Annotated in this window: 52 protein-coding genes and 1 tRNA gene (1 of these 53 only partly in view); 22 read left to right on the forward strand and 31 right to left on the reverse strand. The window is 72.6% G+C overall.

What is annotated here, in order from left to right; translation table 11 throughout:
* Window positions 1-161, reverse strand: the 5' portion of a protein-coding gene (gene wblA, locus AB0G52_RS11590) for a transcriptional regulator WblA (RefSeq protein WP_207921750.1). It extends 178 nt beyond the left edge of the window; the window shows 161 of its 339 coding nt (coding positions 1-161); it begins with the start codon at window positions 159-161; its stop codon lies beyond the left edge, outside the window.
* A 550-nt stretch (window positions 162-711) separates the two neighbouring features.
* On the opposite strand from wblA, the gene AB0G52_RS11595 reads away from it, so the two are divergent.
* Window positions 712-3,042: a transglycosylase domain-containing protein gene (locus AB0G52_RS11595; protein ID WP_361336014.1), complete on the forward strand. Its 2,331-nt coding sequence runs from the start codon at window positions 712-714 to the stop codon at window positions 3,040-3,042.
* Window positions 3,043-3,111: 69 nt separating this feature from the next.
* Here the strand turns inward: AB0G52_RS11595 and AB0G52_RS11600 are convergent, their stop codons facing one another.
* The gene (locus tag AB0G52_RS11600) at window positions 3,112-3,579 is read right to left on the reverse strand and encodes a GatB/YqeY domain-containing protein (protein WP_132889495.1); all 468 of its coding nucleotides are present in this window, start codon (window positions 3,577-3,579) and stop codon (window positions 3,112-3,114) included.
* A 94-nt stretch (window positions 3,580-3,673) separates the two neighbouring features.
* Between AB0G52_RS11600 and AB0G52_RS11605 the strand changes: the two genes are divergently transcribed.
* The 3 genes from AB0G52_RS11605 (at window position 3,674) to AB0G52_RS11615 (ending at window position 5,601) form a co-directional block, all read left to right on the forward strand.
* The gene (locus tag AB0G52_RS11605; RefSeq protein ID WP_132889496.1) at window positions 3,674-4,600 is read left to right on the forward strand and encodes a metallophosphoesterase; all 927 of its coding nucleotides are present in this window, start codon (window positions 3,674-3,676) and stop codon (window positions 4,598-4,600) included.
* Window positions 4,601-4,685: 85 nt separating this feature from the next.
* Window positions 4,686-5,453 (forward strand): Pr6Pr family membrane protein, encoded by a 768-nt coding sequence (locus AB0G52_RS11610; protein ID WP_361336018.1) that lies wholly within the window; start codon window positions 4,686-4,688, stop codon window positions 5,451-5,453.
* A gap of 74 nt (window positions 5,454-5,527) precedes the next feature.
* Window positions 5,528-5,601: transfer RNA gene (locus tag AB0G52_RS11615), tRNA-Pro, on the forward strand.
* Between the two features lie 258 nt (window positions 5,602-5,859).
* Here AB0G52_RS11615 and AB0G52_RS11620 read toward each other — a convergent pair.
* From AB0G52_RS11620 to AB0G52_RS11630, 3 genes are read right to left on the reverse strand one after another with little or no spacing between them, the layout of a single operon-like run.
* Complete coding sequence (locus AB0G52_RS11620) at window positions 5,860-6,723, reverse strand: phosphatase PAP2 family protein (protein WP_361336021.1); 864 nt, start codon at window positions 6,721-6,723, stop codon at window positions 5,860-5,862.
* Window positions 6,720-7,538 carry a polyphosphate polymerase domain-containing protein gene (locus AB0G52_RS11625; RefSeq protein ID WP_132889499.1) on the reverse strand — a complete coding sequence of 273 codons (819 nt, stop codon included), beginning with the start codon at window positions 7,536-7,538 and terminating at the stop codon, window positions 6,720-6,722. The genes AB0G52_RS11620 and AB0G52_RS11625 overlap by 4 nt, the downstream gene beginning before the upstream one ends.
* A complete protein-coding gene (locus AB0G52_RS11630) occupies window positions 7,535-8,188 on the reverse strand; it encodes a DUF4956 domain-containing protein (protein ID WP_132889500.1) in 654 nt (217 codons plus the stop codon). The genes AB0G52_RS11625 and AB0G52_RS11630 overlap by 4 nt, the downstream gene beginning before the upstream one ends.
* 152 nt (window positions 8,189-8,340) lie before the next feature.
* Between AB0G52_RS11630 and AB0G52_RS11635 the strand changes: the two genes are divergently transcribed.
* Together AB0G52_RS11635 and AB0G52_RS11640 are read left to right on the forward strand one after the other, a co-directional pair.
* The gene (locus tag AB0G52_RS11635) at window positions 8,341-9,021 is read left to right on the forward strand and encodes a response regulator transcription factor (RefSeq protein WP_361336024.1); all 681 of its coding nucleotides are present in this window, start codon (window positions 8,341-8,343) and stop codon (window positions 9,019-9,021) included.
* Window positions 9,018-10,421: a HAMP domain-containing sensor histidine kinase gene (locus tag AB0G52_RS11640; RefSeq protein ID WP_361336026.1), complete on the forward strand. Its 1,404-nt coding sequence runs from the start codon at window positions 9,018-9,020 to the stop codon at window positions 10,419-10,421. The genes AB0G52_RS11635 and AB0G52_RS11640 overlap by 4 nt, the downstream gene beginning before the upstream one ends.
* 111 nt (window positions 10,422-10,532) lie before the next feature.
* On the opposite strand, the gene AB0G52_RS11645 is transcribed toward AB0G52_RS11640, so the two are convergent.
* From AB0G52_RS11645 to AB0G52_RS11660, 4 genes are all read right to left on the reverse strand, one after another.
* Complete coding sequence (locus tag AB0G52_RS11645) at window positions 10,533-11,669, reverse strand: MFS transporter (protein ID WP_361336214.1); 1,137 nt, start codon at window positions 11,667-11,669, stop codon at window positions 10,533-10,535.
* Between the two features lie 38 nt (window positions 11,670-11,707).
* Window positions 11,708-11,980 carry a Chromate resistance protein ChrB gene (locus tag AB0G52_RS11650; RefSeq protein WP_361336028.1) on the reverse strand — a complete coding sequence of 91 codons (273 nt, stop codon included), beginning with the start codon at window positions 11,978-11,980 and terminating at the stop codon, window positions 11,708-11,710.
* Window positions 11,981-12,146: 166 nt separating this feature from the next.
* Entirely contained in the window at window positions 12,147-12,692 is a 546-nt protein-coding gene (locus AB0G52_RS11655; RefSeq protein ID WP_132889503.1) for a DUF4760 domain-containing protein, read from the reverse strand.
* 132 nt (window positions 12,693-12,824) lie between these two features.
* Window positions 12,825-13,409, reverse strand: a complete 585-nt coding sequence (locus AB0G52_RS11660) for a TerD family protein (RefSeq protein ID WP_132889504.1) — start codon at window positions 13,407-13,409, stop codon at window positions 12,825-12,827.
* 212 nt (window positions 13,410-13,621) lie between these two features.
* Here AB0G52_RS11660 and AB0G52_RS11665 point away from each other — a divergent pair, with 212 nt between their 5' ends.
* From AB0G52_RS11665 to AB0G52_RS11680, 4 genes are all read left to right on the forward strand, one after another.
* Window positions 13,622-14,812: a serine/threonine-protein kinase gene (locus AB0G52_RS11665; RefSeq protein WP_361336030.1), complete on the forward strand. Its 1,191-nt coding sequence runs from the start codon at window positions 13,622-13,624 to the stop codon at window positions 14,810-14,812.
* A 304-nt stretch (window positions 14,813-15,116) separates the two neighbouring features.
* Entirely contained in the window at window positions 15,117-16,796 is a 1,680-nt protein-coding gene (locus AB0G52_RS11670; RefSeq protein ID WP_165939396.1) for a chloride channel protein, read from the forward strand.
* A 111-nt stretch (window positions 16,797-16,907) separates the two neighbouring features.
* Window positions 16,908-17,153: a hypothetical protein gene (locus AB0G52_RS11675; RefSeq protein WP_361336032.1), complete on the forward strand. Its 246-nt coding sequence runs from the start codon at window positions 16,908-16,910 to the stop codon at window positions 17,151-17,153.
* 100 nt (window positions 17,154-17,253) lie between these two features.
* Entirely contained in the window at window positions 17,254-18,042 is a 789-nt protein-coding gene (locus AB0G52_RS11680) for a DUF4142 domain-containing protein (protein ID WP_132889507.1), read from the forward strand.
* Window positions 18,043-18,087: 45 nt separating this feature from the next.
* Here the strand turns inward: AB0G52_RS11680 and AB0G52_RS11685 are convergent, their stop codons facing one another.
* Window positions 18,088-18,627 carry a MarR family transcriptional regulator gene (locus AB0G52_RS11685; RefSeq protein WP_132889508.1) on the reverse strand — a complete coding sequence of 180 codons (540 nt, stop codon included), beginning with the start codon at window positions 18,625-18,627 and terminating at the stop codon, window positions 18,088-18,090.
* A gap of 41 nt (window positions 18,628-18,668) precedes the next feature.
* Window positions 18,669-19,406: a flavodoxin family protein gene (locus tag AB0G52_RS11690; RefSeq protein ID WP_132889509.1), complete on the reverse strand. Its 738-nt coding sequence runs from the start codon at window positions 19,404-19,406 to the stop codon at window positions 18,669-18,671.
* A gap of 269 nt (window positions 19,407-19,675) precedes the next feature.
* On the opposite strand from AB0G52_RS11690, the gene AB0G52_RS11695 reads away from it, so the two are divergent.
* Together AB0G52_RS11695 and AB0G52_RS11700 are read left to right on the forward strand one after the other, a co-directional pair.
* Window positions 19,676-20,401 (forward strand): hypothetical protein, encoded by a 726-nt coding sequence (locus tag AB0G52_RS11695; RefSeq protein ID WP_361336035.1) that lies wholly within the window; start codon window positions 19,676-19,678, stop codon window positions 20,399-20,401.
* Between the two features lie 165 nt (window positions 20,402-20,566).
* Window positions 20,567-21,253: a sigma-70 family RNA polymerase sigma factor gene (locus AB0G52_RS11700; protein ID WP_361336216.1), complete on the forward strand. Its 687-nt coding sequence runs from the start codon at window positions 20,567-20,569 to the stop codon at window positions 21,251-21,253.
* Between the two features lie 183 nt (window positions 21,254-21,436).
* On the opposite strand, the gene AB0G52_RS11705 is transcribed toward AB0G52_RS11700, so the two are convergent.
* The 11 genes from AB0G52_RS11705 to AB0G52_RS11755 form a co-directional block, all read right to left on the reverse strand.
* Window positions 21,437-22,240: an ABC transporter ATP-binding protein gene (locus AB0G52_RS11705; RefSeq protein WP_361336037.1), complete on the reverse strand. Its 804-nt coding sequence runs from the start codon at window positions 22,238-22,240 to the stop codon at window positions 21,437-21,439.
* The gene (locus AB0G52_RS11710) at window positions 22,237-23,202 is read right to left on the reverse strand and encodes an iron ABC transporter permease (protein WP_132889512.1); all 966 of its coding nucleotides are present in this window, start codon (window positions 23,200-23,202) and stop codon (window positions 22,237-22,239) included. Before AB0G52_RS11710 ends, AB0G52_RS11705 begins: the two co-directional genes overlap by 4 nt.
* Window positions 23,203-23,285: 83 nt before the next feature.
* Window positions 23,286-24,314: an ABC transporter substrate-binding protein gene (locus AB0G52_RS11715; protein ID WP_132889513.1), complete on the reverse strand. Its 1,029-nt coding sequence runs from the start codon at window positions 24,312-24,314 to the stop codon at window positions 23,286-23,288.
* A 71-nt stretch (window positions 24,315-24,385) separates the two neighbouring features.
* Entirely contained in the window at window positions 24,386-28,855 is a 4,470-nt protein-coding gene (locus AB0G52_RS11720) for an amino acid adenylation domain-containing protein (RefSeq protein WP_361336040.1), read from the reverse strand.
* Window positions 28,842-29,099, reverse strand: a complete 258-nt coding sequence (locus tag AB0G52_RS11725; RefSeq protein WP_132889514.1) for a phosphopantetheine-binding protein — start codon at window positions 29,097-29,099, stop codon at window positions 28,842-28,844. The genes AB0G52_RS11720 and AB0G52_RS11725 overlap by 14 nt, the downstream gene beginning before the upstream one ends.
* 34 nt (window positions 29,100-29,133) lie before the next feature.
* Complete coding sequence (locus AB0G52_RS11730; RefSeq protein WP_361336042.1) at window positions 29,134-30,726, reverse strand: fatty acid--CoA ligase; 1,593 nt, start codon at window positions 30,724-30,726, stop codon at window positions 29,134-29,136.
* 84 nt (window positions 30,727-30,810) lie between these two features.
* Window positions 30,811-31,344 (reverse strand): FcoT family thioesterase, encoded by a 534-nt coding sequence (locus AB0G52_RS11735; protein WP_361336218.1) that lies wholly within the window; start codon window positions 31,342-31,344, stop codon window positions 30,811-30,813.
* 5 nt (window positions 31,345-31,349) lie between these two features.
* Window positions 31,350-32,234 carry a TauD/TfdA family dioxygenase gene (locus tag AB0G52_RS11740; RefSeq protein ID WP_132889516.1) on the reverse strand — a complete coding sequence of 295 codons (885 nt, stop codon included), beginning with the start codon at window positions 32,232-32,234 and terminating at the stop codon, window positions 31,350-31,352.
* A 33-nt stretch (window positions 32,235-32,267) separates the two neighbouring features.
* Window positions 32,268-32,504: an acyl carrier protein gene (locus tag AB0G52_RS11745; RefSeq protein ID WP_132889517.1), complete on the reverse strand. Its 237-nt coding sequence runs from the start codon at window positions 32,502-32,504 to the stop codon at window positions 32,268-32,270.
* Window positions 32,501-33,586 carry a beta-ketoacyl-ACP synthase III gene (locus AB0G52_RS11750; RefSeq protein WP_361336045.1) on the reverse strand — a complete coding sequence of 362 codons (1,086 nt, stop codon included), beginning with the start codon at window positions 33,584-33,586 and terminating at the stop codon, window positions 32,501-32,503. The genes AB0G52_RS11745 and AB0G52_RS11750 overlap by 4 nt, the downstream gene beginning before the upstream one ends.
* A 64-nt stretch (window positions 33,587-33,650) precedes the next feature.
* Window positions 33,651-35,054, reverse strand: a complete 1,404-nt coding sequence (locus tag AB0G52_RS11755; protein ID WP_361336047.1) for an MFS transporter — start codon at window positions 35,052-35,054, stop codon at window positions 33,651-33,653.
* 522 nt (window positions 35,055-35,576) lie between these two features.
* Here AB0G52_RS11755 and AB0G52_RS11760 point away from each other — a divergent pair.
* The 3 genes from AB0G52_RS11760 to AB0G52_RS11770 are packed head-to-tail and all read left to right on the forward strand — an operon-like array spanning window position 35,577 to window position 38,610.
* Window positions 35,577-35,798: a hypothetical protein gene (locus AB0G52_RS11760; protein ID WP_132889519.1), complete on the forward strand. Its 222-nt coding sequence runs from the start codon at window positions 35,577-35,579 to the stop codon at window positions 35,796-35,798.
* Window positions 35,795-38,101 carry a heavy metal translocating P-type ATPase gene (locus tag AB0G52_RS11765; RefSeq protein WP_361336048.1) on the forward strand — a complete coding sequence of 769 codons (2,307 nt, stop codon included), beginning with the start codon at window positions 35,795-35,797 and terminating at the stop codon, window positions 38,099-38,101. The genes AB0G52_RS11760 and AB0G52_RS11765 overlap by 4 nt, the downstream gene beginning before the upstream one ends.
* Complete coding sequence (locus AB0G52_RS11770; RefSeq protein ID WP_361336050.1) at window positions 38,098-38,610, forward strand: copper chaperone PCu(A)C; 513 nt, start codon at window positions 38,098-38,100, stop codon at window positions 38,608-38,610. Before AB0G52_RS11765 ends, AB0G52_RS11770 begins: the two co-directional genes overlap by 4 nt.
* Window positions 38,611-38,629: 19 nt before the next feature.
* Here the strand turns inward: AB0G52_RS11770 and AB0G52_RS11775 are convergent, their stop codons facing one another.
* The 4 genes from AB0G52_RS11775 to AB0G52_RS11790 all read right to left on the reverse strand — a co-directional run bounded on the left by AB0G52_RS11775 (window position 38,630) and on the right by AB0G52_RS11790 (window position 41,796).
* The gene (locus AB0G52_RS11775) at window positions 38,630-39,382 is read right to left on the reverse strand and encodes an aspartyl/asparaginyl beta-hydroxylase domain-containing protein (protein ID WP_361336052.1); all 753 of its coding nucleotides are present in this window, start codon (window positions 39,380-39,382) and stop codon (window positions 38,630-38,632) included.
* A gap of 237 nt (window positions 39,383-39,619) precedes the next feature.
* The gene (locus AB0G52_RS11780) at window positions 39,620-40,543 is read right to left on the reverse strand and encodes an ion transporter (RefSeq protein ID WP_361336054.1); all 924 of its coding nucleotides are present in this window, start codon (window positions 40,541-40,543) and stop codon (window positions 39,620-39,622) included.
* Between the two features lie 173 nt (window positions 40,544-40,716).
* Window positions 40,717-40,995: a hypothetical protein gene (locus tag AB0G52_RS11785; protein WP_361336056.1), complete on the reverse strand. Its 279-nt coding sequence runs from the start codon at window positions 40,993-40,995 to the stop codon at window positions 40,717-40,719.
* A gap of 108 nt (window positions 40,996-41,103) precedes the next feature.
* Window positions 41,104-41,796 (reverse strand): lytic transglycosylase domain-containing protein, encoded by a 693-nt coding sequence (locus AB0G52_RS11790; protein ID WP_132889525.1) that lies wholly within the window; start codon window positions 41,794-41,796, stop codon window positions 41,104-41,106.
* A gap of 146 nt (window positions 41,797-41,942) precedes the next feature.
* On the opposite strand from AB0G52_RS11790, the gene AB0G52_RS11795 reads away from it, so the two are divergent.
* Together AB0G52_RS11795 and AB0G52_RS11800 are read left to right on the forward strand one after the other, a co-directional pair.
* Entirely contained in the window at window positions 41,943-42,329 is a 387-nt protein-coding gene (locus tag AB0G52_RS11795; protein ID WP_132889526.1) for a BlaI/MecI/CopY family transcriptional regulator, read from the forward strand.
* Window positions 42,330-42,337: 8 nt separating this feature from the next.
* Window positions 42,338-43,270: a M56 family metallopeptidase gene (locus AB0G52_RS11800; protein ID WP_361336058.1), complete on the forward strand. Its 933-nt coding sequence runs from the start codon at window positions 42,338-42,340 to the stop codon at window positions 43,268-43,270.
* 36 nt (window positions 43,271-43,306) lie between these two features.
* Here the strand turns inward: AB0G52_RS11800 and AB0G52_RS11805 are convergent, their stop codons facing one another.
* Together AB0G52_RS11805 and AB0G52_RS11810 are read right to left on the reverse strand one after the other, a co-directional pair.
* Window positions 43,307-43,717 (reverse strand): (2Fe-2S) ferredoxin domain-containing protein, encoded by a 411-nt coding sequence (locus AB0G52_RS11805; RefSeq protein WP_132889528.1) that lies wholly within the window; start codon window positions 43,715-43,717, stop codon window positions 43,307-43,309.
* Window positions 43,714-45,942, reverse strand: coding sequence for a heavy metal translocating P-type ATPase (locus AB0G52_RS11810; protein WP_361336060.1), 2,229 nt, complete (start codon window positions 45,940-45,942; stop codon window positions 43,714-43,716). Before AB0G52_RS11810 ends, AB0G52_RS11805 begins: the two co-directional genes overlap by 4 nt.
* A 131-nt stretch (window positions 45,943-46,073) precedes the next feature.
* On the opposite strand from AB0G52_RS11810, the gene AB0G52_RS11815 reads away from it, so the two are divergent.
* From AB0G52_RS11815 to AB0G52_RS11830, 4 genes are all read left to right on the forward strand, one after another.
* Window positions 46,074-46,466 (forward strand): metalloregulator ArsR/SmtB family transcription factor, encoded by a 393-nt coding sequence (locus tag AB0G52_RS11815; protein ID WP_132889530.1) that lies wholly within the window; start codon window positions 46,074-46,076, stop codon window positions 46,464-46,466.
* 127 nt (window positions 46,467-46,593) lie between these two features.
* On the forward strand, window positions 46,594-47,253 hold the full coding sequence (locus AB0G52_RS11820) for a zinc ribbon domain-containing protein (protein ID WP_361336062.1): 660 nt from the start codon (window positions 46,594-46,596) through the stop codon (window positions 47,251-47,253).
* A gap of 103 nt (window positions 47,254-47,356) precedes the next feature.
* Entirely contained in the window at window positions 47,357-49,030 is a 1,674-nt protein-coding gene (locus tag AB0G52_RS11825) for an adenosine deaminase (RefSeq protein ID WP_361336064.1), read from the forward strand.
* Between the two features lie 9 nt (window positions 49,031-49,039).
* Window positions 49,040-52,240 carry a BTAD domain-containing putative transcriptional regulator gene (locus AB0G52_RS11830; protein WP_361336066.1) on the forward strand — a complete coding sequence of 1,067 codons (3,201 nt, stop codon included), beginning with the start codon at window positions 49,040-49,042 and terminating at the stop codon, window positions 52,238-52,240.
* Here AB0G52_RS11830 and AB0G52_RS11835 read toward each other — a convergent pair.
* From AB0G52_RS11835 to AB0G52_RS11845, 3 genes are all read right to left on the reverse strand, one after another.
* On the reverse strand, window positions 52,218-53,012 hold the full coding sequence (locus AB0G52_RS11835) for an ABC transporter permease (protein ID WP_361336068.1): 795 nt from the start codon (window positions 53,010-53,012) through the stop codon (window positions 52,218-52,220). The genes AB0G52_RS11830 and AB0G52_RS11835 overlap by 23 nt on opposite strands.
* On the reverse strand, window positions 53,009-54,037 hold the full coding sequence (locus AB0G52_RS11840) for an ATP-binding cassette domain-containing protein (RefSeq protein WP_361336070.1): 1,029 nt from the start codon (window positions 54,035-54,037) through the stop codon (window positions 53,009-53,011). The genes AB0G52_RS11835 and AB0G52_RS11840 overlap by 4 nt, the downstream gene beginning before the upstream one ends.
* Window positions 54,038-54,141: 104 nt before the next feature.
* On the reverse strand, window positions 54,142-55,056 hold the full coding sequence (locus AB0G52_RS11845; RefSeq protein ID WP_132889535.1) for an SDR family oxidoreductase: 915 nt from the start codon (window positions 55,054-55,056) through the stop codon (window positions 54,142-54,144).
* A gap of 85 nt (window positions 55,057-55,141) precedes the next feature.
* Between AB0G52_RS11845 and AB0G52_RS11850 the strand changes: the two genes are divergently transcribed.
* On the forward strand, window positions 55,142-55,735 hold the full coding sequence (locus tag AB0G52_RS11850; RefSeq protein ID WP_361336072.1) for a TetR/AcrR family transcriptional regulator: 594 nt from the start codon (window positions 55,142-55,144) through the stop codon (window positions 55,733-55,735).
* Window positions 55,736-55,799 lie beyond the last annotated feature (64 nt).

The following is a 55,799-nucleotide window of genomic DNA, read 5'->3' on the forward strand; positions in this document are numbered from 1 at the left end:
TCGACGCGGTTGTCCAACGCGTCGGCCAGGCATTCGGTGCGTACCGGGCATCCGGTGCACACCGCCTTGGCCCTGTTCTGCGCTGCTCCCTGAACGAACAGTTCATCCGGATCGGTAGTGCGGCAGGCGGCCTGCGCACTCCAGTCGGTTACCCAGCCCATACCGGCGCCGTCCTCTCCCGAATCGAGGCTCCCCCACGGCGGCAGCGGCATATTCACCGCCGCCAGTTGAGGACGTTACGGAAGGCGGGCACAGCGCAACACCCCCTTCGGGCCCAATCTTGAATGGCCCGAACGGACTATGGGTAAGCGGCAGATCACCCGCGGGAGTGAGCTGACGACATGCGTGATCATCCCGGCATAGCGGGACAGCTCTGGTGCGCCACAACGGACGCCGGGTGACACACGAGGCGGATTCGGACACGCCATCAACACATCACCCGAAAAAAAGTGGGCGGGTTCCGGAACGATTCGGGGTCGCCGGACGTATTGATACGTGGCCGCGCAGCTGTGACAGTTGAGAGCAGCTTAGGCCAAGGCCTGTCCGCGTGTCCGGCGAATGGCAAGGTCGACCGCCCATGCCGCCGTGCCGTGCGCCGAGCCACGCCCCACGCGGGGGACGTGGTCCCGTATTGTCACGATCCGGCACTCGAACATCCCGAGAGCCGCCCGCTCACCCGGAACGCACATCGCTACGGATTAGGCTGCCCCCATGCCAAAGAAGCGCTCGGGCGGTGGTCTGTCGACCACGCAGCAGGCCGCCAAGTTCCTCGGTGTCAGTGTGCTCGCGGGAGCCGTGATGGCGGGCATCGCACTGCCCGCGGCCGGGGCCCTGGGCCTGGCGGCCAAGGGTTCGGTCCAGGGCTTCGACGACATCCCGGCCAACCTGAAGAGCCCTCAGCTGAGCCAGCGGACCAGGATCCTGGACAGCAAGGGCAACCAGATCGCCCAGGTCTACTCCCGTGACCGCACGGTGGTGGACCTCAAGGACATCTCGCCCTACATGCAGAAGGCGATCGTCGCGATCGAGGACTCGCGCTACTACCAGCACGGCGCCATCGACCTGAAGGGCGTGCTGCGCGCGCTGAACAAGAACGCGCAGAGCGGCGGGGTCGCCCAGGGCGCGTCCACGCTCACCCAGCAGCTGGTGAAGAACTACTTCATCGAGGAGGCCGGCGACGACCCGACCAAGGTCGCCGAGGCCACGCAGCAGACCCTCGGCCGCAAGGTCAAGGAGCTGAAGTACGCGATCCAGCTCGAGGAGAAGCTCGGCAAGAAGAAGATCCTCGAGAACTACCTGAACATCACCTTCTTCGGCGAGCAGGCCTACGGCGTCGAGGCCGCCTCCCAGCGCTACTTCTCCAAGCACGCCAAGGACCTGTCCCTGGAGCAGTCGGCCCTGCTGGCGGGCATCGTGCAGTCGCCGAGCCGCTACGACCCGGTCAACGACGAGGCCGAGGCCACCAAGCGGCGCAACGTCGTCCTGGAGCGCATGGCCCAGCTCGGCGACATCTCCCAGGCGGAGGCCGACAGGGCCAAGGAGGCGCCGCTCGGCCTGCACGTCACCCAGCCCAAGAACGGCTGCATCACCGCCTCCAAGGGCGCCGGGTTCTTCTGCAAGTACGTCGAGAACGTCTTCCTCACCGACCCGACCTTCGGCAAGACCCGTGAGGCGCGCGCCAAGCTCTGGAACCAGGGCGGTCTGACCATCCGCACCACCCTGGACCCGCAGGCCCAGGACTCGGTGCAGGCCTCGATCAAGGACCACGTCTACAAGTCCGACTCGGTGGCCGCCGCCGCCACCCTCGTGGAGCCCGGCAGCGGCAAGATCCTGGCGATGGGCCAGTCGAAGCCGTACGGCTACAACAAGAACGAGACCGAGTACAACTTCTCGGTCGACCGGGACTACGGCGGCTCCAACTACGGCTTCCCGACGGGTTCGACGTTCAAGCCGTTCGTGGCGGCGGCCGCCATCGAGGGCGGCAAGCCGGCGACGCAGGAGTACTCGTCGCCGTACAAGATGAACTACCCGAGCCCCGTGCAGCAGTGCGACGGCAAGCAGTGGGTCAACACGGACGGCGAGCAGGTCGAGAACGAGAACGAGTCCGAGGTCGGGCCGTACCAGATGAAGAAGGCGATGGCGAAGTCCATCAACACCTACTTCGTCCAGCTGATCTCCGACATCGGCCTGTGCCCGGTGGTCAAGATGACCGACGCGCTCCACGTCCACCAGGGCGACGGCTCGAAGCTCCCGCAGACCCCGTCCATCGCCCTCGGCGCGATCGGCCTGTCGCCGCTGACCATGGCGAGCGCGTACGCCACCTTCGCGGACCGCGGCATGTACTGCACGCCGGTCGCCATCGAGTCGATCACCCAGAAGATCGGCAACGAGCAGAAGTCGCTGGCCGTGCCCAAGTCGACCTGCTCGCGCGCGATGAGCGAGAAGACCGCCGACACCATCAACACCCTGCTGCGCGGCGTGGTCGACTCCGGTACCGGTCAGCAGGCCGGCCTCGACGACCGCGAGAGCGCGGGCAAGACGGGTACGACGGACTCCCGCAAGAACGCCTGGTTCGTCGGCTACACGCCGAACCTCGCGGGCGCGGTCTGGGTCGGCAGCGCCAAGCAGAACGTCGAGATGACCAACATCACCATCGGCGGCGTCTACCACCCCGAGGTCTTCGGCGCCGACACCCCGGGGCCGATCTGGAAGGACGCCATGACGGGCGCCCTGGAGGGCAAGGCGGACGAGTCCTTCAACCTCGTGGACATCCCGGACGAGGGTGATAAGGGAAAAGGCGACAACCCCGGCACCGGGGACGGCACCAACGGTGACACCGGTGGTCTGATCGGCGGCCTCTTCGGCGGCCTGACGGACGGCGGCTCGAACGACGGCGGCACCACGAACGGCGGGAACGGCAACGGCGGGAACGGCGGGAACGGGAACGGCGGCACCACCCCGAACCCGACCTTCTCCTTCCCCGACGGCTTCTTCCAGGGCAACGGGAACGGCGGGAACGGCAACGGCGGCCGCCGAGGCTGACCGGTTTCCCGCGGTACGACGGTCGCGTCCACGACGCCGTACCGCGGGAAACTCCCGGAGAAGCCGGGGTCAGCCCTGGAGGTGCTTCTTCACCGAGGCGGCGACGCGGCCGCCCTCGGCCAGACCGGCCACCTTCGGGTTCACGATCTTCATCACGGCGCCCATGGCCCGCGGCCCCTCGGCGCCCGCCGCCTTCGCCTCCTCGACGGCCTCGGCGACGATCCCGTCCAGCTCCTCGTCGCTGAGCTGCTTCGGCAGGTACTCGGCGAGGACCGCGCCCTCCGCCTTCTCCCGCTCGGCGCTCTCGACACGACCACCCTGCGCGAAGGCCTCGGCCGCCTCCCGGCGCTTCTTGGCCTCCTTGGCGATCACCTTGAGCACCTCGTCGTCGGAGAGCTCGCGCTTCTGCTTGCCGGCGACCTCCTCGTTGGTGATCGCGGAGAGCGTCATCCGGAGGGTGGCCGAGCGGAGCTCGTCGCGCCCCTTGATCGCGGCGTTGAGGTCGTCGTGCAGCTTCGACTTGAGCGTGGTGGTCATGGATGTGATTGTCGCAGGTGCCGCACGCGGAACGCCCGCCCATTTCGGTACCCGCCGGTCTCGGGGCCCTGGTTCCGTCTGACACGATGGCCATATGCGCGCTCGATACGGAGTACCCCTGGGAATCGCGGCGTTCGGCGCCGCAGGTGTGTTGTACGCGGCCGGCTTCGAGGTCCGTTCGTTCCGGCTGCGCCGGGTCACGGTCCCGGTCCTCCCGCCGGGGGTACGCCCGCTGCGGGTGCTCCAGGTCTCCGACATCCACATGGTGAGCGGCCAGCGCAAGAAGCAGCGCTGGTTGCAGTCGCTGGCGGGCCTGCGCCCGGACTTCGTGATCAACACGGGCGACAACCTGTCCGACCCGGAGGGCGTCCCGGAGGTGCTGGACGCGCTCGGCCCCCTGATGGAGTTCCCGGGCGCGTACGTCTTCGGCTCCAACGACTACTACGGCCCGCGCCCCCGCAACCCCGCCCGCTACCTGCTGGAGAAGGCGAGCGGCAGGCACGGCCTGAACGGCAACCCGCCGGCCGTCGGAGTGATCCACAACCCGTGGGAGGACCTGCGGGACGCCTTCGACGGCGCGGGCTGGCTGAACCTGACGAACACCCGGGGCGTCCTGAAGGTCGAGGGGGTCTCGGTCGAGCTGACCGGCCTGGACGACCCGCACATCAAGCGCGACCGCTACGTCCAGGTGGCGGGCGGCCCGTCCGGCACGGCGGACTTCTCGATGGGCGTCGTCCACGCCCCCTACCTGCGCGCCCTCGACGCGTTCACGGCGGACAACTACCCCCTGGTGCTGGCCGGCCACACGCACGGCGGCCAGCTCTGCGTCCCCTTCTACGGCGCGCTGGTCACCAACTGCGACCTGGACACGGACCGGGTGAAGGGGCTGTCGCGGCACACCGCCGAGGGCCGCACCTCCTACCTGCACGTCTCGGCGGGCTGCGGCACGAACCGCTACACGCCGGTGCGCTTCGCGTGCCCCCCGGAGGCGACGCTGCTGACGCTGGTGGGGCGGGAGTGATTCAGGGCTGTCGGACTCGGACCGGCTAACCCGCCTGGAGTACACCGGAATGCCCGGATGAGCCCTCTCCTCCACCGTTGAGGGCATGACGGCCCCGATACCCCCGATCCCCAGGGACATCCCGGACCTCCCCGCGGTCCCGAGCACGCCCGTACTGATGCCCGCGCACGTTCCGGCGACGGCGGTGGTGGCACCCCTCCCCCGCCCCGTGACCGCGGTGTTCCGCCTGCTGACCGCCGTGCTGGCGCTGGCGGGCGTGGCCCTGGAGCTGCTGCTGGGCAGCCCGGACCGGATCCTGAGCTACTTCGGCGTCCAGGCGGCGCTGCTCCTGGCACTGGTCAGCCTCTCCTCGGCCCGCCGCGCGTGGCAGGCGGCCCGTCCGCTGCCCTCGTCCCTGACGGGGGCGGCCCTCCTCTACGCGCTGATCTCCTCCCTGGTCTACCACCTGCTTCTGGGCCACACGACGCCGCCGTTCTCGATGACGGGCGCGGTCCGTCCCCCGGTGGCCTGGCACGGCCAGTGGCTGGCCCTGCAGCTCCTCTACACGGCGGCCCCGGTGGCGGCCCTCGTGGACTGGCTCGTCCTCACGCCGCCCGGCCGCCTCCTCCTCCGCCAGACGGCGGGGTGGATGCTCTACCCCCTGGCCTACCTGGCGTACACCCTCGTCCGGGCCGGCCTGCTCCTCCCCGGCACCCCGGGCCGCTACCTCTACCCGTTCCTGGACGCCGAGCAGCACGGCTACCGCAGCACCCTCGCCAACGCCCTCCTCCTGGGGCTCTCCTGTTACGCCCTGGCGGTCCTCCTGGTCGCCCTGGACCACATCCGCCCGAACCCCGTCGGCCGCCGCCCCTGAATCGGATTTCGTCTCCGGCCAGCAGTGGGCTAAAGTAAACGACGTCGCCGCGACAAGCACCACAGCAGCGACACCGGGGTGTAGCGCAGCTTGGCAGCGCGCTTCGTTCGGGACGAAGAGGTCGTGGGTTCAAATCCCGCCACCCCGACGCTGAAGTACCAGGTCAGGGGCCTGATCCACCGAGTGGATCAGGCCCCTGACGGTTTCTGGGGATCGTTCGGGAGAGATCCGGGAGAAGATCTTGGTCGGCTTCTCCCGGGAGCAGTCCCCAGTGCCGCAGGAAGAGCGGCACTCGCGCGCCCCCGGGCCCGCGCGGTCGCGCATGGAGGCCGGCATCGCCGTGCCCGGCCTCTGGTCAGCCGGGTACGGAGGGCGGGACAGGCGCGAGGCGAGCGGTTGGTGAAGCTCAGTGGCGTCCGTGCCCGGTGACGGTGAGTTCGTAGTCGCCGATCAGGTCGCCGAGGAGGGTTCCGGCAGTCAGGTCGCTGGTGACGTGACCGGCCATGTAAAGGCGGGAGTAGAGGACTTCGGCCCGCATCCACTCGTAGTCCTCGGCGCGGTGCGGGGAGAGGGCGCTGAGGAAGGTGACGGCGGCGGCGGACCGGGTCGCGTGGCGGGAGGGGTAGGAGTACGGACCCTTCGCACCGGGCTTGACCTTCTTCTCCGGGCGCAGGCTCGGGTCCAGGACGAACGGGGCCGGTTGCCGGTCCCTGGCGGCCAGTTGGTCGCTGATCGTCTTGGCCAGTTTCAGGGCCGCCTTGAGCTCGGCCTTCTCCGCCGTGCCCGGCGCGGCGGGGATCAGTTCGCGCTGGTCGTGCAGGTAGAGCTGCCAGATGTCCTTCTTGCCGTGGAGCTCCAGCCAGGTCGCGGCCCTCTTCCCCGTCGTCGTACGGGTCTTGGCGAGGGCCTGGACCTGGTGCAGTTCGGCGGTGCGCTCCTTGGCGGCCGGGGGCGCGGGGATCTGCGCCTCGGCCCACGCGGTGAACGCCTTGTCATCGCGCGTGGTGCCGTGCTGCGCGGTCCACTGCGCGAAGAGGGCGTCGGCCTTGGTGCGCTGGGCCGTCGCCTCCTTGCCGATCGTGGCGATCTCGGCGTCGGTGAAGAGCTTCGGCGGCGGGTCCTGCTTGATCCGTTCCGTCGCTCCGGGCTTCTTCTTGGCGGAGGTGGCGGCCTCGACCCACTGCGGTCGCAGCACGCCGACGGAGACCGCCGCGACGGCGAGCAGCGCGATCACGGCGTAGGGCCATTTGATGCCGCGCAGGGCGTTCATGCGGCGGGGGTCCTTTCGAGGAGAGGATGTGCCTCGGTGGTGAAGGCCGTGAAGTAGGCGCGGGCGAGGCGGCGCACGTCGTTGTCGGGAAGGCCGGGGACTAGCAGGGACCGGCCGACGACGTACTTGCTGAGGGAGACCGGCCGGGCGCCGAGACGCAGCAGCAGGCGGTCGGCGGGAGCGGGCCGGGCGCCGCCCTTGGTCTCGACGAGGACGTGGCCGGAGTCGAGCGCGGCGGTGCGATCGCCCTGGTGGCAGGTGAGGGCGCCGTCGAGGGTGACGCGGGTGCCGTGGTCCAGGTCGGCGAGGGCGGCGCGGACGTAGCGGACCTCGGCGGCGGGGGCCAGCTCCTTCGCCGTGACGGGGATGCCGGCCCCGTCCAGCACCTCGTCCACGAACTCGGCTGCCTGTGTGCCGAGTTCGCCGTACGCGGTGGCGGGGACCGGGAGGGCGTACTTGACCGTGGCGCCGCGGCCGTCCTTCGTCTTCACTTCCACGCGGCACAGTCCGTCCTCCGCGTACAGACGGGTGCGGACCTTCCAGCGCCGGCGGCGCTGCTGCACGTGGGCCCGCCAGGCGCCGAGTTCCTCCGTGTCGAAGTAGGTGCTGAGGTAGCTCGTCGTACGGCGGCCGTCGCCGAGGTCGAGGACGCGGTGGCTGTCGGAAAGCCGGGCGGCGAAGTCACGGGCACGGTCGAGCGGGACCAGGTACTTGCGGTCGGTGCGGTGCTGGAGTGCGGCGGCGGCGTCGACCTCGGCCAGCGTCGCGCCCCGCAGGGCGGACAGGCCGAGTGCGGAGGCGAGGGCAGAGGTCATGAAGGCGTCGGCTCCTCGCGCGGTTCGGGCTGCGGGACGAGCGCGCTCTCGCCGGGCTGCGCGGGATAGCGGGCGGAGACCCGGGTGGTCTCGCGGACGTAGTCGACCTCGTCGACCTCGACCGACAGCGGTGCCTGGCCGAAGCGGAGCGCCACGTCGTGCGCGATGAGCGCGGGCTCCGGGTAGATCCGGTCGAGGGTGAGCTTCACCGTCCGTGTCGGGGGGTCGTACGACTTCGGGTCGTCGACCAGCAGCATCGCCAGCAGCACCACGGCGTCCAGGACCACGACGAGCCACATCTGCCGATGCGGCAGCCCCGTGCACAGGGCGATGACCAGCGCCACGAAGGTGTAGGCGACGTCGCGCAGGGTGAACGCCGCACTGCGCAGCCGGACCAGGGACAGGATGCCGAACAGGCCGAAGCCGACCCCGGCCGGGAACTTGCCGGAGCTGATCGTGCTCATCGCGGCGAACAGGCCGACGTTCAGCGCGGCCAGCACCAGCGGCATCGCCGGGACGCTGGGCCGGCGCCGGTAGAGCCGGCCGACCAGGATCATCAGCGTCAGGACGTCGAGACCACCGCGGGTCATCACGTCAGTGACCGTGAGGTGGTCGGTGATGCTCTTGGCGGCGAGCACCGATGCGAGCATGGGGGTCCCTTCCGTCACGGCACGTCGGACGGCGGACCGGTCGCGGTCCGCGGAGCACCGCGACCTGAACGACGGTAGGGATGTCACATGAACAGACCATGAAGGCTTCCTGGTGGGCTCACCGCGGCCGGCGGGTGGTTAGCCTGACCGGCATGCACTACCTGGTCGTCGACGACGAGACACGCCTCACAGACCTGGTCGTCCGCTACCTGACCGAGTCCGGGCACACCGCCGAGGGCCACTACGACGGCCCCTCAGGGCTCGCCGCCGCCCGGGACGCGCGCGTGGACGCCGTGGTCCTCGACGTGATGCTGCCCGGGATGGACGGGGTGGAGGTGTGCCGGACGCTGCGGGGCGAGGGCGTCGACGTGCCGGTGATCCTGCTCACCGCGCGCGGTGCGATCAGCGAGCGGGTCGCCGGTCTGGACGCCGGCGCCGACGACTACGTGGTCAAGCCGTTCGCCATGGAGGAGCTGCTGGCCCGGCTGCGGGCGATCTCCCGACGCCGCCCTGGGACCGCGGGGACCACCGGGCGCCTCAGGGTCGGCGATCTCGTCCTCGACCCCGACCAGCAGCGGGCCTGGCGCGGCGACCACGAACTCGACCTGGCGCGACGGGAGTTCGGCGTGCTGCGGGTGCTGATGGAAAACGCCGGGTGCGTGGTCAGCCGCCTGCAGCTGCTCGACGAGGTCTGGGACGGCGAGACCGATCTACGCAGCAACGCCATCGACGTCCACGTCTCCAAGGTGCGCGCGAAGGTCGACCGCGCCTTCGACCGCACGACGATCACGACCCTGCGCGGACGCGGCTACCGCCTGGAGACCGCCCCGTGACCGTGGCCGGCCTGCCCCCGGCCGATCTGCCCCTGGCCGGCCGGCCCCGGGCGTGGGTCCGGCGGCTGCCCGTGGTCGCGCGCCTCGTGCTGGCCGTCGCCGTCACCATGTCGCTGGTCCTGACAGGCGCGGCCGGTCTGGTCTACTGGCGTGTCCAGACCGCCCTCGACCAGCAGCTCAACGACGACCTGACCACCTACCGGCACAGTCTCGACCAGGCCGTACGAGCCGACGCCAAGATCCCGCCCGGCCCCAGCGGCAGCCTCCGGCAGGTCCTGGACGCACACGGCCGGATCCAGAGCGCGAGCGCCGCCGTACGCCACGAACCGCTGCTCACCCCCGCCGAGCTCGGCGCCGTCATGCGCGGCACCACGGTCCGCCGTGACGTGGGCTCCCTGCTCCCGATCACCCCGGACTCCCTGCGCCTCCAGGCCGGGCGCATCACGGCGGACGGACGGACCAGGATCGTGGTCGCCGCTGTCCGGCGCGGCCACCGTGACGAGGCACTGCGCGAACTCCTCGCCCAGCTGGCCATCGCCTCGGGCCTGACGTTGATAGCCGCCTCCTACGTCGGCTACCGCACCGCCCGCGCCGCCCTGCGCCCCGTCGAGCGCTACCGAGGCGGGGCCGCCACCCTGGCAGGCGGCGCCCAGAACCTGCGCCTCGACGTGCCCGCCGACCGGGACGACGAGATCACCCGTCTCGGCCACACCCTCAACCACATGCTCGACCGCCTCGAAGCCTCCGCCGAACGCGAGCGGCGGTTCGTCGCCGACGCCAGCCACGAACTGCGCACCCCGCTCTCGCTGCTGCGCGCCGAGGTCGACGTCGCCCTGCACCGCCCCCGCTCGGCCGAGGAGCTCACCGAGACCCTGCGCTCCGTGGACGCCGAGGTGCAGCGCCTGATCGACCTCTCCAACGCACTCCTCGACCTGGAGGAACTCGGCAGCACCGGCCACATCACCCGGGCCCCGGTCCGACTCGCCGACCTGGTCGACACCGCCGTCTCCCCGCATCGGCACACCGCCGAACGGGCCGGACGCGGCCTGCGCACCACCGCGGACGACACGACCGTCGACGTCGACGTCCGCTGGCTGGTGCCGGCCGTCGGCAACCTCGTCGACAACGCGCTGCGCCACGGCACCGGAAACGTCCGCGTCACAGCCGCCGTCCACGACGGCAGGGTGCGGGTACGTGTCGTCGACGACGGGCCCGGCTTCCCGCCCGAGTTCCTGCCCCGGGCCTTCGACCGCTTCGCCCGCGCCGAAGCGAGCCGCACCGGCAAGGGGTCCGGCCTCGGGCTCGCCTTCGTACACGCCGTGGCCACCGCCCACGCCGGCACCGCGCACGCCGAGAACGCCGGGCACGGGGCGGCCGTCACCCTCGACCTGCCCTGCTGAGCCGGGGCAGTGGTCAGGAGGCCAGGTCGGCGAACACGCCGGGCAACGGAGGTGGTGCGGTCATCGAGGATCACCTCCGGCGTCCGGGCCACCGCGCGGACGGCCCTGCGCTCAGCCCCCAGCAGCGCGGCGCCGCACGCCGGCGAACAGGGGGCCGAGGGCCAGCAGGATGCCGAGGGCGGCGTAGCCGTGCGTGAGGGTGGTGAGCGAGGCGATGACCGCGACCAGCAGCGGCCCGCCGGCGTCGCCCAGTTCGCGGCCGAGTTCGGCGGCGCCCATCGTCTGGCCCAGGCGTTCCTGAGGGGTCGAGGAGGCCAGCGCGGCGAAGCCGAGCGGGGTGATCAGACCGGTTCCCACGCCGATCAGCGCGGCGCCCAGGAGGACCCCGGGCAGACCCGGCAGCATCGCACAGCCCAGCCCGGCGGCGGTGAGCAGCAGTCCTGCCGTGATGCCGGACCCGGTCGTCAGGCGTCCCTCGTCCAGGGCCTGCCCGGCCCGCGGCTGGACCACGGTCGCGCAGGCTGCCAGCACCGACACGGCGGCCCCGGTGGCCACCGCACCCAGTCCGGCCACCCGGCCCGACACCGGCAGGAAGCCGACCCCGACGGACAGGCCGGCGGTCGCCGCCGCCAGCGCGGACGTCGGGACGAGGAAGGCGGGATCGGCCAGGCGGCGGGCGAGGTCGAGGACCGTCTGCCGGGTCTTGGGAAGCGGGGGTACGACGGGGACGGCGACCGCGGCCCAGAGGGCGACCGCCGCGCCGAGCACGGCCAGCACCGTGAACAGCAGCCGAAGCCCGCCGGCCCACACCAGCACTCCGCCGAGCAGCGGGCCCAGCGTGTAGCCGATCGACTTGTAGAAGCCGTAACTGCCGAACGCGCGACCGTGCTTGGCGGCCGGGTTGAGCCGGGCGACCAAGGCGGAGGCCGACGGCGAGAAGGCGGAGGCCGCCGCGCCCTGGCCGAGGCGGGCGGCCCACAGCCAACCCGGGCTGTCCGCCACGGCGTACAGCGCGGAGGCGAGGGCGAAGGCGGCAAGCCCGCCGAGCAGCACCGGGCGGGCGCCGACCCGGTCCGCGAGGGTGCCGAACACCGGCTTGAGGACCACCTCGGCGCCGTCGTACAGGACGAGCAGGCCGCCCAGCACGAGCAGCGATGTCACCGCGCCCTCGGCGTCGCTGCCCAGGCTGGCGGCGATGCCGTGCGCGCCGAAAGCGGTGGTGAACCCGGCCGCGTACAGCGGCCACATCTGCCGGGCCGGCGCCGACCCGGAATTCGCCGTCTGGCTCATCGGGCGTCGTCCTCCGGCGTCTCGTGCAAGGCCGCGAAGACGCGTTCCGCGTAGTCCTCGCAGGCGGCGGCGCACACCGTGAGCCGCTGGCCGGCCTCGGCGGCCTGCGGTGCGCCGAACACGTCGCGCGCGGTGAGATCGCGGTGCCGGCGCCGCAGCCGCTCCGGCGACTGCTCCGACTCCGTCCGGTCCTCCGACCGTGCGGCGGTGAACAGTGCCTGGAAGCGAGCCGGGTCCTCCGGGCCCCGCCCGGACGCGTCGAGGGTCACGGCCCGGACGCCCTGGCGAGGACGAGCCGGCGGCCCACCGGTTCTCTCTTCGGCACAGCAACGAATGTAACTGGCGTCACCGCTGGCAGCAGCCGCGCGTCCGTGGTCGGCGCTAGAGACAGGCGTGCCGCACTCGTGGGGTGCGAGCAGGTGCGCGCGTGGCTGGTCACACGGCCGGGTCCCCGCTAGGGGAGAGGCCGTCGGCCTGCGTGAGAAGTCTGCGAGGCGTCATTTGGCTCGCCAGCCACTCCAGGTGACGCCACAGGAGGGGTTCACCGTGTTGCTGCCGCTGCGCCTCGGCCCAGGGCCGGTAGTTGTTCCAGACGGAGATGATGAGACCACCCCAGGCGTCGTCGATCAGTTGCTGATCGAACGCGTCCGACCGGGTTCCCGCACCAAGGAGGTTGAAGGTCGTGAGGTAGGACGTGATGAGCTTCGTCGCTCGCTCGTCGCCCGCCGTCGAGCGGCTGATCAGCGCCTCGATGGCCGCGTGATCGCGCTCCTGGGGTATGCCGTCGTCGAACAGCGACTTTCGCTGGTTCATGTTGTCGGCGAGGAACTCCATGGTTGCCTGCTTGCGGCGCCTGTCGTGATCCTGCTTGGTGCTTCGAGCCAGCATCAGGAGCTGCCATGCCAGGGCGACGAAGCCGATCACGCCCACGCCCAAAGAGCCGAACGCGGCTACCAGGGACCACTGCTCGAATACCGTCACAGGAGAAAACTCTACGGAAAGCACCCAGCCGGCAGGAGTGCTTCTGGCGTGGTCATGTCCTCCAGTCCCCGCGCATGAACCGCGCTGCTCCGTCGGGCCCGGGGGCGCGGGGACCGCACCTCGCAGACGCGCCTACTTGCTGACGGCGAAACGCATCAGAGCGTGTTCGTCCCCCTGCTTGATCTTTCCCGTCACGTTGATCACCTGGAGTTTCCAACCGGCGCCCACCCGCAGCGCCTTGGCCACGGCGCATCCGTTGTCCTGGGTGAGCAGGCTCGGCCAGATGTCGGCGACCTGCTGGGAGCTGCCCCCCGTCGCGTCGTAGACCTTGAAGCTGATGTTGCGCGCCTTCTGGAAGGAGCTGCCCTTCTTGTACGCGGCGGCCACGAACACTATCGACGTGATGTTGGGCGGGATCCGGGCGAACTCGACGGTCACCGTCTCGTCGTCGCCGTCCCCGCGCCCGGTCTGGTTGTCGCCGCTGTGGACCAACGAGCCGTTGCCCATGGGGTCGAGCGAGTCGAGACCCGCCAGGCGCACCGGGTCACCGCCCTGCATGGCGATGGCGATCAGATCGAGGTCGGTGCCGCTCTGGCGGCGCAGTCTGCCCAGCACCCCGCCACTGCTGCCGGCGGTGGGATCCCAGGAGACCCCGATGGACAGGTGCGTCACCCCGTCCAGGTCCGCCGGGCCGTCTTCCTTGGTGAGCGTGATCACGTGTGGCTCATTCCTTGCGTCAAAGGGACTTCAACACGCAAAGTGTGCCCGGCGCACGGTGGTGGTTCCACTGACGGGTCCATGAGACGCCCGGCCACCGTCGGCCCGCCAGTAGAGTGTGGGAGCTGCGGCATCCCCACAACACCCTTTCAACCAGAGGGACATGCCCGACAGCGGGCATGTCGTCTCACTGGGTGAGGATGAAGGAACGGGTGCTGATTGCGGGCCGGTACCGGCTGGACACCGTCATCGGGCGCGGCGCGATGGGCGAGGTCTGGCAGGCCTACGACGAGATGCTCGGCAGACCGGTGGCGGTCAAGCTGCTGCTCGCCGAGAACACCGATCCCACCGCCGCCGCCCGCTTCCGTCTGGAGGCCCGGACCGCGGGACGGCTCCGGCACCCGCACGTGGTCGGCGTCGTCGACTTCGGTGAGCAGGAGGGCCGGCTGTTCCTGGTGATGGAGCTGGTCCAGGGACAGAGTCTGCACCGCGTGCTCGCCCAGGCGGGATCCCTGCCGGCCGAGGCAGTCGCCCGCATCGCCGCCCAGGCGGCCGCCGGGCTCGCCGTCGCGCACGAACAGGGTGTCGTGCACCGGGACATCAAGCCCGGCAACCTGCTGCTCGACGCCGCCGGATCCGTGAAGATCGGCGACTTCGGCATCGCCCGCTTCCTGGACGACCCGGGCAGCGGGCTCACCGCGACCGGCCAGATCGTCGGGACCAGCCTGTACATCGCCCCCGAGCGCGCCCTGGGGCAAACCGCCGGACCGCCGTCCGACGTCTACTCGCTCGGCTGTGTGCTCTACCAACTCCTCACCGGACGGGTGCCGTTCCACGCCGACAGCGCCATCGCCGTCCTCCACCACCACCTCGACACGCCCCCCGTACCGCCGCGGGAGCTGGGCATCGGACTGCCGCCCGCCTTCGAGAACTACCTGCTCGGTCTCCTCGCCAAGCGTCCCGAGGACCGCCCCACGGCACGCCAGACGGCCGAGTGGTTCGCCGCGGGCGCCTGGAGAGGGCGTCCCGAGCCCCTCCCGGCCGTCGCACCGCATCCCCAACCGGAACCGCGTCCGAGCACCGTGTGGGCGCTCCCGGGGACCCGGTCCGGAACGAACGTGTCTCCCGGCTCCGTCACCACCTATGCCTTCCCGTCCACCACCGGCACCGCTCCGGCCCACCGGGCCCGGCGCGGTCAGCGCCCGGGAGGCCGCACGGCCTCCGCGACCCGGTCGAGGAGGGTGAGTGCCCTCGCCGCGGTGGTGCTCTTCCTCGGGGCGCTGCTGCTCGGCATCGCGTGGTTCTCCCCCGACCACAGCTCGGCCGACACACCGCCGGCGGACCAGCCGCACAGCACGACCCCGGCGGCCTCGCCCTCGTCGAGCCCACCGGGGTCGAAGTAGGGCCTGACGGCGGACAGGACCGCCGTTGCGTCCGGCCCGCCGGTCAGCCGCACCCCTCCGGTGCGCACGGCGGAGCGGACGCTCGCGGCCGTCGCCCGCACCCGCGCCGTGTCGAGGGCGTCGAGGCCCGCGGGCGCCCTCGTGGCACCGCCCCCTTGACTCGTTTTGCATAATGCAAAGATGAAGGGGTGCGATGAGTGCCCGACGAGCGGCGACAGGTGGAGAGCACGTGCCCAGCAGCAGGACGAGCGGTGCCGGACCGGCCTTGGGTCTTCCTGCGGTGCGCACCGCGCCCTGGGTCATGATGGCGCTGGCCGTCGTGGTCGGGGCCGGGGCGGGCGCGGGTTCGATCGTCTTCCGCTGGTGCATCAGGACGTTCACCCGGCTCTTCTCCGGTCACTCCGACTACGCGGCGTCCCCGGGCGCGGCCGATCCGCACGTACCGTGGCTCGGTCCGTACTTCGTGCTGCTCGCCCCGGTGGTGGGCGGCCTGCTCTACGGCCCTCTGGTGAACCGGTTCGCCAAGGAGGCGCGCGGCCACGGGGTGCCCGAGGTGATGCTGGCCGTCGCCCAGCGCGGCGGGCGGATCAGCCCCAAGGTCGCCGTGGTCAAGACGCTCGCCTCCGCCCTGTGCATCGGCTCGGGCGGTTCGGTGGGCCGCGAGGGCCCGATCGTGCAGATCGGCTCGGCGCTCGGCGCCACCCTCGGGCGCGTGACGAAGGTGCCCGAGGGCCGGATGAAACTGCTGGTCGCGTGTGGGGCGGCGGCCGGCATCGCGGCCACCTTCAACGCACCGCTGGCCGGCGTGTTCTTCGCCATGGAACTCATCCTGGGCACCTTCAGCGCGGAGGCCTTCGGCGCCACGGTGCTGGCCAGCGTCACCGCGAGCGTGATCGGGCGGGCCGCCTTCGGAGACGTCGCCTTCCTGCGGCTTCCCGGCTTCCAGGTGGACCACCTGACCCAGTACGGGCTGTTCGCCGCGCTCGGGGTGGCGGCCGCGGTGGTCGGCGTGGGGTTCTCCCGGTTCCTGTACCTGGTCGAGGACGCCTGCGACTGGCTGTGGCGCGGCCCCGAGTGGCTGCGCCCGGCGGTCGGCGGGCTGGCACTCGGACTGGTGCTCCTGCTCCTGCCCCAGATGTACGGCGTCGGCTACCCGGTCCTGCAGAAGGCGACCGAGGGCGGCTACGCGATCGGCTTCCTGCTGCTGTTGCTGGTGGGCAAGATGCTGGCGACCAGCCTGACGATCGGCATCGGCGGCTCCGGCGGTGTCTTCGCCCCCAGCCTGTTCATCGGGGCGATGCTCGGTTCCGCGTACGGCATCGCCGTCCACCACCTGCTGCCCGCCTCCGCCGGCGCGGTCGGCGCGTACGCGCTGGTCGGCATGGGAGCGGTGTTCGCCGGCGCCGCACGGGCCCCGATCACCGCCGTGGTGATCCTCTTCGAGCTCACCGGCGAGTACTCGATCATCCTGCCGCTGATGCTGGCCATCGTGCTGGCGACAGCGGTCAGCCGCCTGCTGTCGCACGACACCGTCTACACCCTCAAGCTCCGCCGCCGGGGCATCGACCTCGAAGGGCCCGCCCCGGGCGCGCGGATCGGCGCCCAGCAGGTGGGTGCCGTGATGGAGCCCCTGCCGTCCCCGCTGTCCGCATCGACCACGCTCGCGGACTCCGCCGATCTGCTGAGCCTCTCGGGCCACGGCGCGCTCCCGGTCGTCGACGCCGACGGAGCCTATGTCGGCGTCGTCACCGCCCAGGCGGTGGCCGAGGCCCTCGCCGAACAGCCGGACAGCGCCCCGACACGCGTCGGCCGGCTCGCCGAGGCACCCCTGCCGGTGACAGCCGACCAGCCGCTCGCCCAGGCCCTGCACACCCTGCTGTCGGCCGCCGCGACCGGCGTACCCGTCCTCGACGCGCAGCAGGGGAAGCCGGTGGGCTGGCTCAGCCACCAGAGCGTGCTGCGCGCGGTGCACACGACGGCCTGACGGCACGGGCGCGGGGGTCCGGCCGGTTCCGGCGATCACCACCTCGCATTTTGCATTGTGCAAGACTGGGTAGAGGGGCCTTGAAGGGTGACATCACTCCAGGGAGGTGCCATGCACAGCGAGCACACCCGGCGCTCCTACTCGTTCGTCTGCCTCGACTGCGGACACGGCTGGGAAGCCACGTACGACATCGACGTGACCGAGGACGACCAGGGGCGGATCATCGCCACGTACCACCTCGGCGACAAGGCCGTCCCGTCGCCGCTGCAGTCGCCCCACTGCCCGGCCTGCGAGCGCGGCAAGATACGCATCATGCGGCCGGGACGGGTGGCGTCGGCGCACCTGTACGAGACGTGACACCAATTAGCATCATGCAATCTTTACCTAGCGCAAAGGTCCTCTTGCCGTAGCGCCTCCGTATGACCGGGCAGCCACGCGGTCCGCACCAGGAGGCAGCATGTCCATCTCACGCAACAGGATCGGATCCCTCGTCGTCGGCGGGGCCCTCGCCGCCACGCTCGCCGCCCTCGTCTATCCGAGCATGCTGGGCGTCCAGACGACCTCCTCGAACGCGTCGAGGGTCATCGCCAGCACGCAGTGGGGACCGCTCACCGAGTCCGACCGCAACTTCGTCGTCTTCGTGCGCTCCGCCGGACTCTGGGAGGGCCCCTCGGGGGCCCTGGCCATGAAGAAGGGGACGACCGCGGCCGTGCGTGAGGCCGGGCGGCATCTGGTCGTCGGGCACGCCGCGCTCGACGCCAGCTGCCGGAGGATCGCCCCCATGCTGAACATCACCATCCCCAACCAGCCGACGCCTCAGCAGGCGGGCTTCCTCGCGACGTTCCAGTCGGACACGGGCAAGCAGTTCGACACCGACTTCGCCAACATCCTGCGCGTCACCCACGGGTCGATCTTCAACACCATCGCCAAGGTCCGTTCCACGACCGAGAACACCCTCGTACGAGCCCTGGCCGACCAGGCCAACGACGTGGTCCTGGACCACATCACACAGATGGAGAAGACCGGGCTGGTCAACTACGACCAGGTCAACTTCCAGATCACCACGCCGCCGAAGCTCCCTGCCGCCCAGGTGACACCACCGGTGCCGCAGGGGGGCGCGCCCCAGGTCGTCCTCACGGTGCCCCCCGGCCTGTCGACCGCGGGGGTTCCCACCGGCCCGGCCGTCACCTCGGAGGGCTCCTCCGGGACGGCCCCGACGCCATCGGCGTCACCGACCGTGGGATGACACGGCCCCCGGCCGGACGCGCGCCGCGGTCCTTGGCCGTGCGGGTCACACGTCGTGGACCATCGCCTCGTCCACGGCCCAGCCGAGCGGGTGCGGATCCGCGTGGTCGGCGGCGGGGGCCGCCGGCGGCTCGCCGCCCGCCCGGTTGAACGCGCCCAGAGCTTCGATCAGCGCGAGCCGTTGCGTGGGACCGAGCCGGGCGACGATGTCCGCGATCTCGGACCGGCGCCGGGCGGTGACGTGCTCGACGGTGCGGCGGCCCTCGTCGGTGAGCTGGAGCAGGGTCTCGCGGCGGTTGTCGGGGTTGGTCCGGCGGTCGGCGAGCCCGGCCGCGATGAGCCGGTCGACCATCCGCATCGCGGTGGACGGCGCCACCTGGAGCAGGTCGGCGAGCACGACCAGCTTGGTGGCGCCCCGGGTGGCGAGCACGACCAGCATCCGGAACTGCGGCAGGGTCACCCGCTCCTCGACCTCGGCGAGGGAACGTGCGGAGACCGCCACCAGCAGGCGGGAGGCGGTCAGCACCGCCCTGGTGACCGCGTCGACGTCGTCCATGGCCCCCGGTGGGATCTCGTGCTCCGGCATAGGTCCTTTCTACCGTGCCGGAGCGGCGGTGAGCCCACCGCCTAACGGTGCTCGGGGTTCTCGTAGTCGCGACGGCAGCCCGCGTCCCAGGCCGTGCGCTGGTTGCCGTAGGCGGGGATGCCGCCGAGGTCCTTCAGCGCGCGGGCCAGATGCAGCAGGTTCCAGGTCATGAAGGTGGTGTTGCGGTTGGTGAAGTCGTTCTCGGGGCCACCGGAGCCCGGGTCGAGGTACGAGGGGCCGGGCCCCGCCTCGCCGATCCAGCCGGCGTCCGCCTGGGGCGGGATGGTGTACCCGAGGTGCTGCAGGCTGTAGAGGACGTTCATGGCGCAGTGCTTGACGCCGTCCTCGTTGCCGGTGATCAGGCAGCCGCCGACCCGGCCGTAGTAGGCGTACTGGCCGGCCTCGTTGAGGAGGCTGGAGCAGGCGTAGAGACGCTCGATCACCTGCTTCGTCACCGAGCTGTTGTCGCCGAGCCAGATCGGGCCGGCCAGCACGAGGATGTCGGCCGCCATGACCTGCCGGTACAGCTCGGGCCAGGCGTCCGTCTGCCAGCCGTGCTCCCGCATGTCGGGCCAGACCCCGGTGGCGATGTCGTGGTCCACCGCCCGCACCACGTCGACCTGGACGCCCTGCGCGTCCAGGATGGCGGTACTGCGGTCGATCAGCCCCTGGGTGTTGCTGGTCGCCGGGGAGCGCTTGAGGGTGCAGTTGATCACGAGCGCGCGCAGGTCGTCGTACCGGGCCGGCGGTGCGTCGGTGGCGGGCGACGAAGCGGTCACGGGTACCTCCTGAAAGCCCTGCCGCGGGGTGCGCGGCGGGTCGTCCACGTCCGCGCCCCAGCCTGTGCGCCACCCGCGCCGGGCGCCACCTCGGCACCTCCGAATGGGCCTGCCGTCCGAAGCATCCCCTTCATAAGTCGGTCCCTGCGTGCGCCGAGTTCCCGTGTTTCGCCGAACGGTGGATCACACTTCGGATTGAGCATGAGGCCGGGCCATTTTGCGTACTGATCCGTGGGGGCCCGACGTCGAATGCGAGGATGAAGCCTGTCATGGCTGCCGGGTGGTGCACACGTTCGGTACGGGCCGCGCTGTTCGCGGCCGTCTGCGTGTTGCTCTCCGCCCTGGCCCACACGTTGATGTCCGGTACGGCCGTGCCCTGGTGGGCCCTGGGGGCGGGTTTCCTCGGGGCGGGCGGGGTCGGCTGGGCTCTGGCCGGCCGTGAGCGCGGGCTTCGGGTCATCGTGCCGGTGGTGGTCGCGGCCCAGGGGGCGCTCCACTGGAGCTTCTCCGTCGCGCAGGGCGCGGGGCAGCCGGCGGCGCCGCCCGGCGGGAACGACACGGGCATGGGCTCGATGGGCATGGGCTCCGCAGACATGGGCGCGATGGGCATGGGCTCCGTGGGTGGGCACTCCATGGGCGTGCCCATGCATTCCATGGGCATGGATCACTCGGTCCACCTGGGCTCCGGCACCCCCGCTCTCCTCCAGCAGTGGCTGGGCGGCACGTCGATGACCGGCATGTACGCGGCTCACCTGGTGGCGGCCCTGGTCTGCGGCCTGTGGCTGGGTTACGGCGAGCGGGTCGTCTTCCGGCTGATGCGCGCCGTGGCCGGCTGGCTGGCCGCGCCGCTGCGGCTGGTGCTCGCCCTGCCGGCGCTGCCGCGACGTCCGCGTGCCCTCGTACGGCGGCGCCGTACGCGTCGCTGGCCGCGGCGTCTGCATCTCGTTCACGCGATCACTTCACGGGGTCCGCCGCTCTCCTTCGCTGTCGTCTAGAACAGCCGGTTTCCCGGGGCCGTTGCCGACCGTCGTCGACGCCGGGCCGCCCCCGGGCAGCGGTCGTGCCCGCGCGCGGCCGCGCCCCCTCACTGCGGGAACGGCGCGCTCCTGTGCCGCCGTTCCTCGCACGATCGCGAAGGACACGAGGTGCCTGTTCCTGCCCTGCCCGCATTACGCGGGACACGTGGAAAACGTAGGAAGCACAACAACACGCAAGAAGCCGACGACCTGATCACCACCTGGGCGCTGGCCGCCCGCGGCGGGGACGAGGACGCCGTCGAGCGGTTCGTCCGGGCCCTGCACTGCGACGTACTGCGCTATGTCGCGCACCTGAGTGCGGATCCCCAGTCGGCGGACGACCTGGCCCAGGAGACGTTCCTCCGGGCGCTGGGCAGCCTGCACCGGTTCGAGGGACGTTCCTCGGCCCGCGCCTGGCTGTTGTCCATCGCGCGCCGGGCGGTGATCGACGACTTCCGGCGGGCCGCCTCGCGGCCCCGGCTGTCGGACCGTCATGACTGGCGCCACGCCGCGGAGACGGCTCAGCCGCTCGACGTGCCGGGGTTCGAGGAGGGGATCGCGCTCCTCGAACTGCTGGGCATGCTGCCGTACGACCGGCGGGAGGCGTTCATCCTCACGCAGGTGACCGGGCTGCCGTACGCGGAAGCGGCCGATGTCGTCGGCTGTCCGATCGGGACGGTGCGCTCCCGGGTGGCCCGGGCCCGCGCCGCTCTGGCGGATCTGCTGGCCGAGCCGGAGGAGGCGGCGGGGACACCGGCGGAGGGCCGGGTTCCGTCGGCGGCCGTGCTGCCGCGCTCGGCGGTGGGCGTTCCGGTCGCGGTCGCGGCCTGAACGGCAGACGCCGGTGTCCGCCACGCCGGCGGGCACCGGCCTCACCGGTACAACACGCGGACCGCTCCCGCCCAACGGCGAGGCGGTCCGCACGCCCAGCGGCCTGCCAGTGCCGCACGGGCCGCCGGACGGCGGGCTTCTGGACGGCGACGCACCGGACAGCCTGATGGCTTGCGGTCGCTGTCAGCCGGCTCTGGCCTCCGCCACCGGTTGCAGGGTCAGGGGCTGGGCGCCGTAGGTGATGCGGACGACACCGTCGGCGTGCCGTTCCGCGGTGGCGGCCACTCCGAAGACCTCACCCAGCAGGCCGGGGGTGAGCACGTCCAGGACCGGGCCGGCGGCGACCACCCGCCCCGCGTGGAGTGCGACGAGGTGGTCGCACAGCCGGGCCGCGAGGTCCAGGTCGTGGAGTACGGCGAGGGTGGTGACGCCGGTGGAGCGGATGAGGTCGAGCAGTTCGAAGCGGGCGCGGATGTCGAGGTGGTTGGTGAGTTCGTCCAGGACGAGGAGGCTGGGCCGCTGGGCGAGGGCCCGGGCCAGCAGCACCCGCTGGCGTTCGCCCCCGGACAGGGAGGTGACGTCCCGTTCGGCCATGTGCCGGATCGCGCACAGGTCGAGGGCCTCCGCCACGGCGCGGTGGTCGTCGGTCCCCTCCCGGCCGAGGAGGCCGTGGTGCGGGGTGCGGCCGAGCGCGACGAGTTCGGCGACGCTCAGGCCGGCCGGCTGGCCGCTCGCGTCCTGGAGGACGGCCGCGGTGCGGCGGGCGGCGGTGCGCGCGGGCAGCGCCCAGACGTCGTCGCCGTCCACGCGCACCACCCCGCGGTGCGGGCGCAGGGAGCGGTAGACGGTGCGCAGCAGGGTGGACTTGCCGCTGCCGTTGGGCCCGATGAGGCCGACGATCTCGCCCGGCCGGGCTTCCAGGTGCACGTCGTGGAGGATCGGCCGGTGGCCGAGTTCGACGTGGATGCGTTCCACGGTGAGCTTCATACGCTGTCCAGGCTCTTGTTGCGGCGCAGCAGCCACAGGAAGAAGGGCGCCCCGAACAGGGCGGTGAGGATGCCGAGGGGCAGTTCGTCGGGGCGGTTGACCGTGCGGGAGAGCAGGTCGACGACGACCAGGTAGACGGCGCCGACCAGGGCCGCCCGGGGCAGCAGGCGACGGTGGTCGGCGCCGGTGGTCAGGCGCACGAGGTGCGGGATCATCAGGCCGACGAAGCCGATGCCGCCCGCGACCGCGATCACCGTGCCGGTCACCAGCGAGGAGAGCACCAGCAGCACCGCGCGCAGCCGGTGCACGTCGACGCCGAGAGCGGTGGCCGACTCGTCGCCGACCAGCAGGGCGTTGAGGCGGCGCCCGAACAGGGTCAGGGCCACGGTCGTGGTGAGGACGGCGGTGGTGACGAGGGGCAGCTGGTCCCACCGGGCGCCCGCGACACTGCCCAGCATCCAGAACATCACCGTGCGCAACTCCGTCGGTGTGGCTCGCAGTTGGAGATAGCTGGTGGCCGCCAGGAAGAGGTAGCCGACGGCCACCCCGGAGAGGACCAGGCGGGTGGGGGCGAGCCGGCCGCCCTTGCGGCCGAGCAGGAAGACCAGGGCGACGGCCGCACCGGCACCGAGGAAGGCGGCCGATGACACGCCGAGGCCGCCGAGGGCGCCGCCGGTGGCCGTGATGACCACGACGGCCCCGAGGGAGGCACCGGAGGAGACGCCCAGGACGTAGGGGTCGGCGAGCGGGTTGGCGACGACCGCCTGCAGCACGACGCCGGAGACGGCCAGTCCCGCGCCGACCAGGGCGGCCAGGACGACGCGTGGGGTGCGGAAGCTCCAGACGATCTGGTCGGTGGCCGGGTCCGCGGCGGTACCGCCGCCGGTCAGGTGGTGCCAGACGATCCGCCAGACCTCGTGCACCGGGATGGTGACGGCGCCGATGCTGATCGCCACGATCATGACCGTGACCAGCGTGGCCGCCAGCAGCGCCAGGACCAGCTCGGGGTTCAGCCGCTTCCTGCGGTTCCGCCGGTCCGGCGGGGTCAGAGCGCGTCCGGGTGCAGCATCCTGGCGATCTTCTCGACGGCCAGGTCGTTGCTGGGGCCGAGATACATCGAGTCGGAGAGCACGAGGGAGCGGTTGTTCTTCGCTGCCGGCCACTGGGGGAACTCCTTGAGCAGTTTGCGGGCGTACGCCTCGGCATGCGGGTCGTTGTAGCTGATGACCACGAGGGCATCGACCGGCTCGGCGGCGACCTTCTCCTTGCTGAGGTCCGCGAAGGTGGTCCGGGAAGCGGAGGCGAAGGCGTTGCGTGCGCCTGCCCGGGCGAGGATGTCGTTCCAGATGCCGTGGGCCGCGACGGAGCTGAAGTCGTTCCCGCCCATGCTCATGTTGGAGAAGACCACCATCACGTTCGGGGTGGTCTCCCCCTTCACCTTGGCCCGCACGGCGGCGATGTGCCTGCGGGACGAGGCGATGAGCTTCTCGGCGCGGTCGCCGACGTGGAAGATCTTCCCCAGGTCGCGCGCCAGCCGGTAGCTGTCGTCGATCGTCATGCGGGAGGTGTCCTGGTCGCACCCCTGCGGGGAGACGTAGGTGTTGGCGCCGACCGCCCTGAGGTCCTCGCGGGTGGCGAAGCCGTTCTTCGCGTCGAAGCCGTAGGACGTGGTGGACAGCACGAGGTCCGGGCGCAGGCCGAGCATCGTCTCGCGGGGGATGTCGGAGGCGTCGTTGAGCGTGACGTTCCCGGTCGGGAGTCTCCTGATGGCCGCGGCCCGGCCCGCGACCTCCGAGCGGCCGTAGGACTGCTCGTTGGCCACGATGCGGTCGCCGAGGCCCAGGGCCAGCAGCGTGGACACCTCGGCGACGGAGGCTCCGTTCATGACCACGACCCGCTGGGGTGCCCGGGTGTAGGTGGTGGTCTGTCCGCAGTTCTTGAGGGTGACCGGGTAACCGGGGGCGCTCGCGCCCGCCGCGGCGTTCGCCGCGGGGGTCGACGAGGCCCCGCATGCCGTGGTGGCCAGGCACAACGCCCCGGCCAGGGCCACGACAGCGGGCCTTTTCGTCTGCACACTTGCTCCTCGGGGGTGGAATGGACTCCGCTCAAGTAGTCGGAGCGGAACCCACCCGGGTTCCCGGGAGCTCAGACGTCCCCTCGCGCGGGGGGCGGGAGCACTCCGTTCTCGACGCAGTGGTCCAGGTACCGGAAGACGAGGGCACGGTCGGCCCGCGGGCAGACGATGCCGGTGCCTTCGAGGCCGCGCAGCACGTTGTCCGCCCGGACGTGGCCCAGCCCCAGCTCCGGCCCTTCCTCGCCGTCGGCGGGGAAGGAGTCGAAGAACGCCCCGGTCGTCACGGCCACGTCGGCGGCCCGCGGCAGTTCCCGGCGCCACTGCGCCGTCGGGATCCGCTTGACGGGGTAGCCGTACTCCTGCACCCAGTCGTACACGTCGGCCAGCCGCACCGGTGCGACCGGGGCGTGGTTGAAGACGGGGCCGGGAGCGGCGGTCAGGGCCAGCCGTACGACGGCACGGGCGACGTAGTCCGCCGGTGTCCACACCTCCGCCTCGAACAGCTCCGGCACGATCCCGGCGGGCACTCCGGAGGCCAGCACGCTCCACAGGAAGTCCCGCCGGTTCACCTGCCCGGTGTCCGGCGCTCCCGTGACTCTGCCGAGGCGGTGCACGGTGACGGGGAACCCGCGCTCGGCCGCCTGTTCCAGCAGCCGCTCGGCCGCCCACTTGGACTGCTGGTAGCCGCTGACCAGCCCGGGATGCGGCGGCAGGAACGCCTCCGGGACCTCCGGGGCCCGGTCTCTGGCCGGTGCGACGGACAGCGTCGACACCAGGTGCAGCGGGATCGTGCGGGCGGAGGCCAGCGTCAGCAGTTGGCGGGTGGACTCGGTGTTGGCGGCGCGCAGGCTGGCGTAGTCCCGCAGGATGCTGACGGTCGCCGCGTTGTGGACGATGAGGTCGCAGGTCCGGGACAGTTCGGCGAACCGGTCGGCGCCGAGGCCCAGGTGCGGGCGGGCGAGGTCGGCGGGCAGGGCGGTGACGCGGTCGGCGCCCGCGGGCAGGGGGATCCGCTGAGCTGCCAGGGCCGCCCGGACGCGGTCGGCGGCCTCGGCCGGTGTCGCGGCCCGGACCGGGCAGACGATCTCGGCGTCGGTGACCCGGAGCAACTCCACCAGCAGGTGGGGCCCGACGAATCCGGTGACCCCGGTCAGCAGGACCGTGCACGGACCACCGGGGGCCCACTCGACGGGCCGGACCGCGCGCGGACCGCCGGTGGTGGGAGTCCGCCCGGCGGGCGGGACAGCGCGGGAGCCGTCAGTGGTGGGGGCCCACCCGACGGGCCGGACCGTACGCGGACCGCCGGTGGTGGGAGTCCGCCCGGCGGGCCGGATGTCGTCGGCGAGCACGGCGTCGGCCAGCACCGCGGCCGGCAGGGCGAGGCCGGTCGCGGGGGCGGCCGTGTGAGCGGCCGCAAGGCCGGTCGCCGGCGTGGCCGCGGGGCCGGTCGCCGGGGCGGTCGCAGGGCTGGCCGCGAGGCCGGTTGTGGGGGCCTGTGTGTGCTGGTTCAGGCGGTGGGCGAGGCCGGTGGCCGTCGGGTGCTCGAACAGCCAGGCCACCCGGACGTCCCGGCCGAGTTCGACGCCGAGCCGGTTGGCGACCTGGATCGCCTGGAGCGACTGGGCGCCGAGGTCGAAGAAGTCGTCCTCGGGCGCCACCCGGTCGACACCGAGGACCTGCGCCCAGGTGTGGGTGATGGTCGCCTCCAGGGAGCCGTCCCCCGCCGCCGGGGCCGCTCGGTCCTCGGCGACGGCGCTGAGGGCCCTCCGGTCGATCTTCCCCGTGCCGGTGCGGGGCAGCCGGTCCGTGAACACCACGGCCGAGGGGACCATGGCCGGCGGCAGGGCCGCCCGGAGCCGCTCGCGCAGCTCGCCGGCGGTGGGCCGCGGGTCGTCGGCGACGACGTGGGCGGCCAGCCGTCGGGTTCCGTCCGGCAGCACCTGCCCGACCACGGCGGCCTCGCGGACCCCCCGCTGGGCGAGGAGGACGGTCTCCACCTCGGACGGGTGGACCCGGTGCCCGCTGATCTTGAACTCGTCGTCCGCCCTTCCCAGGAACCGCAGTTGGCCGTCGCTCCCGACCTGCACCAGGTCGCCGGTGCGGAACGCGCGTGGTGCTCCGGGCAGTTGGGGCAGCGGCCCGAAGCGGGCGTCGTCCGGCGCGTCCGCGTCCCGGTACCCCCGGGCCAGGGCACCGCCGAGCAGGTGGAGTTCGCCGCCGACGACCGCGGCGCGGGTGCCGGGCAGGGGGCGGCCGATCGGTACGTCGTCGGGCGTGTCCGGGCCCTCGTGGAGCGCGGCGACCGTGGCCACCACCGTCGCCTCGGTCGGACCGTAGGTGTTGAACAGCCGTACCGAGGGACCGACCGCACCCCGCCAGCGGGCCACGCGTTCGGGCAGGGCGGCCTCTCCGCCGATGATGACGGTGCCCACCCCGGCGGGGAGTGCGGCGGCGCCGGTGGAGACGGTGTGGACGAGTTCGTGCCAGTAGGCCGTGGGGAGGTCCAGCACGCTGATCCGCAGCCGGTCGACCGCGCGCAGGAAGCAGGGCACGGACTCGGTCATCTCGTCGGTGCGCACCACGAGGGTGGCTCCGGTGCACAGCGTCAGGAAGATCTCCTCCACGCTGGCGTCGAAGTGCAGGGGGGCGAACTGGAGGACCCGGTCCTCCCGCCGCAGGCCGTAGCGGTGCGCGGCGCCGGTGACGAAGGTGGCGAGGGCTCCGTGGGAGACCTCCACGCCCTTGGGCCGGCCGGTGGAACCCGAGGTGTGGATGAGGTAGGCGAGGTCGTCCGCGGTCGCGGCCGGGGCGAGCGGGGCCTCTTCCCCCTCGTCCGGCGCGTCGAGCAGGAGGACCGGCCGGCCCGCGAAGGAGGTGGCGTGCGGGCCGCTGGTGACGATCAGGACGGGCTGTGCGCTGTCGAGGAGCGCCCGGGTGCGCGACCGCGGCGCGGCCGGGTCGAGCGGGCAGTAGGCGGCGCCCGAGATCAGGGTGGCGAGGATGGCGGTGACGGCGTCGATGCCGCGCGGCAGGGCGAGTGCCACCACGGTGCCGGGGCCGGCGTTCCGGGCGGCGAGGCGTCGGGCCAGCCGCCGTGCCGCGCCGAACAGTTCGGCGTACGTGACGGTCCGCCCGTCGTATTCCACCGCGGTGGCGCCCCCGCGCCGCGCGGCGTGGTCGGCGACGAGGCTCAGCACGGGCCGGGCGGGCCCGGGCAGCGGTCCGCCGTCGAGGACGGTGACGGGCCGGCGCCCGATGGGCCGGTCCGGTGCCGCGACGGCTTCCCGGAGCAGGTCGAGCAGCCCTTCCTGGTGGGCCTGCACCTCGGTCTCGTCGTAGAGGTCGGGGTTGGCGTCCATGGCGATCCGCAGGCCCGTGCCCTCGGCCCGGTCGTACACGTTCACCGCGAGGTCGTCGACGGGGCCGGCGGAGACGTTGTGGACCGTGCTGCGGTGTCCGGCGAACCGGAGGTCGTACTCGAACGGCATGATGTTGACGCCGGGCCCGGACAGCCGCCGCCTGCCGCCGACCAGTTTCAGGTCGCGCCGCAGTTGCTCGTAGCGGTAGCGCTGGTGCGGGCGTCCGGCGCGCAGCTCCGCGGCGACCCGGGTGGCCAGGTCGCGCAGGCTGTCGTCCTCCCCCACCGCGACGCGCAGCGGCAGGATGTTGCGCACCATGCAGGGCACCCGCAGGGACGCCGATCCGAGGCGGCCCATGGCGGGGAGGCTGAGGACGGCCTCCGGTGCCCCGCTGACCCGGTGGACGTAGGCCGCCGTGACGGCCAGCAGGGCGTCCGACCAGGTCACCGACAGCTCACGGGCGACGGCCCGCAACCGCTCGGTCTCGTCGCTGCCCAGGTCCACGGTCCGGCGCAGGAAGGTGCGGGCCGGCAGCGCCTGTCCGGGGGCGAGAGCGGCCACCGGCGGGCGGTCGCCGAAGCGTCCGGTCCAGTACGAGCGGTCCTCGGCGAAGCGTGCCGAGGCGCGGTAGGCGTCCTCTTCCTCCCGCACCGTCGCCAGGGCTCCGAAGCCGCTCCCGCCGGGCGGGGCGTCCTCGACCAGGGCCGTGTAGACCTGCGCGACCCGACGGGCGACGAGGGACAGACCGAAGCCGTCGAGGGCGATGTGGTGGACGCGGTGGTACCAGAGGTACGCGTCGGGGGCGATCCGCAGGAGGGCGTGGCCGAAGACCGGGCCGCGCTCCAGGTCGACGGGGCGGTCCAGGTCCTGGGCCATCCAGTCCAGGGCGGCGCGGTGCGGGTCGGCCGCCGTGGTGAGGTCGGCGAGGTGCGGGGCCCACTCGATGCCGGGGACGCCCACCTGCCAGGGCCGGCCGGTCTCGTCGGTGGTGAAACGGACGTTGAGGGCTTCGACCTCGGCGACCGTGTGGCGCAGCGCCTTCTCGAAGACCGCCGGCTCCACCGCACCGTGGATGTGCACGTACTCGGCCGTGTTGTAGGCGGGGCTGTCCGGGTCGAGTCGCTGGCCGGTCCAGATCCCTTCCTGGGCGGCGAGCAGGGGGTGCCGCTCAGGCGTCGGCATGGGGTGCTCCCGCCTGGCGTTCGGACAGCAGCTGCCACCACTGGGCGAAGGAGGTGCGCTCCGCGAGGTCCAGGAAGCTCACGTCCACTCCGGTGCTCCGCCACTGTTCGGCCAGGGTGGTGATGCGGAGCGAGTCCAGGCCCGCGTCCAGGGGGTTCTCGTCCAGGTCCACGTCGTCCGGTTCCTGGTGCAGGTACTCCGCCAGGTCCGCGCGGAAGGCTTGCAGCGTCAGGGGCTCAGGCATGGTGTTCTCTCTTGGTAGCCGCACGGGATGCGGGTCAGTTGACCTTGCGGTCGGTGCCGGTCCAGAAGCGCTCGCGCAGCTCGCGGCGGAGGATCTTCCCGCTGGGGTTGCGCGGCACGTGCTCGATGAACTCGTAACGGGCGGGAAGCTTGAAGGAGGCCAGGCGGTCGACGAGGAACCGGTGCAGTTCCCGTGGCGTGGGCCGCCGGCCGGCGGCGGGGACCACGAAGGCGTGGACGCGTTCGCCCCAGCGCTCGTCGGGGGCGCCCACGATCACGGCCTCGGCCACCCCGGGATGGCCTTCCAGGGCGTTCTCGATCTCGGCGGGGTAGACGTTCTCGCCCGCGACGAGGATGGCGTCCTTGATGCGGTCCTGGATGAAGACGTAGCCGTCGTCGTCGACGTATCCGGCGTCGCCGGTGTGGATCCAGCCGTCGACGAGGGTTTCGGCGGTCCTGTCGGGCAGTCCCCAGTACTCGACCATGCGGGCGGGGGTGGCCAGGCAGATCTCGCCCACGGTGCCCGGCGGCAGTTCCTTGCCGTCGCCGTCGACGACCTTGCAGCCCACTCCCGGGTAGGGATGTCCGGCGGCCTTCATCCGCGGATGGCCGGGCACGTGGTCCGCCGGTGGCAGGCACACGGCGGTGTTGCCGGTCTCGGTGAGGCCGTAGATCTGGGCGAACTCGCCGCCGAACAGGGCGAGGCTGGCTTCGAGCAGGGCCTCGGAGATGGGCGAGCCACCGTAGACGATCTTGCGGAGGGTGGTGAAGTCGGCCGGGGTGACGCCGGGTTCGGCCAGCATCATGCGCAGCATCGCCGGGACCACGCAGGCCGTGGTGACGCCCTTGCCGCGGATGAGGTCGATGGCGTCCCGGGGCGCGAAGGCGCGCAGGACCGCCACGGTCGCGCCGGCGTTGAAGTTCTGGGTGGCCCACCACAGGCCGCCGACGTGGAAGCCCGGGATGCCGACCAGCGCGATGTCACCGTCGCGCCAGTCGATCCAGTCCAGGTTCTCGCTCGCCAGGGCGTCGCGGATGGCGAAGAAACTCCGGTGTGCCAGGACGACGCCCTTGGGCAGGCCGGTGGTACCGCTGGTGTACAGCTGGGCGACCGGGGTGTCGGGAGTGGCCGGGACCGCCGGGTCGGTGTCGGGACGGTCGGCTTTCCAGGCGCCGAACCCGTCGGTGGCGCCGAGCCTGACCACCGTCTTCGGCGGCCCGTCCGGGAGCCGGTCCAGGACCGGGGCGAACTCCTCCTCCAGGAAGAGCACGGCGCTGCCGGAGTCCCGCAGGATGTGGCTGACCTCGGGTGCGGTCAGCCGCCAGTTGACGGGCACCAGGACGGTCCCGCTCTTGGCGCAGGCGAAGAGGATCGCGTAGTAGTCCTCGGACTCCTTGCCCAGGTAGGCGACGCGGGCGCCGGGGACCGCGCCGGCGGCGCGCAGCGCGTGCGCGATGCGGTTGCTCTCCCGGTGCAGTTGGGCGTAGGTGACGGCGCGGTCCTCGCAGACCACGGCGGTGGCGTCGGGCCGGTGCCGGGCGTGGAGGCGCGCGGTCTCCACGAGGGTGGTCGGCTGCGGGTGGTGGAGCCGTTCGCCGGGTGTCCCGGGCGCGGACGGTTCGGCCATGTGGGGCCTGCCTCTCGGTCTGCTCGCGGACTGCCGGGGCATGCCGCCGCGGGGTGCGGCGGCATGCCGTGGATCGGGCGCTGCTCAGGGTGCGTCGACGAAGGCGAGCTTCACGGTGCCGTCGCACCGGCCGCCCGCCTCGTCCCAGTAGCGGTAGACGGTGTCGGCGACGAGCATCGGCCGGCCGCCCGGCGTCCGGCGCTCCACGGAGAGGAACTCGATCTCCCCGGAGAAGGCGCGGGCGTTGATGGGACGCCGGAAGGTGCCGCTGAACCGGGCGATGAGGATGTCGGGCAGCTGGTGGCGCCAGTAGTCGTCCATGGTCCAGCCCGCGAACTCGTCCAGCAGCCGTTCCTTCACCGTCTTGGCGACGGCGTAGTACATCATCTGGTTGTAGCTGATGTTGACTTCGACGGCGTTGAGGTGGCCGGTGTCGTCGATGTAGCAGGACTCCGGGATGGCCAGCTCGCAGCGGGCGGCCACGCGGCCCGTCCGGGTGCTCACCGTCGCGGACCTCAGGTACTTGCAGTGGGGTTTGTACGGCCGCAGCACCTGCGGCAGGAGTGCGCCGTCGGTGTCGTAGTCCCGTGGCGGGTGCTGCTTCAGGGGTGTTTCCACGGTGGTCACACGGCCTCGTCGTAGAGCTTGCGCTCGTCGTGGACGGTCACCCGGAAGGAGACGGTCGGTTCCGGGGTGGTGGTGTGCCGGGCGCGGTGGATCAGGCTGCGGTTGTCCCAGACCAGCAGGTCGCCCTTCTCGAAGGTCTGCAGGTGGATGTTGCGGTGGCTGAAGGTGTCGTCGAGCTGGCCCGTGGCCTCGAACAGCCGGTGCAGCAGGTCGGTCTCCAGCGGCTTGCCGTGCTCGTCCTGGAGGCCGAGGGTGAAGCCCTCGCTGATGTACAGGATCGTCTCGCCGGTCATCGGGTGGGTGAACGTGGTCGGCTTCACCGCCGGCGGGGTCTTGGTGTCGACCTCTTCGATGATCTCGGAGAGGGGCCGGTAGACGTCCGTGGGCCGGATCTTGAAGTACTTCCGGACGGAGTGTTCGGCGAAGGTCCCCGCCAGTTCCTTCTTGAGGTCCTCGGGAAGCGCCTCGTACGCCTTGCCCATGTCGATGAAGTACGTGCCGCGGTTCTTCTCGGGGATGACCTGGGGGTAGATGAAGGTCAGGCCGAAGGGGTCGGGCATGAACTGGTAGTCGGCGTGCCAGAACTTCCCGGTCTTCGGGACGCCGATCTGCTTGCCGTCCTCGGGCACGTTGGAGGAGACGAATATCTCCTCGACCTCGGGGTGCTTGTACATGGGCTCGTAGTACGTCTCGGGCCGGCCGAACCGCTTGCCCAGTTCGAGGAACTGCCGGGGCGTCAGGTCCTGGTTCTTCAGCACGACGATCTTCTTGGTGTAGACCGCCGCCTTGACGGCGTCGACGTCCTGCTGCGAGGCGGCCGCGTGGTCGAACCCCGCGACGGTCGCGCCGATGTCCTGCCCGTTGCGTTCGGTGATCTCCATGTCCCTGCTCTCCGTGGGGTGTCAAGCGCTGGGTTACCGGTCGAGCTTCGACTCGATGAGCTTGGTGGTGGCGGCGAGGCTGAGGTCTTCCTGGAGTTCGTTGTCGTCGATGTGCACGCCCAGGTCGCGCTCGATGCGCAGGCTGATCTCGACCAGGGTCAGCGAGTCGACGTCGAGTTGGGCGAAGGTGACGTCGGGGCTGATCCGGTCCCTGGGCGCGTCGTGGAGTCGCGTGACGATCTCGACCAGTCGGTCGTAGGTGGTGCTCATACGGCCTGCGTTCCTCCTGAGTCGTGCGGGTGGCTGGTCCGGGGCGGGGCGGGCCAGGTCAGGAGGCAGGACCCCCAGGTGAGGCCGCCGCCGAACGCGGTGAGGAGCAGGCGTTCGCCCGGCTGAAGGATGTGCTGGGTGTCCGCGTCCGCCAGAGCGAGCGGGATGGACGCGGCACCGGTGTTGCCCACGGAGTCGACGTTGACGACCAGTCGCTCCGCGGGCAGTCCGAGGTCGTCCGCCACCGTGCGCAGGATCCGCAGGTTGGCCTGGTGGGGGACGAGGTGGTCGACTTCGTCGACCTTGCAGTCGGCCAGCGCGAGGGTGGCACGGGCGGAGGCCGCCATGCGGGTGACCGCGTGCCGGTAGACCTCTTTGCCGCGCATGGCGAAGTACCGGTCCCGTGGGTCGACCGGTCCGGGCGTGGCCCGCTGCCGGGAGCCGCCGGCCGCCACGCTGATCAGCTCTTCACCGGTGCCGTCGCTGCCGAGGTCGAAGTGGCCGACGGCGCCGGCTTCGTCGGGGTCCCCGGCGCGCAGGACGACGGCTCCGGCCCCGTCGCCGAAGATGATCGCGTTGGCGCGGTCCTGCGGGTCGACGATGGTGGAGTAGGTGTCCGCGCCGATCAGCAGGACGCTGTCGGCCACCCGGGCCGTGATCAGGCCCGCCGCCGAGGCCAGGCCGTAGACGAACCCGGTGCACACGGCGCCGACGTCGAAGGCCGCCGCTCCGGTCAGGCCGAGTCTGCTGGCCACCAGCGGGGCGGTGGCGGGGCACGAGCGGTCCGGGGTGGTCGTGGTGACGATCACGGCGTCCACGTGTTCCCTGTGCGCGGCGGCCAGCGCCCGGCGGCCGGCTTCCACCGCCAGGTCCGAGGTGGCCTGTCCGGGGTCGGCGATGTGGCGGCGGCCGATTCCGGTACGGGTCCGGATCCAGGCGTCGGTGGTGTCCAGCCGCTGGGAGAGTTCCTCGTTGGTCACGACCCGCGGGGGCAGCCAGCCCGCGAGGCCGCACAGGACCGCGGCACGGTCGGCGCGCGGACGGGTCGGGAAACTGACCAGTCGGTCAGGGAGAGTGGACACAGGGGCTCCTAGGGGGAGTGGCCGGGATGCGAGGGCCGAAGGCCCTGGGGAGGGGACGCGGCGGTCAGTGCGCCGGACGCCCCCGAAAGGGCAGCAGGGCTACGGCGCCGAGGCCGATTCCGGCCGTGATGACGTACACGGCCTGCCTGACCCCGTCGAGCAGTCCGCCCGTGGTCGGAGCGTGGGTTCCGGTGCCGGCGACGGCGACCAGGACGGCCAGTCCCACGGCGCCGCCCACCTGGAGCGTGGTCGAGGCGAGCCCCGACGCGACGCCCTGGTCCTCGGCCGGGACACCGGTGGCGGCCGCGATCCACATGCCGGTCCAGGTCGCGCCCTGGCCCAGGCTCAGCAGGACGATGCCGGGCAGCAGGCGCGCGTAGGAACCGTGGTCGCCGAGCGCGAGCGCCAGCAGCAGGGCGCCGACGGCTCCCAGCGCCATGCCGCACAGCAGCGCGGTGCGCAGGCCGAGCGCGGACACGGCGCGCTCGCCCGCCTTCGTCCCCACGGCCACCACCAGGGCCGGCACCAGGAAGGCGGCTCCGGTGGCCATCGCGCTGTAGCCGTGCACGGTCTGGAAGTAGAGGGTCAGGAAGTAGGGCAGCGAGCTGAAGGTGGCGCTGAACAGTGCGGTCAACGCCATGGCGCCGAGCAGTCCCCGGTGTCCGAACAGGTGGCCGGGGGTCAACGGGGCGCCGACCCGGGTCTCGATGACGGCGAACAGGGCGAGCGAGACCGCCGAGAGGGCCGCGCAGCTCACGACGGTACGGCTGCCCCAGCCGGCTTCCGGCGCGTGGATGAGGACGAACACGAGCAGGGTGATGCCCACGGTGGCGGTCAGCGCGCCCGGGAGGTCGAAGTCCCGCTGTCCGGGCGGCGGACCGTCCGCGGGGAAGAGGAGGGCGCCCGCCAGGGCGACGGCACCGGCCAGCGGGACGTTGACCAGGAAGACCGCGGGCCAGCCGAAGGCGTCCACGAGCACACCGCCGAGCAGGGAGCCGAAGCACAGCCCGCCGGCTCCGGCGGCACCCCAGGCCGCGAGCGCCCGGTTACGGCTCGGCCCCTCGTCGTACAGGGTGTTGATCAGCGACAGGGCGGCCGGGAACAGCAGCGACCCGCCGATGCCCTGGACCGCGCGTACCGCGACCAGCACGCCCGCCGACTCCGAGAGGCCGCCGACCAGCGAGGAGACCGCGTACAGCAGGGCGGCCACGACGAAGACCCGCCGCCGGCCCAGCAGATCGGTCGCCCGTCCGCCGAGCAGCAGGAACCCCCCGGTGGTCACGACGTAGGCGCTGACGACCCACTGCAGGTCCTGTCCGGAGAAACCGAGCCCGCGGCCGATGCTGGGAAGGGCGACGTAGACGATGTTGTAGTCGAGCGAGATGACCAGTTGCGCGGTGGCCAGGACCAGCAGCGGCAGTCCGAGGCGTCGGCGTGACGGTATGGACGGTGATTTCACAGCAGGCATTGCGCGACCGCTCCCCCTAGGAATCCGTCCCAAGGTTCAGGACGGCGGCTCACCCCGGGATCGTGGCTCACTTCCGCCCGCCTCGACAAGCTCTCTCCCCCGGGTTTCGGACTGGCTTGCGAACCGGTTGCCGGAATCGTTCTCCTGTTCTTTGAAAGATGAACTTGCGCATCACGGGTCCGGCGCGCACCGAAAGAGAAAGTACAGGTGAATACCTGGCCGCCCAGCTCACGAAGGTCCGCGGAGCACTACCGGAACGGACGGGAAATCACCGCCCCCATCGAGTGGTCGGCCGGGCGCTCCCTCCGGTTCCGGCCTTTCCAGCCGATCCGCCGGGCGTTGCGGATGGCCGATTTCGGTATCGTGCCGGTCGGCACCCGGTGCGATATTTCGAAAACCGAGAATCGGCCTCTTGAAAAGGAGTCGTACGGCGGGCCTTTTCAGTTCCCGGCGACATCGAGGTTTTTTGTCACACTCGCGGGGGCGGCCATCCGGATCGATACCCCCCTACCGTATGACCCCATGGAAAGTTCGAAACGCGGTCTGCCCCTCCCCCCGGCGCTGCTCGGATTCCTCTTCCTGCTCGTCGCGATGACGGCGTTGTCGTACGGCGTCGGCCGTATGGCGGGCCCGGTGGCTCCGGGCATGCACCGGACGGTGCCGGCCGAGCAGGACGGGGAGCCGGGGATGTCCGACATGCACGGCCTGGGTCCGGTCGGGGCCGGGGCGGTGGTGCGCCGATGACGGACACCGACCGCCGTGCCACGTCGGACGGGACGCTGACGACCACCGACCTGCTGGTCGGCGGGATGACCTGTGCCGCCTGCGTGGGACGGGTGGAGAAGAAGCTGGGCCGCCTGACGGGGGTGTCGGCCTCGGTCAACCTGGCCACCGGCCGGGCCCGGGTCTCCCATCCCGGCACGGTGTCCCCGCAGGACCTGATCTCCGTGGTGGAGGGCGCCGGTTACACCGCCCAGCTGCCACCGGCCGAGGAGGCGGACGGGGCGGCCCCGGGATCCGGTTCGCCGGGCGCCACGGGCCCGGACGACGCCCGGCGCCTGCTGATCACCGCGGCGCTCTCGCTGCCCGTCCTGGTGCTGTCCATGGTGCCGGCCCTGCAGTTCACCAACTGGCAGTGGCTGTGCTTCAACCTCGCCGCGCCGGTGGTCGGTTGGAGTGCCGGGCCCTTCCACCAGCGGGCCCTGAAGGGGCTGCGGCACGCGACGGCGACCATGGACACCCTGGTGTCCCTCGGCGTCCTGGCCTCCTTCGCCTGGTCGACGTACGCCCTGTTCCTCGGGGGCGCCGGACAGCCCGGGATGCGCATGCCGTTCAGCGTGCTGCCCGGGGCCGGTTCCGGCAGCGCGCACCTGTACCTGGAAGCCACGGTGAGCGTGCCGCTCTTCGTGCTGGCGGGCCGCTACCTGGAGGATCGCGCCAAGCGCGGCACCGGATCGGCCCTGCGCGCCCTCGCCGAACTCGGCGCCAAGGACGTCGAGCTGACCGCAGCGGAAGGCAGTCGCCGGATCCCCGTCGCCGAGCTGCGGGTGGGGCAGGAGTTCGTGGTGCGGCCGGGCGAGAAGGTCGCCACGGACGGGGTCGTGACCGAGGGCAACTCCGCCCTGGACCTGGCCCTGGTGACCGGCGAGAGCACCCCGGCCGAGGTGGGTCCCGGCTCCGCGGTGGTGGGCGCCGCGGTCAACGTCGGCGGACTGCTGGTCGTACGCGCCACGGCGGTCGGCGCGGACACCCAGCTCGCCCGGATCACCCGGCTGGTGACCGACGCCCAGGCGGGCAAGGCCCGTATGCAGCGGCTCGCCGACGCCGTCGCGGGCGTCTTCGTACCGGCCGTCGTCACCGTGGCGTGCACCGTCCTCGGCTTCTGGCTCGGCGCCGGCGCGGACGGAGCGGCGGCCGTGACGGCGGCGGTCGCCGTCCTCGTCGTCGCCTGCCCGTGCGCGCTCGGCCTGGCCATCCCGACGGCCTTCCTGGCGGCGACCGGGCGCGGTGCTCAGCTCGGCGTGCTCATCCGGGGCCCCGAGGCCCTGGAACGGCTGCACGGCATCGACACCGTCGTGTTCGACAAGACCGGCACTCTGACCACCGGCCACATGACACTGGCCGAGACGACCGTGGCCGAGGGGGCGTCGGCCGACGAGGTGCTGCGGCTGGCCGGGGCGGTCGAGTACGGCTCGGAGCACCCCATCGGCCGAGCGGTCACCACCGCCGCCCGCCAGGCGGCCGGGGACGGGAAGCTGCCACCGGTGACCGGCTTTTGTGCCGTGCCGGGGTCGGGCGTGCGCGGCGACGTCGACGGACACCGCGTGGCCGTCGGACGTCCCAGGAGCCGCAGCACGCTGCCGAAGGCGCTGGAGGAGGCCCTCGACCGGGCGGAGGCCGCCGCGCGCACCGCGGTGGTCGTCGAGGTCGACGACCGTCCGGCCGCCGTCCTCGCCGTCGGCGACACGCTCCGTCCCGCCGCCTACGCGGCCGTACGACACCTGCGCGCGCTGGGCATCGAGCCGATCCTCGTGACCGGCGACAGCCCCGTCGCCGCGCGAGCCGTGGCCCGGCAGGTCGGCATCGACGAGGTGCACGCCGCCGTCACCCCGGAGGGCAAGGCCGGCATCGTGGCCGGCCTCCAGGCGGACGGCTGCCGGGTGGCCGTCATCGGCGACGGGGTGAACGACGCGGCCGCCCTGGCCCGCGCCGACCTGGGGATCGCCATGGGCGGCGGCACCGACGCGGCGATCGGCGCCGCCGACATCACGCTCGTGCGCGAGGACATGCAGGCGGTGGTGGCGGCCGTGCGCCTGACGCGCCGGACGCTGACCACCATCCGTGCCAACCTCGTCTGGGCCTTCGGCTACAACGTGGTCACGGTGCCGCTGGCGGCCACCGGCTGGCTCAACCCGATGTTCGCCGCCCTGGCGATGTCGTGCAGCTCCGTCCTCGTGGTGGTCAACAGCCTGCGGCTACGGACCTACGCACCCACGACCCGGGGCTCCGGCTCCCGCCCGACTGCCGCCCTGGAGGCCGCTCGATGAGCCCGGTACCGGAGACTCCGGCGTCCCCCTGGCGCCACGGCGTCACGGGCGCCCTGCGCGCGGCGCTGGTCCCGCTCGTCGCGTGCGCGGCGGCGCTGCTGCTGCTGACCGCCTACACCACCACGGGGGCGGCCGGCGATCCCCCCGCGAGGATCAGTGTCGGCAACGGCCGCATCTTCGCACCCCTCAACGCCGCGACCACCGCGGCCTTCTTCGACATCACGAACACCGGGGCGGCGGCGGACACCCTGGAGTCCGTCTCCTCCCCCTCCCTGCGGGTGGCCATGCTCGGCCGGAACGTCTCGAAGGACGGCACCGGCCGCATGGAGCCGGTCCAGTCCCTCGTCGTCCCCGCACGCAGCGAGGTGCGCATGACGCCATTCACCATCGACGTGATGGTCCTCGACCCGCCCCTGCTGAACGTGGGCGACACGATCAGCGTCGACCTGTGGTTCCGGACCTCCGGACGGATAACGGTCGAGGCGGAGACGGTCCCGGCCCGCTGGTAGCCGCACGGACGGCGCTCCCTCACCCTTCTCCCATGAGCGTCCGGATGGCGGTGATCAGCGCGACGAGCGCCTGCCGTTCCGGAACCGTGGTCTCCGGGTGCCAGAGGTCGACCAGCAGGCAGGTGCGGGGGCGGGGGCCGCGGTTCCACGCTTCGTGCTCGAAGGAGTAGTCGAACAGCAGGCACTTGCCCTCCTGCCACGTCCGTGTCTCGCCCGCGACGGTGATCCCGCACCCTTCGGGGATGTCGACGGCGAGGTGCAGGTTGATGCTGAAGTTCCACAGGTCGCAGTGCGGGGCGATGGACGCGCCCGGCAGCAGGGTCGAGAAGTGGCACTCCAGCAGCGGGCACAGCTTCCCGGTGTCCACCGCCTCCCGCTTCAGCACGTCGAAGGCGGTCGGGACCGATTCCGCCGACTCGGCCACCAGGGCACCCTTGCGGAAGAGATAGAGGGCCTGCCAGTCCGACTGGCGACTGAGGTAGTGCTCGTAGTCGGAGAACGCCGTCCGGCGATCGGCCCAGGCGTCCTCCAACTCCTTTTTCACGGCCGCGTGGTGGGATTCGAAGGCGTGCACCACCGGGGCCAGCTCCGGGTGTCCGTACGGGTCGTGCCAGGGCTGCTGGGAAATGCCGGGCAGGATCCATTTGGCACCGCCCTGTAAGGGGTGCCGCTGCTGCTTCCCGGCCGCCATCATCTCCTCGACCCTGGCGATCGAGTCCGGACCGTACTCGTTCCTGATCGCCGCGAAGGCGTTCTCCATCTCAGGCGTCATGACGTCCCTCCCGATTTCCGAAGCCCGCGGCTCCCGCGTGCCGTGCGCAAAGCACCCAGGACGTACCCCGCTCGTCCGGGCGGAAATCGCCGGGACCGCCTGCGCGGGGGCGCATTTCCGGCTGCCGTGCCGCAGGGAACTCCCCGTGCTTCGAATGCCTCGGGAAAGCACCGGAATACCGGAACCGGACGACACGGAAAACCGACTTCTTGAGGGGGATGTGCGGTGCGCCCCGCCTCAGGCGACCTGTTCCGGGTGCTCGTGTCGGACCGCGCAGGAGGGTGCGCAGGACGACCGGGCCAGGTCGCGTTCGAGGTCGTCCAGCGCCTGGCGGACCGCTGCGATGCGGGCCGGCAGCAAGGAGGCGTCCTGCGGGGCGGCGGGCGGGCGGCCGTCCTCCTCCGCCTCCTTCTCCATCTCCCGGGCCTCCTCGAGAGAGGTGATGACCACGCCGATGAGGACGTTGACGAGGACGAAGGAGGCGATGAGGACGTACGAGGCGTAGTAGACGAGGCTCCAGCGGGAGATCTCCAGGCCGGTGCGGACGGCGTCGCCGATGCCGTCCAGGGTCATCAGGAGGAACAGGGTGAGGACGGCGCGGCCGATGGAGCCGTAGTGCTCGGGGTCGTGGTGGCCGAAGAAGACCCAGCCCACCATGGCGTACACGTACAGCAGCAGCGCGCCCACCAGCAGGAAGCTCAGCGTGCCCGGCAGGCTGCGGGCGACCGCGACCAGCACGATCCGCAACTGCGGCAGGAACCGGGCCGTGCGCAGCACCCTGGCCAGCCGCAGCAGCCGCAGCACGGTGGTGTTCTCGCGGACGACCGGCAGGAACGCGCAGAGGACCACGGCGAGGTCGAACAGGTTCCACGGGTCCTTGAAGAAGTCGCGCGGGAGGTCGGCGTGGGCGCCCAGGCGCAGCAGGATCTCCACCGTGAACGCGGCCAGGCAGGCGTGCTCGACGAGCCGCAGCCAGACATGCCACTCGGCGACGAGACCGGAGTAGGTCTCCACGCCCAGCAGCGCGGCGTTCAGGAGGATCACGGCGAAGACGGTCAGCGCGAACCAGCGCGCCTCCGTGACGGCGCGGCAGCGCTGCGCCAGCTCCGCGCGGCCGGACCGGAACTCGACGGCGTTCGTCTGGTGGTGCTGCTCCGGCATCGCGCTGCCCCGGCTCCTTGTCGCGCCCACCCGCCGTCCGGTCAACTCGGCCGGAGGGCAGGCCTGTTCGGTGATCACTCTCCAGGAGTACTTCTACAGCACTGTAGATCAACGGGCGGCGGGAGAAGAGCACGACCGATGTCCGGCACGAGCGAGCCGAAGGAGCGAGACGCTCAGGACCCCGGGCCGGGGCGGCCGTAGCGGGCGGTGATCCACGCGGCGCCGCGCTCGGCCAGGACCCGCCTGCGGCCCCAACGCGAGCGCCGCGCCCCGGACGCCGCCGACGGCGGCCCCGGCGGGGCGGCGGCCACCTTCGCGAGCCTGTCGGCCGCCCGGGCCAGCTCCGCCCGCAGGCGTCGGCGGCGGCGCGGGGAGCCCGCCCTCAGCAAGGCCGAGTACAGGCCTTCGACCTCGGCCAGGGCGGCCCCCAGCCGCAGGTTCGCCTCACGCACGCGCCGAATGTCTCTGTGCGGCATGCACGTCCTTTCTCCCCCGACATCAGGACCGGATCACGCCGAGTTACATTATTGCGCAACCTTGCAACTATAGCGGGTGATTGGTCAGTCGGAGGTGACGGCCCGCCCGGCCTTGGCCCAGTTCGCGTGCAGTTCGTCGAGGTAGGACCGGGCCTGGCCGCCCGGGGTGGCGCCGCGGGCGAAGGCGAGCATGTTGGCCGGGCCGGCGTTGTAGCCGAGGGCCAGCAGGTCGTTCTTCGTGTACGGGGCGGTCCAGGTGGCGGGCAGCCGGGCGGCCAGGTCGTGCAGGTACCAGGCCTCGGCCTCGATCGCGAGGTCCCGGTCGTCGGGCAGGCGCTCCCAGCTCCGGTCCGCGAAGTCGCGGCCCTGCTTCACCTCGTCGAAGGTGGCGCGGTGCATGTCGGCGATACCGAAAGCCGCGTCCGGCTTGAGCTTCTGCCAGGCCCGTTCGAACGCCGGGTCGTGCGGTTTGTACGCCTCGTTGTAGAGGATCGCCATGACCAGTTGGCCGCTGACGGCGGCCTGCCGGGCCCGGCTGCGCACCTGGGGGGCGTAGTCGGCGGGGTCGTACGAGGCGGCGGAAGAGGCGGGAGAGGAGGTGGGGGAAGCGGAGGCGGTCGCCGCGGCGGACGGGGACGCGCCGGGCGTCGCGTGGCCGGCCGGGGGCGTCGAGTCGCCCTGCGGGGTGTGGGCGGCCCGGACGATGATGTACACGGCGAGGGCGAGTACCGCCACGACGATCCATCGTCTGCGTGCCGACGCCCTGGGACCGGACATCACTGACCCTCCTCCCACCTGGTCCCGCACCCTTCTACCGGAGACGGACTAAGAACCGTGTGAGGCGGCCCTGTTCGCCGCTTTGTACGATGTGACGCTCCCCGGCACGAGAGCACGCGGAGCCGGGCGGGAGAGGGAGACTTCAGGTGGCGGAGCCGGATGACCCGCGCGGTCGGCGCAGGCCGCAGGGCGCGCTGGAGGCCCAGGTGCTCGCGGCGCTGCACCGGGCCGAGGGGCCGGTGCCGGCGAGCTGGGTGCAGGAGCGTCTGACGTCCGACCTGGCCTACACCACCGTGATGACGGTGCTGGCCCGGCTGCTGACGAAGAACGCCGTCACCCGCAGGCGCGAGGGCCGGTCGTTCGTGTGGATGCCCGCCGCCGACGAGGCGGGTCTCGCCGCGCTGAAGATGCGCCGGGTGCTGGACGGCGAGCAGGACCGGCGGGCGGTGCTGGCGAGCTTCATCACGACCCTGCCGGAGGACGACGAGCAGCTGCTGCGGGACCTGCTGCGGCACGCGGACGGCGAGAACTGAGCGCACCCGTGGGCATCTTCGTCCTGCTGCCGCTCGTCCTGCCCCTGACCGCGTGGCCGATCGCGCGGCTGGCCGAACAACGCCTGCACCCGCGCTCCGCCACCACCCTCCTCACCTGGGTGGCCGCCGTGATGGCCCTGTGCAGCACGGTGTGCCTGGCGCTGCTGATGGTGGTCGGCACCGCGCAACTCCCCGGCAATCCGCTGCCCGACGGCTGGTCGGACCCCGAGGTGCGCGACAGCGTGCCGCGCCACGAGATCGTGGGGAAGGCGGCCATCCCGGCGCTGCTCGCGGTCCTCGCCGCCGGCGCCCGGTCGCTGCTGCGGCATTACCGGGTGCGGGGAAGGGCCCACGCGGCGCTGACCGGCTTACCGGCCACCGAGGTCGCGGTCCTGCCGGACGCCCGGCCCTACGCCTACGCGCTGCCGGGCGGCCCCCGTGACCGCATCGTGGTGTCCACGGCGATGCTCGCCCACCTCGCCTCCCGGGAGCGCCGGGCCCTGTTCGCCCACGAACGCGCGCACCTCGCGGCCCGTCACCACCGGCACCTGCTGCTCGTCCGGCTGGCCGCCTGCGCCAACCCGTTCCTGCTTCCGCTGCGGACCGCGGTGGCCTGCACGGCCGAGCGCTGGGCCGACGAGGAGGCGGCGGGGACCGTGGGCAGCCGCAGGACCGTCGCCCGCGCGATCGGTACGGCGGCACTCGTCTCGCGGGGCACGCCCGCCCCCACGCTGGCCGGCCTGGCCGCGCCGGGCCCGCTCCCACGCCGGGTCGCCGCCCTGCTCGCCCCGGCGCCCGCCGTGCGCACCTGGCCGTCCCTCTTCACCACCGCGGGCCTGGCCGTGTGGACGGCCGCGGCCGGCGCCCTGCTGTCGGCCATGTTCTCCGCCAACTCGGCACTGACCCTGCTGCTCCTCCTGTACGCGGCCACGCCGCTGTAGCGGAGCACGACACCGGCACCGGGGGCCGCTGCCGGTTCAGTCCTCGACGCCTCGGCGGATCCGGCGCGACGGGCTGAACCCGTACAGGTCGAGGATCTCCGGCGGGTCGCTCAGACCCGGGCCCCCGGCCCGGACCCAGGAGACGATGTCGGCGGTCGCCCCGGGGTCGTTGACCAGGCCGAGCCACACCGGCCGCCCACCCGCCGCGCGCCCCGCCGGTGACGGCTGGACGACGATGACGTCGGCCTGTTCGCAGGCGTCCAGGCAGTCGACCGCCCGGACCTGGGCGGTGCCCGCCAACTCGGCTCGCAGCGAGGCAAGTTGGGCGGCGTGGTCCACGCCGGGGACCTTGGCCGTGCCGCAGCAGCAGCCCCGGCACACGGTGACCGTGCAGCCGGGCGCCGACGTCGGCGCGGTCCGCGCGGCGGGCGTCCTGCGGCGGCTCACCGGGCCGCCCGCTTCCAGGCGGCCGCGCGCAGCAGCCGCAGCCCGTTGAGGCCGACGATGACGGTGGAGCCCTCGTGGCCCGCGACGCCGAGCGGCAGGGGCAGGGTTCCCGCCAGGTCCCAGACCACCAGGGCGGCGATGAACGCCCCCGCGATCACCAGGTTCTGCACGACGAGCCGGCGAGCCCGCCGGGACAGTGCGACCACGGCCGGGACGGTGGCGAGTTCGTCCCGGACGATCACCGCGTCGGCGGTCTCCAGTGCCAGGCCGGAGCCCGCCCGGCCCATCGCGATGCCGCTGTGGGCGGCGGCGAGCGCGGGCGCGTCGTTGACGCCGTCGCCCACGACCATGACCTTGCGTCCGGCGGCCGCCAGCTCCCGGACGGCGTGCACCTTGTGCTCGGGCAGCAGTCCGGCGCGTACGTCCTCGATGCCGACCTCGGCGGCCAGCCGGGCCGCGGCCCGCGGGTTGTCGCCGGTCACAAGGAGCGGGGCGGCTCCGGTGAGCGAGGCGAGGGAGGCGACGGTGGCCGCCGCGTCCGGGCGCAGCCGGTCGGCGACACCGAGCACCCCGACCGGCACCCCGTCCACGGCAACGAGAACGGCAGTACGCCCGCCGCCCTCGAGACTGACAGCACTGTCGACGGCCGCGGCGACCACGGCGCCCACGGCGGCCTCAGCGGCCCCGGTGACTCCGTCAGCCCCTGCGACGCTGGTGACCCCGGCGGCGTTGGTGACCCCGGCGGCCCGGGTGACTCCGGCAACCTCGGCGTCCCCGGCGGACCCCGCGGCCCCGGCGGCCTCAGCGGCCCCGGTGCCCCCTTCCCCGGCAGCCCCGGTGACCCCGGCGGCCCCCGTGGCCCGGGTGGTCTCCGTGGCCCCGGTGGTGGGGCCGTCGCCGTCCTCCGCACCCGCCCCGTCGAGCAGTCGCGTCGGCGAGCCGACCGCGATCCTGCGCCCGTCCACGGTGGCCCGCACACCGACCCCCGGGGTGGAGCCGAAGTGCTCGGCCGCCGGCAGGGCGAGGCCCCGCTCCCGTGCCGCGTCCACGACGGCGCGGGCCAGCGGGTGTTCGCTGGGGTGCTCGGCCGCGGCCGCCAGGGTGAGCAGCGCGGCCTCGTCCAGGCCGGAGCCCGGCAGCGGCCGGACGTCGGTGACGCGTGGGGTGCCCTCGGTCAGCGTGCCGGTCTTGTCCAGCGCGACCGCGTCGACCTCGCCGAGCCGCTCCATGACCACCGCGGACTTGACCAGCACCCCGTGCCGGCCGGCGTTGGCGATCGCGGACAGCAGCGGCGGCATGGTGGCGAGGACGACCGCGCACGGCGAGGCGACGATCATGAAGGTCATGGCCCGCAGCAGCGAACCGGTCAGCGCGGCGCCGAACGCGAGCGGGACCAGGAAGACGGCGAGGGTCGCGGCGACCATGCCGAGCGAGTAGCGCTGTTCGACCCTCTCGATGAACAGCTGGGTGGGCGTCTTGGTCTCCGAGGCCTCCTCCACCATGCGCACGATCCGGGCGATCACCGAGTCGGAGGCGTCGCGCTCGACCCGGACGCGCAGTGCGCCGGTGCCGTTGAGGGTGCCCGCGAAGACCTCGTCGCCCTTCTCCTTGACGGCGGGCAGCGGTTCGCCGGTGATGGTCGCCTGGTCGACGTCGCTCGCCCCGTCCAGGACCCGGCCGTCGGCGCCGACCCGCTCGCCGGGACGTACCAGGATCGTGTCGCCGACCCGCAGTTCCGCGACGGCCACCGCGGCCTCGGTGCCGTCGGCCGCGACCCGGGTGGCCAGGGCCGGGGCCAGGTCGAGCAGGCCGCGCACCGAGTCGGCGGTGCGGGCGGTGGCGAGTGCCTCCAGGGCGCCGGAGGTGGCGAAGATGACGATCAGCAGCGCGCCGTCCGTGACCTGCCCGATCGCCGCCGCCCCGAGGGCGGCCACCACCATCAGCAGGTCGACGTCGAGGGTCTTCTCCCGCAGGGCCCGGAGCCCGGCCCAGCCCGGTTCCCAGCCGCCGGCCGCGTAGGTCAGCGCGTACAGCGGGCCCCAGGCCCAGGCCGGGGCACCGGTCAGCTGGAGGGGCAGCGCGACCAGGAACAGCACCAGGGCCAGCGCCGCCCAGCGCGCCTCGGGCAGCGCGAGGACCCGCGTACGGCGCCGGGGTGCGGCGGCTCCGCGCGCGTCGGCGGTCCGGTCGGGCGTGACCGGCGGCGGGGCGAGGGTGGAGGTCATCAGTGGGGTCCTTCATGGGGGCATGACGGAGGTGCGGGCCGCCGGGGACCGAGGCCCGCTCCCTCCACCGTACAGGACCACATGAAGACTCATTCATGCGTTCATGTCTGCTGGTCCGTAGGATGAAACCCATGGGCCATGGAGCTGACGGACGGACCACCACCCCCGCCACCGCACGCGAGCGCCTGGAGACCGTCGGCGCCGGCGATGTGGCCGCCACGCTCCAGGCGCTGGCCACCCCGTCCCGCCTGCGCATCCTGGCCCGCCTCCAGGAGGGCCCGTGCGCGGCGACGGAACTGGCCGACGCCGTCGGCATGGAACAGTCCGCCTGCTCCCACCAGCTGCGCCTGCTGCGCAACCTCGGCCTGGTCACCGGCGAGCGCCGGGGCCGCTCGGTCATCTACGCGCTGTACGACAACCACGTCGCCGAACTCCTGGAGCAGGCCCTCTACCACGTCGAGCACCTGCGCCTGGGCCTGCGCGACACCCCCGCCGCGGCGGACCCGGCGGCCACGGTGGGCTGAGCGCCGGCACCGACGCCGAACACGAGTACCGACATGGCCTGATGTCATCGGCCATGGCCAGAACCAGTACCGTTTTCCCAGCGTCGTACGGCATGTGTGCCGTTGGACTGATCTGTGGGGGGACCACATGAGCGGCGAGATCTACTTCAGCAACAACTACCGGGATCTGTGCGAGCGGAACGGGACCGGGGCGGGGTTCCAGTTCGAGTTCTCGTGCGCGCGGTGCTACGACACCTGGCGCTCGCCGTTCGAGCCGTACGCCGGGGAGCGGGCGGCCACCTGGCTGCGCAAGGGCGTCGACGTCGCGTGGGGGCTGCTGGGGCGTACCGGCACCGGTCTGACCTCGGCCGCCGACGGGCTCGCGGGGGCCGGTTACGGACGCGCCCGCGACCAGGCGTTCGAGCGGGCGATCGGCAACGCGCAGGGGCACTTCAACCGCTGCGCCCGCTGCACCGACTACGTGTGCGGCCGTTGCTGGAACGCGGCCCAGGGCCTGTGCCTGCGCTGCGCGCCGGACACCGCGGCCGAGGCCATGGCGGCCCAGCAGCGCGGCCTCAACGACATGGCGTCACAGCGGGCGTACACCGCGGGGCAGCAGGCCGGGCAGGGGTACGACCCCGGCACACCCCGGCAGTTGGTCTGCCCGCACTGCCGTACCGAGACCCACGGCGCCGCCTTCTGCTCCGGCTGCGGCCACCGACTGGCCGAGTCCGAGCGGTGCGCCTCGTGCTCCGCGGCCGTACCGGACGGCGCGGCCTTCTGCCCGGGGTGCGGCTCCCGCAGGTAGCGGCGGCCCGCCGGCGCCCGGGGGTGCGCCCGCCCGGGTGGCGTCGGCGGGCGGGGGCGTGGCTGGGGCGTCGCGGCCGGACCGCTCCGACGACCATCCTCACGTGACGACCCACGACGGTACGCGCACCGCGCCCCCCACGCGCTCCCCCCGCCGCACGGCCCTGGCCGCCCTGTCCCTCCTGCTCTCCCTGAGCCTCGTCCCGACGGCACAGACACGGGCACAGGCACAGACCCAGACACAGGCACAGGCGCTGCCCCACCCCTCGGCCCTCCGCACCCCCCGGCCCCCCACCCCCGCCGAAGCCCCCGTCGCCGCGTACCTGCGGTCCGTCCGGCGGGACCCGGCCCTTCTGCGGCGCTTCTTTCTTCGCCTGCCCAAAGGGGGTGACCTGCACAACCACCTCTTCGGTGCGGTGCGTACCGAGTACCTGATCGAGCTGGCCGGCGACGACGGGCTGTGCGTCGACACGGTGACGCTGACCGCTGTCGTACCGCCGTGCGGTCCCGGTGCCCGGCCGGCCGTGGACGCCCGTACCGACCGGGGTTTTCACGACGCGCTCCTGCGTGCCTGGTCGATGCAGGACTTCCCGCCGGACCGAAGCGGTCACGACCACTTCTTCGCCACCTTCGACAAGTACGGCCTGGTCGCCTCGCGGAACCAGGGCAGGGTGCTCGCCCAGGTCGCCGACTCGGTCGCGGCGCAGCACCAGTCGTATCTGGAGGCGATGGTCAACCCGGCCTCCGACGCCGCCGCCCGGCTGGGCGACGAGGCCGGCTGGGACCCGGACCTGCCCGCCCTGCACGCGAAGCTCGTCGCGGGCGGCGGGCTCGACCGGCTGGTGGCCGACGCGCGTACCGAGACGGACGGCGTCGACACGGAGTTCCGTACCACCGCCCGCTGCGGCACGCCCCGCCCGCGCCCCGGCTGCGCGCTGACCGTCCGCCGGATCTACCAGGCCTTCCGCGGCGAGCCCCCCGAGCGGGTCTTCACCCAGCTGGCACTCGGCATGCGGCTGGCCGAGCGCGACCCCCGTTTCGTCGCCGTCGACCTCGTCCAGCCCGAGGACGGGACGGTCGCGCTGGCGGACTACGGCCTGCAGATGCGCATGGTGAGGTACCTGCGGACGGTCTACCCGCAAGCCCATGTCACCCTGCACGCCGGCGAGTTGTGGACCGGCCTGGTCGAACCCGCCGACCTGCGGTTCCACATCGCGGCGGCCGTGCGCGTCGCGGGCGCCGACCGCGTCGGGCACGGCGTCGACCTCGTCCACGAGGACGACTGGCGGCGCACGGCGCGTGCGATGGCCGCCCGGGGCACCGCCGTCGAGGTCCCGTTCACCAGCAACGCGCAGATCCTCGGCGTCCGCGGCGCCGAGCACCCCTTCGCCACCTACCGGGCCTACGGCGTCCCGGTGGTCCTGGCCACCGACGACCCCGGTGTCTCCCGCACCGACATCAGCCACGAGTACCAGTACGCCGCCACCACCTACGGCCTGACGTACCCGGAGCTCAAGGACCTGGCCCGGGCCTCCCTCCAGTACGCCTTCCTGCCGGGCCGGAGTCTGTGGCGGGGCAGCCCGGCCCGGGACGGATACCGGCCCGCGGCAGCCTGCGCCGGGCGGCTCCCCGGCACCGGACTTCCACCGGGGACCGGGTGCCGCCGACTGCTGGACACCAGCGCGCGGGCCGCCGTCCAGTGGCGCCAGGAGGCCGCCTTCGCGGCGTTCGAAAGCACCTTCGCCCAGGGACGGCGGAGCGGACCGCACCCCCACTAATCTGCACGGGTGACCACCGAGTTGATCCTGCTGCCCCGCGTCGTCTGCCGTGGCCGGGAGATCACCGCACCCCGGCTGCGCGGACTGCTGGCGCTGCTCGCGGCGGACCTGCGCGCCGGGTGCAGCACAGGACGGCTGGTGGAGGGGCTGTGGCCGGACGAGCTGCCGGAGCGGCCGGGCAAGGCGGTGCAGGTCCTCGTGTCGCGGCTGCGCTCGCAGCTGGGCGCCGAGCTGATCGTGAGCACGCCGACCGGGTACCGGCTGGCGCTGGACGGGACGCAGGTCGACGCCGTCGCGCTGGCGCTGCACGAGGCGGCGAGCGCCGAGCGGGCGCGCGCCGGGGACCACGACGGAGCCCTCGCGCAGGCGGAGGCGGGGCTGGCGCTGTGGGACGGGAACGTCGGCGCCGGGGCCGACGAGGACCTGCACGATCCGGTGGTGGCGCTGCGCGTGGCACGGGTGCGGGTGCACCGGGCGCTGACGCGCGCGCGGGCGCTGGCGCTCGCCCGGGTGGGACGGCGGGCGGAGGCCGCCGCGCCGCTCGCCGAGCTGGCCCGGGAGCTGCCGCGCGACGAGGAGGTCCTCGCCGAGCTGCTGCGCTGCGAGGCGGCCACCGCGGGCCGGGCGCAGGCGCTGACCCGGTACGACGCCTACCGCCGCCGTCTGCGCGACGAGCTGGGGGCGGATCCGGGACCCGGACTGCGCGCCGTCCACCAGGAGTTGCTGCGCGCGGAGGTGCCGGCCGCCCGGCACGGCGTGCCGCACGAACCGAACCCGCTGCTGGGGCGGGACGCCGACGTGGCCGCCGTGGCCGGACTGCTGCGGGCGGCCCGGGTGGTCACCGTCGTCGGCCCCGGCGGACTGGGCAAGACCCGGCTCTCGCACGCGGTGAGCCGGGCGGCCGAACAGCCCGTCGTGCACTTCGTGACGCTGGCCGGTGTCACCGCGGGCGACGACGTGGCCGACGAGGTGGCCTCGGCCGTCGGCGGCCCGGACAGCCGGGCGGCCGCGGGCGGCAAGGACGCGGTGAGCACCGTCGTCGCGGCGCTGGGCACGGGCCCCGCGCTGCTGGTGCTGGACAACTGCGAGCATGTCGTCGCCGCCGCGTCCGCCCTCGTACAGGCGCTGGTGTCACGGTCGAAGGAGCTGCGGGTACTGGCCACCAGCCGGGCTCCGCTGGGGCTGACCTCGGAGTCCGTGTACGCCCTGCCGGAGCTGTCCCCGGAGACCGCCGCCGAGCTCTTCCGGCAGCGGGCGCGGGCCGCGCGCCCCGGTGTGGAGCTGCCCGAGGCGCAGGTGGCCGAGATCTGCCGGCACCTGGACGGGCTGCCGCTGGCCGTGGAGCTGGCGGCGGCCCGGGTGCGGGTGCTGTCCGTCGCCGACATCGCCCGTCGGCTCCAGGACCGGTTCGCGCTGCTGCGCGGCGGCGCCCGGGACGCGCCCGAGCGGCACCGCACGCTCCAGGCGGTCGTCGAGTGGAGCTGGCACCTGCTGGAGCCCGAGGGCCGGGCGGCGCTGCGCGCGCTGTCGGTGTTCCCTGGCGGGTTCGACGCGCACGCCGCGGAGTACGCCCTCGGTGAGCACGAGAGCGGGAGCGGAGGCGGGGACGGGAGCGCGCTGGATCTGCTGGAGCAGTTGGCGGCCCAGTCCCTGATCAAGGTGGGGGAGAGCCCTTCCGGAGTCCGCTTCCACATGCTGGAGACGCTGCGGGAGTTCGGCGCCGCGCGCCGGGACGAGGCGGGCGAGGGCACGGTGGTCACGGACCGTTTCCTGGCCTGGGCCCGGGACTTCGGCCGCACGTACCACGACGCGATGTTCGGCGACGACGCGGTGGCCTGCTTCGACCGGGTCCGCGCCGAGCAGGACAACCTGGTCCTCGCGCTGCGCCACGCCCTGGCCCGGAACGACGGTCCCGCCGTCGCCTCGCTCACCGCCGTACTGGCCTCCCTGTGGTCCGTCGGCAACAGCTACACGCGGTTCGTCACGCTCGCCGCCGAGACCGGCGGGCCGCTGTCCCGCTTCCGCCCCGGGCCGGAGCACCCCGAGGACGTGGAGGCGCTGCGCAGCGCGGCGGCGATCTGCACGGCCGGACTCTTCATGGGCTACGGCCCGCACGCCGTACGCCAGTTGGCCACGCTGCGCCGGCTGCCGCCCGCCCCGGCGGACACCGTGATGCGGGCACTGGCCACCGTGCTGTCCGCCGTCCCTGACATGCGTCCGCCCGAGTGGGCCCGGCTGCGGGAGTTGTGCGACGCCGACGAGCCGCTGCTGGCGGGCATGGCGGCGGGTGTCGCCAGCTATCTCTGGGAGGCCGCGGACGACACGGACCGCGCGCTCGACGACGCGCGCCGGATGCTCGCCGCGGTGGCGCCGCTCGGCAATCCGATCATGATGCTGCTCGCCCATGGACGGATCAGTGAGCTGTGCCTGAAGACGGAGCGCGGCGCGGAGGCGTACGACCACCTGCGGGCCGCGGACGGAATCGGCGAGGTCGGTGGCTGGTCGGACGCGATCGGCATCCGCTACGGGCTGGTGTCCGCGTGCCTGCAACGCGGGGAGATCGACGAGGCGGAGTACTGGCTGGGTCTCGCCGCCCCGGACCGGCAGCCGGAGGCGGCCACGCCCTTCAGCCCCGAACTGCTCCAGGCCCGTGCCGAGATCGCGCTGGCCAGGGGGCTGACCGAGGTCGGTCTCGGGCTGTGGCGGCAGGCGGCCGGAGGCATCCGGGAGGCCAGCCGGCTGGCGGCGGACGATCCCTTCCTGGAGTCCTGGGCGCTCCAGGTGCAGGCGGCGGCGCTCGCGGCGCACGCGCAGCACGGCCGGCTGGAGCCGGTGGCCCACCTCGCGGACGGCCTGCGGCAACGGCTGCTCGACATGCTGACCGGCACCGGCACCGGCACCGGCTCGGACTCCGGCGCGCCGGGCGCCGGGGACCTGCTGGAACTGCCCGTCTACGGCTCGGTGTTGCTGGCGCTCGGGCACGCCGGGCTGGCCCGTGGCGACAAGGCGGCGGTACGGCTCCTCGCGCTCGCGGAGCGGCTGCCGGTGATGCGGGACCTGCCCACGCTGTCCTCGGCGCGGTCCCGGCAGGCGGCCGAGAACGCGGACGGGGCCGCGTACGCCGACGCGAGGTCGGAGTACGCGGCCCTGGGGCGGGATCAGCTGCGGTCGGCGGCGCTGCACGCGCTCACTGCCGGGGCTCGCGGTTGAAGGTCGCCCTGGACCAGAGGTAGCCCAGCACGATCAGCACGGCGCACCAGCCGAGGGCCAGCACCGCGTTCTTCGTGCCGATTTCGCTGCCCAGCAGCAGCCCGCGCAGGGTCTCGATGCAGGGCGAGAACGGCTGGTACTCGGCGAACCAGCGGAACCAGCCCGGCATGGCGTCCACCGGCACGAACGCGCTGGACAGGAAGGGCAGCATCACCAGGGGCGTCCCGATGTTGCTCGCGCCCTCGGCGTTGGGGCTGATCAGGCCGATGCCCACGGCCAGCCAGGTCAGCGCGACGCTGACCAGGGCCATCAGCCCGGCCGCCGCGAGCCATTCCACCGGCGACGCGTCGGGCCGGAAGCCGATGGCCAGCCCGATGCCGAGGACCAGCACCAGGGCCATCATGGTCTGGATCACGCTGCCGATCACGTGGCCGACGAGGACGGAGGCGCGGGAGATCGCCATGGTGCGGAACCGGGCCATGATGCCCTCGGTCATGTCGGTGGCCACGGACACCGCGGTGCCGAGCGAGGTCATGGCGACCGTCAGGAACAGGATGCCGGGGACGAGGTAGTTGACGTACTCGGACCGGTCGGCGTGGCCTCCGGTCATGCCGGCGCTCATCACGTTGCCGAAGACGTAGACGAACAGGAGCAGCAGGATGACCGGGGTGAGCAGGAGGTTCAGGGTGAGGGAGGGGTAGCGGCGGGCGTGCAGGAGGTTGCGCCGCAGCATGGTCAGGTTGTCGCGGAGCGCGAGGCCGGGGGTGCTCATCGGGCGGTCTCCTTGTCGGTGGTGGCGGCTGCGGTGGTGGTCGGTGCGGTGGTGGTCGCTGCGGTGGTGGCCACGCCGGTGGTCACGGGGCTGCCGGTCAGGGCGAAGAACACGTCGTCCAGGTCCGGGGTGTGCACGGAGAGTTCGTCGGCCTCGACGCCGGCGGCGTCCAGCCAGTCGAGGATGGCGCGCAGCTCGCGCTGGCTGCCGTCGCTGGGGATCTGGAGGGTGAGCGCCTCGTCGTCCCGGGCGGCCTCGCGCAGTGCGGTCGCCGCCTGCTCGTGGGCGACCGGGTCCGAGAACCGCAGCCGTACGTGGCCGCCCGGGACGAGCCGTTTGAGCTCCTCGGCGCTGCCCTCGGCGACGATCCGGCCGCCGTTGAGCACCGCGATGCGGTCGGCGAGCTGGTCGGCCTCTTCCAGGTACTGGGTGGTGAGGAAGACGGTGGTGCCGCCGGAGACCAGTTCGCGGATGATCTGCCACATGGTGTGGCGGGAGCGCGGGTCGAGGCCGGTGGTGGGTTCGTCGAGGAAGATGATCCGCGGGCTGCCGACCAGCGTCATGGCGATGTCCAGCCGTCGCTTCATGCCGCCGGAGTAGGTGGAGGCGGCCTTCTTCGCGGCGTCCACCAGGTCGAAGCGCTCCAGGAGTTCGGCGGTCACCCGGCGGCCCTCGGCGCGGGACAGGTGGTGCAGGTCGGCCATCAGGAGCATGTTCTCCTCGCCGGTGATCAGTCCGTCCACCGCGGAGAACTGGCCGGTGACGCCGATCGCGGCCCGTACCGCCTGGGCCTCGGCGGTGAGGTCGTGTCCGGCGATCCGGGCCTCGCCGCCGTCGGCGGAGATCAGGGTGGAGAGGATGTTGACGGCGGTGGTCTTTCCCGCGCCGTTCGGTCCGAGGAGGGAGAAGATCGTGCCGGCCGGCACCCGGATGTCGATGCCGTCGAGGACGGTCTTGTCCCCGTAGGCCTTGCGCAACCCGGTTGCCGCGATGGCGAGTTCGTGGTCAGTGGATGTCGAGGTCATGCCGCAGAGCGTGCGGCCGGACCGGTTCAGTTCGGCTTCAGCCCGGTTTCAGAGCCTGTTCCGGGCCCTTCTTCCCGCGCCGTCAGGGCACTCCGGGCTTCGGGTCAGTGAGCTTCCGCGACGGCGAAGTAGTCGCCGTGTTCGAGGTCTTCGAGCAGTGTGTGGTGGCTCGGGGTCCAGCCGAGCAACTCGCGGGTGCGCGCGCTGGAGACCGGGACGTCGGCGCCGAACACAGCGGCCAGGGCCGCGTTCCCGAAGTGCGACCCGGCCTCGTCCGACCCGACCGACACCACGGGCAGATCGAGTGCCCGGCCGATCTTCTCGGCGATGTCCCGCAGCGGGACGCCGCCTTCCGCCGCTCCGTGGAGCGCGGTTCCGGCCGGCGCCTTCTCCAGCGCAAGCCGGAACAGGGTGGCCGCGTCGAGACGGTGGACCGCGGGCCACCGGTTGGCCCCGTCCCCGACGTAGGCCGACACACCCGTCCTGCGGGCGGTTGCCACCAGCATCGCGACGAATCCGTAGTCGCCCGGACCGTGCACCGTCGGGGCGAGACGGATCACGCTGGAGCGCACCCCCTGCTCGGCGAAGCCCAGGCAGCTCCGCTCGCCGGGGATCCGATACGCGGCGAACGCGTCCTCGCTGGGCGCGTCCGTCTCCTCGCTCACCCGACCCGGGGTCATGACCATCGTCCCGGACGTCGACACGAACGGTTTGCCGGTACCGGCCAGCGCGGTTCCCAGAGCCTCGATCGCGTTGACGTCACGTCGGGTGATGCCGGCCAGGTCGCCGGGATCACCGCCGGCGGCCATGTGCACCACGCCGTCGGCGGCCGCCGCGCCGGCGCCCAGCCGGTCGAGATCGTCGAGCGAGCCGGCGAAGGGCTCCGCTCCCAGTTGAGCCAGGCGATCCGCTGAGGCAGTGGAGCGGGCCAGCCCGGTGACCCGGTGACCCGCGGAAAGCAGTTCCGACACGACAGCAGGACCGGTCAGGCCGGAGCCTCCGGTGAGGAACACATGCACGACAGTTCTCCGCACGCTAATTGGAGCACGTTCCGCTTCGTCGGCGACCTTAACGAAACGGAGCGTGTTCCGCTAGAGTGACGTGGTGTCCCCACCCGTTCGCAGCGACGCTGCTCGCAACCGGCAGGCGCTCATCGAGGTCGCGGCCAGGCTGTTCGGCTCGGCCAGTGCCGCCGGCGAACCCTCGCTACGGCTGATAGCCCGCGAGGCCGGTGTCGGCATCGGCACGCTGTTCCGGCACTTCCCGACCCGCGAGGCGTTGGTCGAGGCCGTGTACCAGGACCAGGTGCGGCGCCTGACCGAGGGCGCCGACCACCTTCTCGCGACCCACCCGCCCGCGCGGGCCATGCGCCGCTGGATGGACCTGTTCAGCGAGTGGCTGGCCACCAAGAACGGCATGATCGACACGTTGCGAGCAATGATCAACAACAAGCAGCTCGGAGCGGCTCACACCCGTACCGAACTGCTGGCCGCCATCGACAAGATCCTCGCCGCCGGCCGCTCCGCAGGCGACATCAGCGCGGACGCCACCTCCGAAGACGTCGCGGCCGGCCTCATCGGCATCTTCACGGTGGCCCCGATCACCAGCAGCAGCGCACAAGCCGCCCGACTGCTCGACATCTTCATGAACGGCATCTCCACACCCACCACCGGCGGTCAGCCACTCCGGAACGGCTGATCCGTCGCCCGTCGAGCACCTAGGGCGCGCTCGGGCCCGCCGGGCCCGTCAGGCGGACGATGTC

Origin of the sequence: Streptomyces sp. NPDC021562 (genome assembly GCF_040640875.1) — a bacterium.
Classification (GTDB): Bacteria; Actinomycetota; Actinomycetes; order Streptomycetales; family Streptomycetaceae; genus Streptomyces.

Bases quoted from the DNA above. Each gene is read 5' to 3' on its own strand.
- AB0G52_RS11745 (WP_132889517.1), bottom strand. From the start codon at position 32,504: ATGAGCACCACCTACGACCGACTGGTCGAGATCGTCACGCGACTCCAC.
- AB0G52_RS11780 (WP_361336054.1), bottom strand. From the start codon at position 40,543: ATGCCGGAGCAGCACCACCAGACGAACGCCGTCGAGTTCCGGTCCGGC.
- AB0G52_RS11635 (WP_361336024.1), top strand. From the start codon at position 8,341: ATGCACTACCTGGTCGTCGACGACGAGACACGCCTCACAGACCTGGTC.
- AB0G52_RS11670 (WP_165939396.1), top strand. From the start codon at position 15,117: ATGGCGCTGGCCGTCGTGGTCGGGGCCGGGGCGGGCGCGGGTTCGATC.
- AB0G52_RS11820 (WP_361336062.1), top strand. From the start codon at position 46,594: ATGAGCGGCGAGATCTACTTCAGCAACAACTACCGGGATCTGTGCGAG.
- AB0G52_RS11620 (WP_361336021.1), bottom strand. From the start codon at position 6,723: ATGAACGCCCTGCGCGGCATCAAATGGCCCTACGCCGTGATCGCGCTG.
- AB0G52_RS11725 (WP_132889514.1), bottom strand. From the start codon at position 29,099: ATGCCTGAGCCCCTGACGCTGCAAGCCTTCCGCGCGGACCTGGCGGAG.
- AB0G52_RS11835 (WP_361336068.1), bottom strand. From the start codon at position 53,012: ATGAGCACCCCCGGCCTCGCGCTCCGCGACAACCTGACCATGCTGCGG.
- AB0G52_RS11775 (WP_361336052.1), bottom strand. From the start codon at position 39,382: ATGACGCCTGAGATGGAGAACGCCTTCGCGGCGATCAGGAACGAGTAC.
- AB0G52_RS11815 (WP_132889530.1), top strand. From the start codon at position 46,074: ATGGGCCATGGAGCTGACGGACGGACCACCACCCCCGCCACCGCACGC.
- AB0G52_RS11730 (WP_361336042.1), bottom strand. From the start codon at position 30,726: ATGGCCGAACCGTCCGCGCCCGGGACACCCGGCGAACGGCTCCACCAC.
- AB0G52_RS11645 (WP_361336214.1), bottom strand. From the start codon at position 11,669: ATGTGGCCGCTGTACGCGGCCGGGTTCACCACCGCTTTCGGCGCGCAC.
- AB0G52_RS11680 (WP_132889507.1), top strand. From the start codon at position 17,254: ATGTCCATCTCACGCAACAGGATCGGATCCCTCGTCGTCGGCGGGGCC.
- AB0G52_RS11695 (WP_361336035.1), top strand. From the start codon at position 19,676: ATGGCTGCCGGGTGGTGCACACGTTCGGTACGGGCCGCGCTGTTCGCG.
- AB0G52_RS11755 (WP_361336047.1), bottom strand. From the start codon at position 35,054: ATGCCTGCTGTGAAATCACCGTCCATACCGTCACGCCGACGCCTCGGA.
- AB0G52_RS11790 (WP_132889525.1), bottom strand. From the start codon at position 41,796: ATGTCCGGTCCCAGGGCGTCGGCACGCAGACGATGGATCGTCGTGGCG.
- AB0G52_RS11685 (WP_132889508.1), bottom strand. From the start codon at position 18,627: ATGCCGGAGCACGAGATCCCACCGGGGGCCATGGACGACGTCGACGCG.
- AB0G52_RS11770 (WP_361336050.1), top strand. From the start codon at position 38,098: ATGAGCCCGGTACCGGAGACTCCGGCGTCCCCCTGGCGCCACGGCGTC.
- AB0G52_RS11740 (WP_132889516.1), bottom strand. From the start codon at position 32,234: ATGGAGATCACCGAACGCAACGGGCAGGACATCGGCGCGACCGTCGCG.
- AB0G52_RS11595 (WP_361336014.1), top strand. From the start codon at position 712: ATGCCAAAGAAGCGCTCGGGCGGTGGTCTGTCGACCACGCAGCAGGCC.
- AB0G52_RS11605 (WP_132889496.1), top strand. From the start codon at position 3,674: ATGCGCGCTCGATACGGAGTACCCCTGGGAATCGCGGCGTTCGGCGCC.
- AB0G52_RS11705 (WP_361336037.1), bottom strand. From the start codon at position 22,240: ATGAAGCTCACCGTGGAACGCATCCACGTCGAACTCGGCCACCGGCCG.
- AB0G52_RS11810 (WP_361336060.1), bottom strand. From the start codon at position 45,942: ATGACCTCCACCCTCGCCCCGCCGCCGGTCACGCCCGACCGGACCGCC.
- AB0G52_RS11840 (WP_361336070.1), bottom strand. From the start codon at position 54,037: ATGACCTCGACATCCACTGACCACGAACTCGCCATCGCGGCAACCGGG.
- AB0G52_RS11625 (WP_132889499.1), bottom strand. From the start codon at position 7,538: ATGACCTCTGCCCTCGCCTCCGCACTCGGCCTGTCCGCCCTGCGGGGC.
- AB0G52_RS11760 (WP_132889519.1), top strand. From the start codon at position 35,577: ATGGAAAGTTCGAAACGCGGTCTGCCCCTCCCCCCGGCGCTGCTCGGA.
- AB0G52_RS11600 (WP_132889495.1), bottom strand. From the start codon at position 3,579: ATGACCACCACGCTCAAGTCGAAGCTGCACGACGACCTCAACGCCGCG.
- AB0G52_RS11610 (WP_361336018.1), top strand. From the start codon at position 4,686: ATGACGGCCCCGATACCCCCGATCCCCAGGGACATCCCGGACCTCCCC.
- AB0G52_RS11720 (WP_361336040.1), bottom strand. From the start codon at position 28,855: ATGCCGACGCCTGAGCGGCACCCCCTGCTCGCCGCCCAGGAAGGGATC.
- AB0G52_RS11765 (WP_361336048.1), top strand. From the start codon at position 35,795: ATGACGGACACCGACCGCCGTGCCACGTCGGACGGGACGCTGACGACC.
- AB0G52_RS11710 (WP_132889512.1), bottom strand. From the start codon at position 23,202: ATGATCGTGGCGATCAGCATCGGCGCCGTCACCATCCCGGTGCACGAG.
- AB0G52_RS11630 (WP_132889500.1), bottom strand. From the start codon at position 8,188: ATGCTCGCATCGGTGCTCGCCGCCAAGAGCATCACCGACCACCTCACG.
- AB0G52_RS11675 (WP_361336032.1), top strand. From the start codon at position 16,908: ATGCACAGCGAGCACACCCGGCGCTCCTACTCGTTCGTCTGCCTCGAC.